Origin of the sequence: Endozoicomonas numazuensis, from assembly GCF_000722635.1 — a bacterium.
Taxonomy (GTDB): domain Bacteria; phylum Pseudomonadota; class Gammaproteobacteria; order Pseudomonadales; family Endozoicomonadaceae; genus Endozoicomonas_A; species Endozoicomonas_A numazuensis.
This window is the reverse complement of record NZ_JOKH01000001.1, coordinates 236,261-283,927: the sequence shown is the minus strand read 5'-3', so window position 1 is coordinate 283,927 and position 47,667 is coordinate 236,261. Positions and strand designations below refer to the sequence as shown.

The window sequence follows — 47,667 nt, the reverse complement described above, 5'->3', positions numbered from 1 at the left end:
ATGTCAGGGATAACAACAGCCCTGCAACACACCAGGAAGAGCCCCGTACCAGCCAACGGCATGACTTTACTGTCATTGACCACCTCAATCAGAAATAAATTGACTGGTATGTTTTACCCAGAATAAGAGTTATTGTTTTCTGGCCTTTCTGGCCTTTCTGGCCTTTCTGGCCTTTCTGGCCTTTCTGGCCTTTCTGGCCTTTCTGGCCTTTCTGGCCTTTCTGGCCTTTCTGGATGCCAACGGCAGGCTATTCCACCCCGCTGATTGTCCATACATCGATATCTTCGAAGCAGTAGAAAGACGGCCTGTCCATGGGGCTCGCCTCATGTCCGGGAACGTTCGCCCCTGTCTCTTCAGCTCGTAACGAATTCAATGTTGGATAGCAGCATAGACCATCAGACAGAGAGTCATCACCATGAATAAAGCCTCAATAACAAAGCCTCAATGCATTCGGGTTTCTTGAGATAGTGTGACAATGCCAGAAAGTCCGGGCTTTTCAGGAAGCGAAGGCGGCCAACTGCTGAATTTAGGTTCAACCTGCTGTTGGCGTTTAACCCATGGCTGAGTCGGTCGAAGATATTGAGCGGCTTCTGCCCTGGAGTCAAAAGTTCATTTGAGTCAAGGTGCACAGAAGTTACTGCTTACTCCAAAACAGCAGCGTCATGACTCACGTTCAACAGCAGAGGTGATCATTTTTGAACAGCGGAGTGGCTTTTTTTGAGTAGCGCCGGCAAGTGGACCAGTATGGGGCATGAAATTGTCAATCCCATCGGCTGTATTGATTGTCATGATACCCGCGACACTGAAATGCTTCTGCGTATTTCCAGACCATGGCTGAATACCGGATTGTCTGCGCTCAATTACGAATGAGAAATGGAACTTTTTTGGAATACAAATTTCTAAAAATAGGATGAATCTGTTATTCAAAGGAGGTCATTATGAATTTCCCTCTCGTATCAGCCCTGTTATTGGCTACATCGGTTTCTTTTGCTGATGATCTGAGCTTCCAGCCAGATACAAGCGAAGCTTTAGCCGCTCAAAATCACGTTGAGAACATACTGATAGCTACCTATGAAAGAGTTCTGGCTGAGCCCACATACAGCGAGTCAGAGTTAACCAATGCGCCAATATCGGGGTTTGGTGAAAGCCGTGGCCGGAACCTGCTTACATTTGCAGCATTCAACAATTTCCCGGAGCTGGCTCTCTGGGGGCTTGCACACAGTGCCGGAATTAATACAGCCGACCGTGACGGAGCAACCATGCTGCGCATGTCTCTGGCCAATTACAATGTTCAGATGACCGATATAGCCCTTAAAAACAAAGCGGATCCCAACATGGTCATAGGGCAGGGTGACGATACAATGCTCAGTGCGCTATTAAGCTGGCAATGGCCTGAAGTGGGCTTTGAGCTTGCAAAGCTGTACGGCGCCTTACCCAGAACCAAAAAAGAAAAAAACATCGTTCGGAAATATTTATTACAACGTAATGCTGACAATGACACTCTCATTAATCACTTTGATTCATTATCTGTCATAGAAAACCCATTGAGGAAACCTTCCAAAGGGAACTTTATAGAAACCAATATGATGGATGAAATGGATGCTGACCTTTTACGCTCAATGACAGGTGAGTTTCCATTGCTGAATCAGGTGGTAATCGATTCTTTCTCTCAGCAGGGAAAAAATTTCGAAAGTTTTCTGGCATTCAATGGTTTTTCAAAATCACTGGCCTATCGGCTGCAAAATATGCCTTTTGAACAGGCTGAGGCCGTAGTCATGCAAAGGGATAGCTCAGGTAATGATTTACTGTTGGCCGCTATCAAGAGTTTGAATTCTGATACCGTTGAAGTGGTTCTTGAGACAACTTATGCCACGATTAATACGCCCGTGCCTCATAAAAAGCAATATTACACCCCTGGACTTCGTCCCTGGCATATAGCGGATCTATGGGAAGCCCCGAAAGAGATCAAAAAACTGCTCATACAATATGGGGTCGATAAGTCTGCCGATCACACGGCAGCGGTATTCTTGGACCAGTTTGGAAAAAAAACTGAAAACAAGTTTTTTTCTAACGAAATTAAAGGAAAATAGCAGGCAATAAACAACAATGGGTAAATGGACAAAAACAAAGAACAACCTTATCAAAAACGGTTTGCTAATGATTAGCTGCTTTTATACAGTGAGCTTGCTGGCCTTTGAGTATGAGACTGCCAAGATTGGTGCTGATTTCAATAAGTATGATCAGAAGCATGACTTTGCTAATCCACAACCAACAAACCGCCGGTTCAGGCTGTATACGTTAACCTGTTCAGATAGGGTGGGTTATACACTGGAGCCTTCGTACAATAATAGCAATCTGTTTCACCAGAGCGCCTCATCTGACTCAACTTTACCCGGTACACCTTTTGGCTACTGGCTCAAAGATGATTTGTGGATGAATAATGCCACCGATTATGTTGCAATTAATGCTCGGTGGAATACAGCGGTTTACATTGACCTACCTTTCGCACTACAGATAACGGGTGATATAAAGCGAGCTCAGGACTCAGACGAGTTTTTTAATTATTCCGGCAGCAGGGCTGTCTGGTTTGCACGCAGCCTTGATAGCTCGAACCTTCCGACTCTTGAAAAGAAAATGAATATGACAGGAGTTGCTTTTACGTCAACCACCCCGTCGAAAAAAACGTTTGAAAAGCGTATCAACACTCTAAAACAACACCCTATTGCATTGCCTGAACTTTATGATCCGAATCAGGTATTGTTTCGCCTTGAAGGAGGCTATTCTGCACCTCACGGCAATATCTATTGGCTCACAACCTTCCGTAGGGGAGAGAATAGCAGGGGGGAGCGAGTGACTTTAATCTCAAAAATATCACCGGCTCAAAGTAGTGTCAGACAGGCGTATATTGAACTTCGGCTCGGGTATGAACCTGCTGACTTTTTTGACATCTGTGACTCGTCAGACACTGGCTGTAGTGAACCTTATGCAAGTGTATTTTTTAATAAAATAAAGTAATAAAGATCAATACTTAATGCCTGTCTGAAAACCCTCAACCATTTGAAAACAGTAGCCTGTAGCCCCATATAGTTCCTGAAGATTTTCCAAAACAGGCTGTTTTCACATTTATGCGCCAAACCATCAACCCAAAATGCAGTTGGGCGAGGTTGATATCTCTGCCATCACCTTTGATGCCAAGTCAAGGGACGACATACCTCGTCTGCTGAAAGCGTTACACTATATATGGACAAACCTTGAGCTGCGTAACCAGGTTTTCCAGGTACTCGATACCATGACCTCCACCGACAAAAACAAGGGTCGTTCCGGTATGGAGTTCTGGAAAATGGTTCTTTTGAAATTAAGCGGGAGTCAAGGTTAGAAATATCAACAGGTATTATCTCTTATATTTTCTCAGTTACTCAGGTACTCAGTTACAAGGTACTCAGTTACAAGGTACTCAAACACTTCACCTGGCAAATCCAGAAGCAAAGGATCTCTCTGTGCATGAAGGTTTCGCTTCTCATCCAGTAACCGTTTCAGCTCATTGAGTTGATTATGTGCTACGTCAACATGAACTCTGTTGAGGATGCCGACAATCTGCTCCATAGACATGTACTCTTTATACCCCGTCAGCAAGTCAATATCTGCGGACACCAGGTATTCCTTTCTGGATAAATAAGACCAAAGTCGTCTTAATTGTTCTTTTTCATCCGGTAATTCAGTGGCTGCTTCTGGGGGGGGCGGTTCCACTGTCCTCACTAAGTGAGATGTTTTGTCCTCAAGATATGCTCTCAGTGATTCAGGAACCTCTTCATGGGAAGCCTGCTCTACCCGGCTCAGTAATTGATCGAGAGCCGCCCTGGGCAATTTTTTTTTGTAATAGTCATAGGATCTCCACTCCCCTGGTTTTATGGCAACGTTTTGAGCCAGCAACCCCAGCAGCGCGGGGATTGAAAGCGGCTGGAAGTCAGTGGCTTGTGCCATTTCCTTCTTTCTCTGATCACAGGTTTTTAAACGACGTTGGGCATGCAGAGGCGGCTCAGGGTTACAGTGCTGATGCCAGAAGTCTTCGGACAAGTAATACTGCTCCGGGAACTCCGTTACGACTAAAAAGGTGTGAAAATCCTTAATAGACCAGTTACGGATTTCAATGCCGGCATCCTGTATGTCCAGTTCCGGTCGTGGCAGAGTATGCATTTCGCCCCCGTATTGCTTAACCCTCAGCCGGTTCCCTTCATAGCGATAGAACATATTGCTGAGAACATCCATTAATGAGGTAACAAAGTGCAGTGCAAGTTCTTCTGCGGTCTGAACTGGAGGCACTGTTTCAATAAAGGTGCCTGAAACGCCAGACGCCCTGTATTGGAACATAAAATGATCAGGTATGTCCCGAGGCTCATTCAGGGGGAGTTGCGCCTCAAGTAATGCGGTGAAAAGAAGCTGAATATCCTCTCTCGAAGGGGTTTGCTGCTGATACCGATAACAGGCTTCAAGCAGTGCTTTCAGCCACTGAACCGAATGCTTGCTTGCCAGCATTTTCAGGACGTTCGGGTAAGGCAGTATTTTTATGACAGACTCTGCTACGGTTTCATCCAGAAAGTGCGCTCGGTCAGGCGGTGCAAGGCGCCAGATGACCTCCAGATAGATCTTTTGTGCATCGAGGCTTTCCAACACGCTCTCCAGCCTGTTTAACTGCAGGTGGATCTCTTTCCACTGTTTCCTGTCTGGAGCCGCATTCAGTTCTTTGCAAAAAAACAGGTACGCATCTCTTTCCTTCTCTGGAAAGTCATTAATCGCTTTCAGTGTCAGTGGCAATGGCATATGCGAGGCACTGTATTTCAGCAATGAAGGCCTGTCAGGACCACTCAGTTTAAGGTAATGTCTAACGGTCGTCCCTCCATTCGCCGTTAAAAGTGTTAATAGTTTTTTCAGTTTCTGGAGCGCATTACCCTTCTCCAGCTCATTAAACTCCTTTACCGTCTCGAAGCTCAAAACCTGATCAGGCTTATGGGCCGACAAAAAAAGGGCTGCCTGTTTGATCTGGCTATGCATTGCGTCTTCATCATCGCTCTCCAGCCCGTCTGCAGAGGGGGGAAAGAATAAATTCGATAATTTATGCTCATTATTCTTCAGCGTTTTGATATCGGGCAGCCCTCCCGATGCATGGAGTTTGCTCATAAGACTAAACACTGAAGACGTCCCTTGTTGTTCCTCGCAATCTAACCATCTCAGTACCTCTAACACCGCCTCTTTTTTGGGTAAGCCCCGGCCACTATTCATGGACGAGAAGAGGTGCAGCCGTTCCGGACTGAACTGGCCATCCTTGTACCAGAGATTCTCGCCCTTGGAGTCCGTCCAGCCCAGTATCTCTAGCACGTCCTCTTTTTTGGGTAAGCCCCGGCCACTATTCATGGAGGAGAAGATGCGCAGCCGTTCCACTCTGAACTGGCCATCCTTGTACCAGATCTTCTCGCCCTTGGAGTCCGTCCAGCCCATTATCTCTAGCACGTCCTCTTTTTTGGGGAAGCCCCGGCCACTATTCATGGAGGAGAAGGCTTGCAGTAGTGTCAGATTGAGCAGGTCATCCTTGTACCAGATCTTCTCGCCCTCGGAGTCCGTCCAGCCCAGTATCTCTAGCACGTCCTCTTTTTTGGGCAAGCCCCGGCTATGATTCATGGAGGAGAAGGTACGCAGCAGTGCCAGATTGAGCCGGCCATCCTTGTACCAGATCTTCTCGCCTTCGGAGTCCGTCCAGCTCAATATCTCTAGCACGTCCTCTTTTTTAGGGAAGCCCCGACAACTATTCATGGAGGAGAAGACTCGCAGCAGTTTCAGATTGAGCTGGCCATCCTTGTACCAGATCTTCTCGCCCTCGGAGTCCGTCCAGTCCAGTATCTCTAGAACGTCCTCTTTTTTGGGAAAGCCCCGGCCACTATTCATGGACGAGAAAACGCGCAGCCGTTCCACACTGAACCGGCCATTCTCATACCAGAGCTTCTCGCCCTCGGAGTCCGTCCAGCCCAGTATCTCTAGCACGTCCTCTTTTTTGGGCAAACCCCGGCCATTATTCATGGACGAGAAGGCGTGCAGCAGTTCCAGATTGAACTGGTCATCCACGTACCAGATCTTATTGCCCTCGGAGTCCGTCCAGCCCAGCATCGCTTCCACCTCCTCTTTTTTGGGTAAGCCCCGGCCATGATTCATGGACGAGAAGGCGCGCAGCAGTTCCACACTGAACCGGTCATCCAGGTACCAGAAATTCTTGCCTTCGGAGTCCGTCCAGCCCAGCATCGCTTCCACCTCTTCTTTTTTTGGGAAGCCTTTGCCATTATTCATGGACGAGAAGGCGTGCAGCAGTTCCGGACTGAACTGGTCATCCAAGTGCCAGAAATTCTTGCCTTCGGAGTCCGTCCAGCCCAGCATCGCTTCCACCTCTTCTTTTTTGGGCAAGCCCCGGCCATTATTCATGGATGAGAAGGTGCTGAGCATCTTCAGGCTTGCAAGGTATTTAAGCTCCGAGTCTTCTCTCTCAATAAAATCCTGAAGGTGCGCTTTAGTTTTAAGCATACTGGTCAGGCAGCCGGTATCCTTAATGGCGGCGCTACAGGAGCCAAAAAAGACAGAGGCCTTGTTGCAGGCTTCAGACAAATGGTTTCGACCTGCCAGGTTCAGTCGTTCATACAGTGTCGATTTGATATGAATTTTTTGGTTTTTGAGCTGCTTGAACAGCCGTTTTTCCGCCTCTGTTTCCTGTGCATTTATCTCGCCGGTAAGTTCTTCCTGCAGTTCACCCAGCTCTTGGGAAACGTTCATGACACCATCCTGTGCCTCTGACGCCGGATTTTCCTGCCTGCCTTTTTTGGTGACAGGGCCTTTTGGCTGGTCGTGATACTGCTTCCTTTTACTGGCTCTTTTTTGGCCTTTTTTAGGATCAGGCCCTGACTGGCTAACTTGAGCTCTCTTTCTGCCAGTATTCTCCGGAGGTATTGGCGAGGCATCAGGCAGGCAGTTATCACAGGTAACCGCCATGGCCTTACTTCCACGAAGAGCCCGCAAGACTTCTTGTTCATTCAGTGTTTTCTGGCAGGAACTACAGCGGATGGAATTGACAAGTGCTAATCTGGCCTGTTTTGCTGGAGGAGGGTTATCCTCGTCTCTTTCGTCTCTTTCGTCTCTGTTGAGTCCTGAGGCAGTCACGGGTGCAGCTTGAAAAACAACATGGCTTTGCTGTGCTGTGACTCCGGTTTGAGCGTTCTGTCCTGACGAGCCCCCGGAAGCCCTGCTGCCAGTCCCCCGCTCCCTGCCCAATCTTCCGGTCTGGTTGCTGACTATGTCGTGGATCTGCTCATAGCGCTCTATTTCCAGACTGTCCCTTAAAAGCCACTCATACAGTTGTGTCTGACATAACGGACCCGAATCCAGTGCTCTTTGTTGGAGGAAGTCCTTGTCGCTTTCAATGAGCATGATTCTATCGCTCAATATGCGGGCAAGATCACGATAACCCATGGCTTGTGCCCACTGTCTTTTCTTACGCAGCCACTTTAGTAGTCGTATTTTTTGTTTCAGGCACTGTTGCACTGAAGGATAAGGCATCCATACAAACCATTCGTCCCGGGGATAGGGTTCAAATGGTTCCTGATGAGAATGGCCGTCGTCACCATCACCATCACCATCACCTCCTGAGCCACTCACGGCGACAAGCTCTCCGGCAGGAATAAATACTCTGTCGTATAAATTCGACAGGAACCAGAACATGCTGGCTGTGAATGTAAAGGCCCCACCGGTCATGGATGTTTTTTTGGGGAGGGGATGCCTTTGATTACAATGACCTGGGGTTCTCCTTTGACCGACAGGTGGAAGCAATATCAGGTCAGCCTCTGGCAGGCAACTTTGGGTGTAGGGAGGAAGCGATGTAGGCGGATTCTGTTTTCTGCCGCCTGTTGGCTTAACAAACCAAGGCTCGGCAATAACTCCGGCAAGAAAGAGAGAGATCAGGGAAGACTCCTGATAAGAGCTTAAACCATCAGCAATACCAGCATGAATTGGACATGTAAGGGATAACAACAGCCCTGCAACACACCAGGAAGAGCCCCGTACCAGCCAACGGCATGATTTTACTGTCATTGACCACCTCAATCAGGAATAAATTGACTGGTATGTTTTACCCAGAATAAGAGTTATTGTTTTCTGGACTTTCTGAATGCCAACGGCAGGCTATTCCACCCCGCTGATTGTCCATACATCGATATCTTCGAAGCAGTAGAAAGACGGCCTGTCCGTGGGGCTCGCCTCATGTCCGGGAACGTTCGCCCCTGTCTTTTCAGCTCGTAACGAATTCGATGTTGGATAGCAGCATAGACCATCAGACAGAGAGTCATCACCATTAACAAAGCCTCAATGCGTTCGGACTTCTTGAGATAGAGTGACAATGCCAGAAAGTCCGGGCTTTTCAGGAAGAGAAAGCCCCTTACAACCTGCTGTTGGAGTTTATACGTCTTCAGTAGTTCAGCTGTGCCCAGTCGGCCTGTATCGGTATCGTTAGTGGCAGAAACTGCAAAAGCTTGTGGGCTGTAGTCTTATCAGTATTTGCCCAATTACCCATGGCTCACGTTCAACAGCAGAGGTGATCACTCTTGAACAGCGGAGTGGCTTTTTTTGAGTAGCGCCGCTATCTCTTGTAGATAATGTGGAACAGCTATTAGAACTATTAAAAGACAATGATAGCCCTATTACCTTTGTGGACTTTGATAGATTAGTAGGTTTTGCGACACCCTCGATAGGGCGGGGAGCAGTCACATAGAGAGCCTGAATATCGATATTTCGGGTCATATGGCAGAAAGGCTCTGATACTCAGTGAGTACAAAGTGGTCAGTCATACCGCTGACATAGTCAATCAATAGCCTTGCCCGGTAATACCATTCCAGGTCATCCTGTTCTTCACGGGAGTAATCACTGCTGAGCAATGATTGCAGTGCCTGGTGATAGGCCAGTTTATGCTTGCCGGAAAGGCGATGGTAAAGGCGCTGCTCAATAAAGTGCCTGCTGGAATCTTTTTCTGTAATGCTGGCGAATGCTGCTCGAGGCAGTTCCAGCAGAGGCTGGAAAATATCCATCAGCCCCATCAGGGCAGAGTATCCCCTGAGTTCCGGGGTTTCTTTCTCCATACTGGTGAAAACATAGCGGATGGCTACGGTTTTCAGTGTGTCCAGAGCCAGATGCTGATCAGACTGGCCGTCAATCAGAGGCTCATCCAGTGTACCGTCAAAGACCGCCTGATGCTGTTGCAGATAACGCTTTGCCGCATAATTCACCAGGTCTCTGACTAGCCGGGTGCGAAGGCGAACAATAAATTCCTGCTTGTTGTTACCGGCTCTTTGTATCGCCGATTCCATGATGTTGGGCAAATAGTTGTTATGGTCAGTAAACTCTTCCCAGACTTCATAAAGCCTGAACCGGAGATCACGGAAAGAGAGAATCCCTTTGTCGACAGCGTCTTCAAGGTCGGCTATGCAGTAGGAAATGTCGTCAGCGGCTTCCATGATATAAACCAGAGGGAAGCGGCAACCTTCATTAATATCCAGATGATTCCAGATATCACTGACCAGATGGGCCTCTGAAAAGTAATACCCCGGCTTTTTCTTGCGATAGGCATCGGGTGAACCTTTGTCGGGCCTTGGTTCGTAGGGCGTGCGGGTGTATTTCATGAGCGCGCCCATTTGGGAGTAGGTCAGGTTTAAATCCTGGAGGTGATGAATAATCCTAAGCGCCTGGGCATTCCCTTCGTAGGTGAAGAGGTCAGGCAGCAGGGTTGTTTCCAGCAGGGATGAGCGGGCTGGCTGGTTCTTGAAAGCTTTTTCATGACAGAGGTGGGCCTTATCTTGCATCCAGCGGCTGATGGCGGCTTCGCCAAAATGACCGAAAGGAGGGTTGCCAATGTCGTGCATCAGACAGGCCATTTCTACCAGGTTGATAAAAGCGGTTTCCTGTCCACTCAGCCCCATGGGTTTCAGTTGATGGGTGTCTGACAGTCTCTGCAGAATAGTTTGAGCCAGATAGCGGCCGGTCTGTTGCACTTCCAGAGAGTGAGTTAAACGACTGCGAACAGCAGCATTGGTCTCCAGAGGGTAAACCTGGGTTTTTTGCTGCAGTCGGCGAATGGCTGCTGATTGAATGATCCGGCCTCGATTACTCTCCGTTTCAGTGAGCAAGTCTCGATCCGAGTCGGCAGAACTGACTCTGGGGCGGGTGCAGGTGAGCTTAGTAAGATAGTTCATGCTGATCATAGTCGGCAGGAACCGCTTGAAGGTGAGGTTTGCAGTGGCTCTCAAGCAGTTGATAGCCACAAAAAAGGAGGGGCTGTGAGTCCCGTGTCCAACGGCCATTGATGTGTTGCCGGATTCTGGGTTTGTCGGAATAACAGCCAGAAATCCACTGCACCATATTCCATTCGTCCCGCATTCCCTTGCTGTTGTAAGGAGAGTAGTGATGCAGATAGTAATTCAGGAATGCCTCTCTATCTTCCTTGTTTCTGGCAATGCTTCCATAAACAGAAGGGGAGTCAGAGGCCAGCTTATCAAGATGGTTTGACAGGTCTCTCCGGGGATTATCGGGAGAAAGTTTCAGCAGGGAGGCCACATCACGATGATCCATGTAGTAAATCCAGTCAATCGCCCCCTGACAGTCTTCTCCCATCAAAACCTGTGTCCACATATAGAGGTATTCTCCACCGTTGGGCGGCTCGCCATCCACAGGAAGAAGTTCTGTCTCTATCTGGCCGGGAAGAATAATTTCCAGTTTTGACTGAGGATGTCTGTTCAGAAGCACCTGCTTCATTGCTGTGCCAAGAAACTCATTAAAGACCCGGACACCGCCATTGTGAGCGCCAAGGGGAAGGCTGATATAGACAATGCGTTTATTGTTCTGGCGACCCTGCTGAATCTGCTCACGCAGGCTGATGACCAGTTTCTCTATGATTCCATCCCAGGCTGGGCGAACAGAGTATTGAGTACCTAAACAGGTGGTGCGTGTCTGCGGGTACAGCGGTGATAATGGTTCTGCACTGACATAGGCACAGCAGAGGACTGTTGCTGCCAAAAGCCAGCGGGCTAGGGTATGCATAGAGTTGTGGCCTAAGGAATAAACCAGAAGATTATAGATGCTTTTCAACCCACAGCTGTTTGAGTAAGAGAAATGGCAGTAGATAAGCAGTAGCAATTGTATAGTGTGACAGGCATTAAGATTTATCTGGACTATGGTTTTCTACCGGTGGTGGAAAAGAAGGAAGACAGCCGTGTCCGAATACATCTGTTCAATGAGCTGGGGCATAACTGGAGTTTTGACCAGAGTCGTATTTTGTCTTATTTATCTCATCGTGATGGACTCGTCTCAAGTATAGTGATCCGCTATAAACTGTACAGCTCGCCAAGTTAAGTTTTCTGGCTGTATTATGGCCCTGTATACCCATCGCCTTTCAAGATGCTACGTTGTTGCCAGCGTTCGCTCACCCTGATCACCTACTACTTGTTGTAGGCTCACAGGGCTTCGCTCACTTGTCGCCTGGTAGCATCTTGAAACCCAATGGGTATAGGAGGGCAATCATGGCAGCAAAAAGAGCCAAAAAACACTGAAAAATCAAACATATTCAATGGTCATGGGTATATTGCTGATTTAGTGAGCATAACTACTGCTGGGAGGCACCTTGATGATACTCCTGATATTTTAACAGTATTTCAACCACCTGCCGGATTGTTAGCCTTTCTTCTGGCTTGGGCTGAGTGGTAAGGATGCTTAGTAGATGCAAACACTCATCTTTGCTCTTAATGAGAGACATCTTGGTAAGAAAAAGAGCCTCTGGGTCATCAGGGCTTTCCAGCGAATCCTGACTGATACCATAAAAATCCGGGTTTTGGGCGTAAAGTTCATGAATGATCAGGCTGCAGACCTTCGCTGGCGATCTTATAGTGGCCGTCTCAAAATCATCGTATCGAGATTGATGTGATGTATTAAATAGTACTCGAAACAGGATTAATCCATAGTCATATAAATCCCGGGCTGTCGAGTCAGTTGTTTTGTATTCAGGAGGAAACCAGCCTATGGAGCCATAAGAACCTAACTTAAGTTGCTTGCGTTTTTCTGCTGTGGCGCAATACCCAAAATCAATAAGTGTTATTTTTCCCGAATCTGGATTGGATAGCAGGATGTTATGACCTTTCAAGTCTCCATAAATTAATGCCCTTTTGTGCAAATAATCCAGGGCTGAGGCCAGTTGTACCGTAATAACAAAGGCATGCGAATGAGCAAGATTAAACTGGTGATTTAAATACCACTGAAGTTCATTACCTTCGTTGTGAAAGATCATTGCTGTCATCCCGAAGGGAGGGTGTGGTAGAAAGAAAAATCCCATCAATGTAACAATATTCTCATGCTCAATTTGCTTAAGAATGTCTTTCTCCAATTTTAGCAATTTGCGGTAGTGATTGAGTTTTTCGAAATCGTGTTTGTTGACCATTTCAGAGTTAATCGTTTTAACGATAAAATTTCGATCATAAAACTTTATGGTATAAATTCCGGCATTACCGCTAAGATCTGATCTGGGCGACAATGTGCCAGCACAAAACAGTCTTACAATATCGTCTATATCGTCTTTATTTGCTTCTTCTCTGCAATAAAAAGTGATGTGTGGTTGCCTGTGTGTTTTGGTAAGATAATAGGCTGGTTCAGTTTTAGATATTATAGGAACCTTTATTTCTGTTTGTGTTGTGGCAGCGTACTGTTCTGATGGTAAAGGGGGAGACTCTTGGGTCTGATAGCTGTACCGGTAAAAGAGCTTTCTGGGGGTACAATAAACCTGCACTGAGTCAGTACAGGTATTACTTTCGTCAATACTACTTCCTGTTTCTTTTTTGGAATCGTCATCAGTATCTGAGCATGAGGAATCTGAGTCATTATTTGCCCCCTGGCCTGTCGATAAAAAATTGAACGGTAAGAGAGTGGTACTTATTTTGGCAAGAACAGGAGGGGGCTCGCTACTGACATTGTCACCCTCGATGAGGCAGCAGCATAAGTTAAAGAAAAACTTCAGAGCTTTTAGAAAGTCTTCAAAACTGAGTAACGGGTTTTTTTCGATATACCGAATAAGCTGTTGTTCGGGATCGCGGAAAAGCTCCGGTGCTGCCCACTCGTCTGGATCGTAGTCAAGCTCATCAAAAGGAAGCAGAGCCAGTGTGATTAAGACAGGTAAAACAGGTCGGGTGTAAGTTTGTGAAATAGTGGGTGAGAGCAGCATAGTTTCCACTGCTCCAGAACTGAAGTCGGACCAAATTATAGTACTGATCAGTGATAGAACGGTAAACCACTTAACTGATCGCAATTCATTCGAATTATTGGTGTAACTTTTTGAAGTTATCACTGGCTTTCATCCTGTTTTGTAATTTATAGGCCAGGAAATGATCTTTCGCGGGAGTTTAGTATAGACGGGGAGAGAGTCTCGACACTGATGCATTAAAATCAGGTATCGTTGGCGATCATACCCACTGCACTCTTTTGACTAATTCAGAGCTCACCCGCCAGACAGGCTCCTGGGATTGTCCTTTTTACAGCAAGGGCTTTCGGTTTCAGAAACAGCAGCATTGCTGAGCGTCACTCATGACGCTGTACATGACTGGTTACATCGTTTTAAACAAGGTGGACTCCCTGCTATGAAGGATCAAGGAGGAAGAGGTCGTAAACCATTATTCCAGAGACGTCACATGAGGCATTTAAAGAAGCGGTTCTTCATATGCAGGAGCAGGCAGGCTACCACATGGCACAGGATCTGCCGGGATATGGAAACCTGAGCCTTCTTTACTTGTCACCCTATGCTCCTGATTAGAGCGGCTTTATGAATTTTCCGGGTTAGTAATAGTCCTGAAATAATCTCCTTATATGACCCACCCCCCCCACCCCCCCCCGTTCGGGCTGAGCCTGTCGAAGTCCAGTGCCACGACCCTTCGACAGGCTCAGGGTGAACGGTATGGAGTGAAATGCTTGGCTCCTGGTTTGTTAAGTTAATCGGTATGAGGTTGAAAGAGAGTTCTTGTTCTCTGTTTCATGGCACAATTCAGAGAGGGCGTTATCATAGTCCCTGATGAGACGACACCGACTCTTTCTTTGAGCTTATGGAGATCATTTTCACCGAATGCGATTAATCATTGCTGAAAAACCCAGTCTGGGCAGAGCTATAGCCGATGTATTGCCCCGGCCCCATAAAAAGCAAGATGGCTATGTAGAAACAGCATCTGGCGATGTTGTGACCTGGTGTATAGGTCATCTGCTGGAACAGGTTGAGCCAGAAAATTACGATCCGGCATACAAACAGTGGCGTTTTGAACATTTGCCTATTGTTCCCCAGCAGTGGCAGCTCCAGCCGCGAAAAAACACCCGTTCCCAGTTATCGGTCATTCGTAAGTTGCTGAAAACGGCAGATACCATTGTGCATGCTGGAGACCCGGATCGGGAAGGGCAGCTGCTCGTAGATGAAGTGCTGGATTATCTGAAACTTTCCCAGGCTCGCAAGAAAAATGTCCGTCGTCTTCTGGTAAATGATTTGAACGGCTCGGCCGTCAAAAAAGCACTGGCCAGAATGCAGAGTAATTCGGATTATGTTCCTCTCTCAGTGTCTGCTCTGGCGCGTTCCCGAGCTGACTGGCTCTATGGTATTAACCTGACCCGTGCCTATACGGTTCTGGGTAAAAAAGCAGGCTATGGCGGTTTGCTTTCTGTTGGCCGGGTCCAGACTCCAGTGTTGGGGCTGGTAGTTCGAAGAGATGAAGAGATTGCCAACTTTCAGCCCAAACCTTATTTCGAAGTCTTTGCCCTGTTGGTAACCGATCAGGGGGAATGCTTCAAAGCCAAGTGGCAGCCCAGTGAAGCCTGTCAGCCCTGGATGGATGATGAAGGTCGGGTGTTGGATCGTCGGCTGGCTGAAAATGTAGTGAGCAGGGTTCAGGGTAAGCAGGGAGAGATCAGTAAACTGGATAAAAAGCCGGGTAAGGAGACGCCTCCTTTACCCTACTCTCTGTCGGTCCTGCAGATTGATGCTGCCAGACAGTTAAGGTTGAGTGCCAAGGAAGTGCTGGATGTCTGTCAGAAACTGTATGAGCAGAAACTGGTCACCTACCCTCGGTCAGATTGCCGTTACCTGCCGGTGGAACATTTCAGAGAGGCCCCGGAAGTATTGGGCGCTATTCGAAGTAATGATGAACATCTTGCCAATGCGGTGGATGGCGCATTACCGGATCGCAAAAGTAAAGCCTGGAATGACAGCAAGGTAGGAGCACACCACGCGATTATTCCGACCACCCGAAGGGCTGATCTTTATAAAATGGGGGATCGTGAACGCAAGTTATACGGTCTTATCGCCCGGCAGTATGTGGCACAGTTCTATCCGGATCATAAGTTTTCAGCCCAAAAAGTCAGTATCATCATAGAAGGTGGACTGTTCACAGCCAGCAGCAGGACCGTTATGGAAGAAGGCTGGAAGGCTGTTTTTCCTCGAAAACCGTCTTCTCCTGAGAAAGAAGACAGTCAGAGACTACCCGAAATGACCAAAGGTCAGGCGTTGTTATGCAAGGAGGCTGAGTTAGCGGAAAAACAGACCCAACCTCCCAAGTCTTTCACAGATGCGACCCTGTTATCAGCCATGACGGGGATTGCCCGTTATGTGAAGGACTCTGAGATCAGGAAGGTATTGAAGGAAACCGATGGTCTGGGAACGGAAGCCACCCGGGCAGGCATTATCGAATTATTGTTTAATCGGAAGTACCTGGCGCGTCAGGGCAAAAACATTCACGCGACAGAAACAGGAAAGGCCTTGATAAAAGCCTTGCCTGAACCTGTCAGCCAGCCTGATATGACGGCTCGATGGGAAGCCTCTCTTAACCAGATAGTAGAAAAAAAAGGTTCATACCAGTCCTTCATGAGTCAGCTTGAGCAGCAACTGACTCAATTGCTACTGGAGGCCGGGCAGTCAGGTACCATCAATGTTCAGGGGTTGCCTCCGGTATCGGCATCACGGTTCAAGAAGAAGACCCGCCGAAAGAAAGCCCCTCGTCGGGCGTCCTGACCAGCGAGAGAAGGATAAAAGTGAACCAAATGACATGTTTTTCTCTGTAAGGTCTGGGATTACCCCAAGAATCTTCGGTTTCTTAGATAGGCTGTGTTAGAGTATTCAGCTGGTTTTTTGGGTTCCACACGATCAGGCGCGTTAAGCCTTCTCTGCCAACGTTTCTGGCGTGGGTGACTATCACTTCGAACAGGATCAATCCCCCCATGTATAAAGCTTCTCTGGCCATTCTGGTTGGGCTGGGTATGACCGGACTGGCATCCGCATCGGATAATTACTCTTACACTTGCACCCATGCTAAGCAAGAGCGAAAGATAGACGTCATCTATCTGCAGCGTGAGTCCAGTGTGCCCTGTGAAGTTCGCTATACCAAAGACGATCAGGAAGAGACGCTCTGGAACGCCAGTTATACCGAAGGCTATTGTGAAGAAAAGGCCTCGGAATTTATGAAAAAGCAGGAAGCCTGGGGGTGGAACTGCGCCATGGATCAGCTTCAAACCGATGACAGTCTTCCTGAAGATACCGAAATCAATACCCCTGAGTCGAATAAATCCGAGCAGTGATATACCCATTGGATTTCAAGATGTTACTAGGAGGCTGACCGAGAATAGACAGCCCGGCCTAAAATCCAGAAAGAACGGCCATCTTTTCCACTGAATTTGCTTAAATAGGTCAACTATTCGCACAAATTCAGTGAAAAAGCTGACTCGTTCTACTGAATTTTATGCTCGGACGCTATTCTCGGTCAGCCTCCTAGGCGACAAGTGAGCGAAGCCCTGTGAGCCTACAAGTAGTGGGTGATCAGGGTGAGCGAACGCTGGCAACAACGTAGCACTTGAAAGGCGATGGGTATAAAACGATCCTTACTTTTAGCTTTGATGAATGGGGGGCAAAGAAGGCGTTTATCAAGGCCTGTGTGTATCAGTGACCTGAGGAAGTTCAGGACAGTCTTCAGGAAGAAATAAATTCACTGGAGCCCAGTAGGAAATGAAGGCATCCAATGATGCCTTCATGGCTTAATATCAGATTTCAGCGGCCAGGTAGGCACCCTGATTAATGGCTCGCTTGGCATCCAACTCAGCAGCAACGTCGGCACCACCAATCAGATGAACGGGTTTGTTGGTAATCGTGTCAGCCAGTTCTCTGAGAGGCTCCTGGCCCGCACAGAGCACTACGTTATCCACATCCAGAACTGTAGGCTCACCATTGATGGATAAATGCAGACCATTATCGTCTATTTTTTGATACTCGCAGGAAGGCACCATTTTCACGCCACGCTTGACCATCTCGGTTCTGTGAATCCATCCGGTGGTTTTACCTAGACCCGCGCCCGGTTTTGTCTTCTTGCGCTGCAGTAGATAAACCTCCCGCGAGCTTTCTTCTTCCTTGGTAGGGGAAGCCAGACCTCCACGGTTGCTGAGGCTCATATCGACACCCCAGTCTTTCATGAAAGCTTCAACATTCAGGCTGTGTGAAGGCCCTTTCTGGGTAATGAATTCACTCAGGTCAAAACCAATACCACCTGCACCGATCACGGCTACGGTTTTGCCGACTTCAGCTCCCTTGAATACATCCAGGTAATTCAGAACTTTGGGGTGATCCAGTCCTTCGATAGCGGGTGTGCGAGGAGTGACACCGGTCGCCACGATGACTTCATCGAAGTCACTGTTTTCCAGTTCGCTGGCAGAAATTCGGGTGTTCAGCTTCAGTTTCACACCGGTCAGTTCTACCTGACGCTGGAAGTAGCGGAGCGTTTCTGAAAATTCTTCCTTGCCCGGTACCAGCTTGGCAATATTGAACTGACCACCGACTTTATCAGAAGCTTCAAACAGGGTGACATCGTGTCCTCTATAAGCGGCAGTAGTCGCAAAAGAAAGGCCGGCAGGACCTGCACCGACAACCGCCAGCTTCTTCGGCTTGTCCGTGGGCAGATAATTTAATTCTGTCTCATGACAGGCTCTTGGGTTAACGAGGCAGCTGACCAGTTTCAGTTCAAAAACATGATCCAGGCAGGCCTGGTTACAAGCGATACAGGTGTTGATTTCATCAGCACGGCCTTCTTCAGCTTTGTTAACCCACTCTGGATCGGCCAGCAGGGGACGAGCCATGGAAACCATATCAGCATCGCCTCTGGCCAGAACAGTTTCTGCCACCTCAGGCATATTGATACGGTTGGAGGTGATGACAGGAACACTCAGTTCCTTTCTGATTTTTGCCGTGACCCAGGTAAAGGCAGCGCGGGGTACCATAGTTGCAATGGTTGGAACCCGGGCTTCGTGCCAGCCGATACCGGTATTGATGATGGTAGCGCCAGCCTTTTCGATTTCTTTGCCCAGTTCTACGATTTCATCCCAGCTGCTGCCCCCTTCAACCAGGTCGAGCATGGAGAGACGGTAAATAATAATGAAGTCAGAGCCGACCTTTTCTCTTACACGACGAATTACTTCAATGGGCAGTCGAATGCGATTTTCGTATCGGCCACCCCAGTCATCATCCCGGTGGTTAGTTTTAGCGGCGATAAACTGGTTAATGAAATAACCTTCTGAACCCATGATTTCCACACCGTCGTAACCCGCTTTCTGGGCATTCAGGCTGCACTGCACAAAGTCTTCAATCTGGCCGTCAATTTCTTCAGGTGTCAGCTCTCTGGGAGGGAAGGGCGCAATGGGTGCCTGCAGGGGGCTGGGAGCAATAGCTTCCGGGTGATAGGCATAGCGACCGGTGTGCAGGATCTGCATGCAGATCTTGCCGTCTTCTTCATGCACAGCCTGGGTGACCAGACTGTGACCGGCGATTTCTTCTTCTGTTTTAATCAGGGCAGCATTGGGCAAACCGCCGGATTCCCGGTTGGGTGCAATGCCTCCGGTTACGATCAGGCCGACTCCCCCTTTCGCTCGCTCACCAAAGTAGGCTGCCAGTCGCTCATAGCCGCCGGGATGTTCTTCCAGATTGGTGTGCATGGAGCCCATCAATACCCGGTTTTTTAACTGTGTGAAGCCCAGATCCAGTGGCTCCAGCAGGTGAGGGTACAGCTTATGCGGTGCAGCTTTATATGGCTCAGGGCTGAAGGGGGAGGTGGTCATCGACAGATCCTCATCATGTTCTTTATTAGCTATGGGTATTTGTAATTATGTTATCTGGACAGCGTCAAGATAAGATTGTATGTTGACACTGTCAAGATTAAGCGACCATTTTTGTCATTGAATACGTGTTTGAGTAAAAATATGCCGGCAAAGAAGAATTATCATCATGGGGATTTACGACAAAGTCTGATTAATGAGGCGACCCGTATGATTGCCGAGTCCGGTGTTGAAAAGCTGTCAATGCGTGGTTTGGCAGAGGGGGTTGGGGTTTCAAGAACCGCCGCGTATCATCATTTTAAAGATAAAAATGAACTCTTGTGTGCTATTGCCGAGCAGGGTTTTAGTCAATGGTACGACAAGATGGGGAGCAGGCTGAAAGAGGTTCCTGATGATCTGGAAAGCTGGTTTCGAGGGTTTTCTCATGCTTATATCGACTTTGCCCAGAATCATGCTGAGCAGTATGACCTGATGTTCGGCCGGCCTATTTGGAAGAACGGGCAGCCCACAGAGACACTCAGAGACATCTCTTTTGAAGCATTTCAGTGTTATGCAGACTTTGTCAAAAAGTGCCTGCCGGAAGATCACTTCAATCAGGAGCAGGATGCCCTGCGAGTGGCTCAGGTTAGCTGGAGCAGCTTGCACGGTTTGAGTCGTTTATTAAATGACGGCGTCTATCTGGATAAGGCCGCCATCAACAGTATGTGCGATGTAGCGGCAAGGTTACTGGTTCAGAATATGAGGTGATCAGGTTCATCAAAATGATACCGGCCAGGGCTTTGACTGTTACCCATAACGCTTTACAGCAAGTTTTTCAGATTAGCCGCCAGCCTTTTGAGTGGCAGCCAACGGCTTGCTCTTCAGTTAGAAAAGGCCAGCGCCTTTCGTTCAATGAATCTCACAATCAATGTCAGAATGCCAGTCAGGGTCAGATAGATCAAACCCGCTAAAGTGAACACTGTCAGTGTGTCGTATGTTTGGGCATTCAGTCGAGCGGCATAGCCCATGAGATCCATTAACGTAATGGTGCTGGCCAGTGACGTACCTTTCATGACCAGAATCATTTCATTGCCATAGGCAGGGAGTGCCCTGCGAAATGCATGGGGCAGTATGATCCGGGTCAGAGACTGTGAGCGAGTCATACCCACGGCCAGGGCGGCTTCCCATTCGCCGGCAGAGACCGCATCAATAGCCCCCTTGAACAGTTGGGTAGAATAGGCTGCACTGTTCAAGGCCAGAGCCAGCATGGCACAGAACCATGGTTCGCTGAGTAATGGCCAGAATACTGTCTCCTGCAGGATAGGAAACTGGGTCGGGCCGTAGTAAATCAGAAAAATCTGTATCAGTAGAGGTGTGCCGGTAAACAGCAGAATCTGCAATCGAACCAGCCATTCCAGGGGTTTGAAGCGCAGAGACAGAATCAGAGTGAACAGAAGCGCCAATACCAGACCCGTTAACAAGCTGGCAAAAGTCAGTTCAAGGGTTGTCTGCAGACCTTTTAATAGTTGAGGCAGATATTCCTGTAACGATTCCGGCATCATACATTCACCGTCCTGATGTGTTGGCTGGTTTTCTGCTTCATTTTATCCAGACAGTGCTGACTGATCAGGGTGATGACCAGATAGATAACGCCTGCAGTGGCATACCAGGTAAAGGGCTCATAAGTTTGCGATGAAAACAGTTGAGCCTGACGCAACAAGTCAGTAACGCCAATTAAGGCGACCAGTGCCGTATCTTTCAGCAGTACCAGCCATTGATTACCCAGCCCGGGCAACGCATGACGCCAGGCCTGTGGCAGAATGACTCGATAAAAACAGCGGCCGGAACTGAGACCTAAAGCTTTGGCTGCTTCTGACTGACCTCTGGGTACCGCCATGAAAGCCCCACGCAAGGTCTGACTGGCATAAGATGAATAGATCAATGAAAGCGCTACTGTTCCTGCGGAAAATGGACTGATCTCGATAAATTCATCGGTCAACAGAAAGAGCAGGTGAGTAGCGCCAAAATAAATAAAGAAAACCACCAGTATCTCTGGCAGTCCTCTGATAATGGTGACCCAGGAAACCGTCAGGTATCTAAGCAGCCGGAAGCGACTCAGTTCTCCCAGGGCCAGCAGGGTTGCGAGCACCAGTCCCAGTAGCAGAGAGGACAGCGCGAGCCCCAGAGTCATAAGTGTTGCATTGAAGAAGAGTTCAAGCATGGAAACAACGGTCTGTCAGTCGATGGAAGTCTGTAACCAGACTGGCTACAGCCTGGAAGTGGTCAGGCTGCAGAAGCCTTGTTAAAGTACTTGTCGTAGATCTTTTGATACGTGCCGTTTTCTTTCAGTGTACTCAGAGCTGCGTCCAGTTTCATTTTCAGCTCATCCTTTTTACGCACTGCTATCCCGTAGCCGATCCCAAAGTAGTTGGCATCCTTGATTTCCGGGCCGACCTGCGCGTACTGGCCTTCACCTCTTTCGGCCAGCCATTCTTTGGCAACTGCCGTATCTGCAAAAACGGCATCAACACGGCCGCTGGTCATATCCAGAAAAGCGTTCTGAAAGGTATCGTAAGGACGAACCTTTACGCCCTTGCTTTCCAGCTTGTCGATCACATACTGCTGATGAGTAGAGCCATTCTGAACGCCGACTGACTTACCCTTGAGGGCGTCAATAGACGTCAGTTTGTCGTTTTTATCTGCCACAAAAATAGCTGAGTTTTCATAATAGGGACTGCTGAAATCCACTTGCTTGAGACGGTCTGGAGTAATGTCCATACCTGAAATAACAGCATCAAACCGGCGGAATTTCAGACTGGGAATAAGGCTGTCAAAGGGCTGGTTGCTGAATGTGCACTCTGCTTTAAGTTCCGAGCAGATTGCATTGGCCAGATCGATATCAAAGCCTTCAAGCTGATTATCTTTGCCGACAAACTCAAAAGGAGGGTAAGTGGCTTCTGTGGCAAAGCGTATGGTTTCGGCTGCCTGAACTTGGATCGAGGCAATGGTCACGACACTGGCTGTTAGAATAGAGGCGAACAATTTTTTCATTTTCGGTACTCCAGAAATCCGAAAAGTCTGCAATCAAACTAAGAGGCCGTCTGAAAGACGTGCTGGCTACAGCGGCCTCTATAGGCTGGAGACATGAGTCTCCCAAAGATCAGTGTTCCAGATAGCTGCGAAAAGCTTCTGTTTGTGGGTGTGCAAAATGATCTGAAGACCCGTCTTCGACAATATGGCCATCTTCAAGATAGATAACTTTACTGGCAATTTTTCGGGCAAATTCAACTTCGTGAGTGACAACCACCTGAGTGATACCGGATTGGCTTAACTCTTTGATGACTTCCACAACCTGATTGGTAATAGCCGGATCCAGTGCTGCAGTAGGCTCATCAAATAACAGAACATCAGGTGAAAGCATCAATGCGCGAGCAATGGCCACTCGTTGCTGCTGGCCGCCAGATAACGATGATGGCCAGGCCTCTGCTTTTTCAGACAGGCCGACTCGTTCCAATAGTTCTTTTGCTTTACTGATGGCCTGTTTCTTGGGCATGCCCTGAACAACTGGCGCTTCAATCAGATTGTCAAGAACGGTCATATGAGGCCAGAGATTATATTGCTGAAAAACCATGCCTACTTTACGTCGCAGTGCACAAGCCTGTTTGTTCAGGTGCTTGTTGTCATGTCCATTACTGAAATTAAAAGACATATCCGCGATCTTCATGGTGCCCTGATCCGGTGTTTCCAGTAGGTTCAGCATACGCAGCAGAGTACTCTTGCCTGCGCCACTGGCCCCCAGAAGAACGGTGGTTTCACCTCGGGGTATGCTAAAACTAATATCTTTCAGAACCTGTGTGGAGCCAAAAGCCTTGCTGAGGCTCTCTACTACTATGCCCATTGCCTTTCATCTACCATTTTGTAAAAATTCCCGCTTTGGTGAGTATGAAATGCAGCGGATAGTTTATACAGTGAAACATTTTCATCCCCATGGGTGACGAAAAATTGTGTTAATCGCTTATAGCTGGTTTGTGCTCATGGCTGGTTTGTGCTCATGGCTGGTTTGTGCTCATGGCTGGTTTGAAACATCCGTCACTGCCATTGTTGAGTGGCAAGGCGGTATTTTCCAGCTCATGGCTGTTTGTGAGAGTCCTGCCGCATCTACAATGACTACGGTGATTCAGCGAGGAGCTTTTCCCGATTTAGGTGATTGGGAAGTCTTCAGGGCTGAGGAGATCTGTCGGACTTAAGGCCATTTCATACCGGATAGCATAGGCCGAACAGACTACGGGTTCACATGGAAATTGGATTCTCTTACATGATCATGGATAAAATCAAGCAAAATTTGAATATTTATTCATTGGTGGTGCTTTTTTACCCAGAATAAGCCAGAAACCCTGGTGTAAACTGTCTGGGGCTTCAGGAGCAATGAACAAAGATTATGGCCAGTCAAAAACAGGAAGAACTCATAAAGGCTTTCAGACAGCTGCTTAAAGAAGAGAGCTGTGGGTCTCAAAGTCAGATTGTTGAGCAACTTCAGAGCCAGGGCTTTGACAATATCAGTCAATCCAAGGTATCCAGGCTACTGAGTCGTCACGGGGCTGTTCGTGCCCGCAATGCCCGCAATGAACAGGTGTATTGCCTGCCACCGGAGCTGGGTAAAATGGATTCCAATATTGCCGTTCGGGATCTGGTGGAAGATGTTGCCAACAATGGTATGTTGATCGTGATCAAAACCAGCCCGGGTGCTGCTCAAATGATTGCCCGTCTGTTGGATTCTATCGGTCGTTCTGACGGTATTTTAGGTTGTGTGGCCGGGGACGATACGATTTTTGTAGCACCTGGTTCTACGGCTGAAATTGACAACCTGCAGGAAAGTATCATCAAGTTGTTTATGTGATGATCAGGAGTCTGTCGGACTTAAGCCAGCTTCCTCTATGAAGGCTTAAGTCCGACAGATTTCTGATGAAGTTGCTATCAACTATCAATACCGCTGTCAGTCTTATAGACGGCAAAGTTAATGTAAAAGATTGAGCCGGACTTATGTCTGGTGACAGTCTATGGGCTTGGTAAAGTCAGTCACTGGAATATTTACCGGGTTCAGTTTTGTCTATATGCTTGTCGCTCTTTTTTATCAGTACTTTTTCGTTCGCTATGGGCATTTAGACTCGATGGTATCACCCGGTTTCAAGATAACGCGTAACGTTAGTCCGGAATATTTGAGTGCGAGCCTCTCCGGTCATTGGGACCGGTATCAGACATTGCCTGATACCGAGCAGATATTCTCTGAGCTGGAATCAGAGAATGTTCAGACTTTTGAAGTCTTAACGGATCCTTCCTTTCGTTGGGATTCACAGTTCTCGGCCTGGTTGCTTAAACTTCAGCGTTATTGTGACCGCAGCAAAATCAAGTTGATGCTCTCAGGGCTTCCAGAAGAGGCCCACACTCTTCACCAGTTAGCCACTGCAGTCCCTCTGCAAACCTCTTCGAATAAGACAGCATTTTTTTCAATAAACCTGTTTCAGTCAATCATAAAAGGACTGTTGCAGTGGCTGGAAGATTTTGTCCTGTTTCTGGGCGAGATCACCCTCGGGATTCTCAGAATATTCAGGCTCCGCAGTGACGCCAGGCGTGGGGATTTTTTCCAGTTTCTACATCAGGCCGGCCCAGCGGCATTACCAATCGTGACGTTACTCAGCTTTCTGGTAGGTATGATTCTGGCTTATCTCGGCACTGTTCAGCTCAGACAGTTTGGTGCTGAAGTGTATGTCGCAGACCTGGTAGGTGTTGGGATGGTACGGGAAATGGGGGCCTTGATGACCGCAATTATTATGGCGGGTCGAACAGGCGCTGCATATGCAGCACAACTCGGCACTATGCAGGTGAATGAAGAGGTTGATGCTCTCACCACCCTGGGTATCAAGACTGTGGATTATCTGGTGCTCCCCCGAATGCTGGCACTGGTTGTCGCTATGCCATTACTGACGCTTTACAGCGATATCCTGGGCATGCTCGGCGGCGGCGTTGTGGCGCTGAGTATGGACATCACCTTTACCCAGTATGTCCACCAACTCTCAGGCGCATTCGCCATGAGTGATGTCATGACCGGATTATTTAAGAGTCTGGTGTTTGCTCTATTGATCAGTTTTGCCGGGTGTCAGGCTGGCCTGGCTTGCGGACGTTCATCGGCAGCCGTGGGCAAGGCAACGACAACAGCTGTAGTGACGGCCATTGTTTATCTGGTCGTAGCAGATGCAGGCCTGAATATTCTCTATTTCCAGTTGGGTATTTGATGATAGAGCAGCCAGATTCCAAATCCCTGTCTGAGAAGAGTGCAGCAATAGAAGTCAGTCAACTGACGATGAAGTACGGCAGCAGTCTGATACAGCAGAACTTGAATTTCAGCGTTCAAAAAGGTGATGTTTTCGTCATCATGGGAGGCAGTGGTTGCGGCAAGAGTACTCTGCTCAAGCATATGATCGGTTTATATCAGCCAGCCGCCGGAACGATTGCTTATGATGGTAGAGACTATTTCTCAGCCACAGACATCCAGCAGCTGAAGATGAGAAAACGCTGGGGGGTAACTTATCAAAGTGGTGCGCTGTTCAGTGCTATGACGCTGGCAGAAAATGTCAGTTTACCTCTGACTCAATACACCCGAATGAAGCCGGCAGAAATGGCCGATCTGGTTCGCTATAAGCTGGCTTTGGTCGGGCTGGCGGGTTTTGAAGACTATTATCCTTCCGAGATCAGCGGTGGCATGGCTAAACGGGCAGGCCTGGCCAGGGCGATGGCATTAGATCCTGAAGTATTGTTTTTTGATGAACCGTCGGCAGGTCTTGATCCTCTGAGTGCCAAGCGGCTGGACGATCTGATCCTGCAGCTCAGCCAATCTCTGGGGGTGACTATTGTCATTGTGACCCATGAGCTGGAAAGTATATTTGCTATTGGTTCCAATGGCGTATTTTTAGATGCACAGACAAAAACACAGCTCGATACAGGTGCTCCCTCTTATATGCTGAATCATAGTGCTCAGCCTTTGGTCAGGGACTTTTTGTCCCGTGGACAAGGGCATCAACAGAGGTCCGGAGAGATTTGCAGATGAATAAGAAAAGATATTCTATCTTTGCCGGTCTGTTTGTGATTGCCATGATCGGGCTGGCAGTGGGTCTGGCTATGTTTGTGGGTACAGGCAGTTACTCCAGCAACAGTAAAGAGCGCTATGAACTGATATACGACAGTAGCGTTATGGGGTTGAACATTGGTGCCCCTGTCACGCTGCGAGGAGTAAAAATTGGTGAAGTTACCGATATTCGTACCCAGCTTTATGTCGATCGTGAAGAACTGCTCAATACCGTTGTGATTGATATTTACCCTGACATGGTGATCAGTAAGGGAGGAGAAGTTCCTGAAGACATTATGGAGCAACTGGTTGCCAGAGGACTTGCTGCCAAGCTGAAAACCCAGAGTTTGCTGACCGGGCTGTTATACGTAGAGGTCGACTTTTATAAGGCCAACTCTCAGACCATTCCTGTTTCCAGTCAGTACCCACAGCTGCCTACAGTGCCCACAGATCTGGAAACGATCACTCAGGATCTGGACAAGATGAATCTGCCTGAACTGATTTCTGATCTGAAAAGTATTGCTCATAATCTGAATACCATCAGCGGCAGTGAGGCGTTTCAGAAGATGCCTGGTAATCTTAATAAAGCCTTTGCCCAGTTTGGGAGCATGTCGGAAGATATGGCAAAAAGTATGTCGGATATGAGGGACGAATTTGTGCCCATGGCTGACAGTATGGATCAAATGTCACGGGCTATTGAAAAGGAGTTGCCAAAAACACTGGGTAAGGTGAATGAAGTTTTGGCGACGGTAGAAGTAACTCTTAAGGCGGTAGAACAAACGACAGCGGCATTGGGGGATACCATGGCTCCGGACTCGCCATTGATGTTCCAGTTAGAACGTAGCAGTAAAGATATCAGTCGTTCGGCAGATGCGGTCAGAGAGCTGGCAGAATTGCTGGAGGAACAGCCAGGTTCAGTGTTATCAGGCAGAGAGACAGGTGAGTAGGGTATGAAGAAGAATATTAAATGGTTCATGCCTCTGGTGGCTGTTTTTTTTCTGTCCGCCTGTGCAAGTCATGTAACACCGTTTCAGTACTACACCCTGAAACCTGTGGTGGAAGTAAAGGTCAGTAACAGCACCAAGGCCTCCATCGGAGTGGCACCGGTTAAGATTCCTGGCTGGATGGATCGAGCCAGTCTGGCAGTAAACAACGGTGGTTATGAGATTATCCGTTATGATATTCAGCGCTGGGGTGAGCCTTTACAGGACGCGGTCACTCGTACTCTTACGCAAAACCTGTCTACTCTTTTTCCATGGTCAGATGTTCAGTCTGGCCCCTGGTTGAGGAGTCAGGCTCCTGATGTAGCGGTGAATGTTGTCATTAATAATTTGTCGTGGTCGGATAATGTCCTGGAACTGGATGCCCGGTTAACACTCCTGAAGAAACAGGTACGAATTCAATCTTCTTCAATCAAGTTAAACAGAACCCTCCCGAAAGGTAGCTCTCCGGAGCAGCTGGTTGAAGGTATCAGCTATTTACTGGCTGACCTGACTCAAAGAGTGCAGAAGAATATTATTGCTCAGCAGTGATGTGAGGCAGTAGTTCTGGATATGTCTCTAAGAGAGTAAAATCATTCTGTGAGGTGACCCATGACTACCAGGAAAAATAGGAAGTTCCATTCCCCTGAATTCAAAGCTGAGGCATTGAAGCTGGCCGAAAAAAAACCAGTGTATCTTCTGCTACTAATGAGCTTGGACTACAAGAATCTCAGCTCTATACCTGGCGAACTGCCGCTAACCGGAAAAATCAGTGAGTGAGCGTGAATCGGCTTTGGCCACTGAAAATGCCAGACTCAAGCGACATGTATCTTGCGGTTGTTATTAATCTCTTCTCTCGTAAAGTCATTGGCTTTCCGAGCTATCTTCCATGAGAACGAGTTGCTGCAGAGTATGAGCCTATGATGAATCGGGAGCAGATGCGTCAGAAGCGTTTGAATACATATAATCGAACTCGCCGGCACGGCTATCTGGGCTATTTAAGTCATGAGAAATATGAATTGGCAAAAGTAGCTTAATCGGATGTCCAGTTTTACTGCCTCAGATCAAGTGTTTCCAGTGAACTAAAACTGCACTTTCAGGCGGGTAAACCGGATATTGTTATACCTCCGCCACTGGCTGAAGAATTTATGGATTGCACTGTGTGAATGATGCTAAAAAGTTAAACAAAAAAGGCCGGAAAATATCCGGCCTTTTTAGCTGATAAGAATCAGTAATTACTTCTTGTCGCCTGCGATGTCGAGCAACTCAACTTCGAAAACCAGGGTAGAGGCGGGTGGGATTGAACCTGCCGCCTGATCACCGTAGCCCAGCTCAGCAGGGATATACAGCTTGTACTTGGCGCCTTTTGGCATCAACTGCAGACCTTCCTGCCAGCCTTTGATAACACCGTTCAGAGGGAAGGTAGCTGGCTGGCCACGCTCAACACTGCTGTCGAATACAGTACCGTCAATCAGGGTGCCGGTGTAGTGAACGGTCACCTGGTCTTCAGCGTCAGGCTTGGAAGCACCTTCTTCACCCGCTTCAATGACTTCGTACTGGAGACCAGAATCGGTAGTCTTCACGCCTTCTTTCTTGGCGTTTTCCTTCAGGAAGTCTTCACCTTTCTTGCGGTCTTCGTCCAGACGTTCCTGTACTTTCTTCTCGATGACAGGACGGATACGCTCTTCGTGACCCTGCAGGGAGGTACGAATCTCTTCATCATTCAGCTGGCTCTGGCCATTCAGGGCTTCAATGAAACCTTTTTTGAGCAGTTCACGGTCAATGGTGATACCCATTTCTTCTTGCTGTTTCAGGGTCTGATCAGCGTAGTTACCCAGAGAAGCACCCATAGCGTAGGCAGCTTTCTGCTCAGGGGTGTCCAGTTTGACTTCTTCAGTAACGGGTTGGGCGTTATCCTTACAACCTGCGGCAAGAGCAATTACAGCTGCCAACGCGGTCACTTTGAGAACCTTTTTCACTTTTTTTCTCCAATGGGTTGGTCAAAGTCCTGCCAGTAAAGGGCTTAGACCCGGAAAGACGGGGAGAGTCCCTGCCTTAATGAATAAACTCTGAATAATGGCACAGAGATTGTTGTAATTGAACTTTTCAAAGCCTTTTTTGTGGATTCTGACATTCTCTTGACCTTTTCACGCTGGATGTTGACGAAAATAGCGGCTTTTTTAGTACATTTGTGCTTATTTCTGAAAGTTCGGCCTGTGCCTTAAAAGAGTCAGGGGGATGAAGCTGCATGAGGGTGCAGTCGTGGCAGGCCCAGGGAGATCAGTGTTGTCAGAGCAATAAAGAGACAGGATACCCAAAGGCAGGTGGCCAGACCACTGATCTGAAAAAGCCAGCCTGATAACAGAGTACCTATCAGTCTGCCCATTGCATTAGCCATATAATAGAAGCCCACATCCATTGAAGCGCCATCTTCTCTGGCATAGCTGACAATCAGGTAGGAGTGCAGCGAGGAGTTTATGGCAAAAATAGCCCCAAACACCAACAGTCCGATAATAATGGTCAGTTCTGGGTGCCATTCCCGTTGTATACCCAGAGCAACGGCCAGAGCGGATAGCAGCAAAGCGCCTGCCCAGAGGGTGGCAGACTTTCGGCCTGGGGGAGAATGACTTTCATTGCCGGTAATCCTCGGTGCCAGCCCTTGTACGATACCATAACCGATGACCCATAGGGCCAGAAAACCGCCTGTTTCAGAGTGACTCCAGCCGAACACACTGGATAGGTATACGGGCAGAGCGATGACAAACCAGACATCCCGTGAACCAAATAGAAACATTCGTGCTGCAGAGAGAATATTGATGGCTCGGTTATTGGAAAAAATATGGCTGAATTTGGCTTTAGCCTTTGACTTGCCCATATCCCGGTTCAGCCAGATCAGGCTCATCAGCAGAACGATGGTGAGGACCGCAGCCATGGCGAAGAGTGTGTTTCTGAAACCAATAAGGGTTAGCAGTGCCCCCCCTATAAAAAAGCCGGCTCCCTTCAAGGCGTTTTTTGAGCCTGTCAGAATCGCAACCCATTGATACAACTTCCCCTGTTGCTCATTACTAATGAGTTTTTTGATGGATGTTTTGGCACTCATTTTATTCAGGTCTTTGGCAATACCTGACAGTGCCTGTGCAAACATAACCAGTGGAACGGTTAGCCATTGGGCAGGAACAGTGAGTAGCAACAAAGCAAAAATCTGGAGGCCAAGTCCAAAATTCATGGTTCGGTTCAAGCCCAGTCTGGCACCTACCCAGCCTCCTACCAGGTTGGTGACTACGCCAAAGAATTCATAGAACAGAAACAACAGGGCGATGTCTAAAGATTCGTAGCCGAGACTGTAAAAGTGCAATACGACCAGCATCCGTAAAGCACCATCCGTAATGGTGAAGTTCCAGTAGTTGAAGGTCACCAGCAGATATTGTCTCAAGCCGTAAGACAGGTTTTTCAGCATCGTCATTCCTCCGTATCTTTTACTGGTGATGGGTTGTCTGAAGTGTGGGCTTTCAGGAGGATTTTTTCTTGATTAATAAAATCGGGCTGACCGGTTCTTGTCACAGCCAGAACCAGCTCCATCCATGGCGGAAGGTCCGGGTTGAGACGATAGAAAATATGTTGAGCACGACGGCGGGTACTCAATATCTTCAAAGTGCGCATCTGGGCCAGATGACGTGAGACTTTGGACTGGCTTTCCTGAAGAGCGTTGACCAGATCGTTGACGCACAGTTCCTTCTCATCCTCAATCAGCATAAGGGTGCGTAGTCGTGTATTGTCGGACAACAGTTTGAAAAACTCGTCCGGACTAAAACCTTGCTGGGTTGCACCTGGCGTATTCAGCTGCAGAAACAGCTTGATTTGCTGCTGTAGAATATGGGCTGTGTTTATAAAGGGAGTCAGCCCGTCCAGAAATTTGGGGTCTTCCAGATCCCAATGCAAAAGAGCGTCTGACGGTGGATAGTGAGCACATTCATTCTTGGCGTTGTCACAAAGCGTGATGACGTAATCAAAATGCTGTTCATCAAGGTCGTCCAGACTCTGGCTTTTCAGGCCGTCAGCCGGGATATCCAGTTCCTTCAGCGTCTGAAAAACGCGGTCATCAATGCCCTGAGGTTGAGTTCCGGCACTGAATACCCGGAAGTCATCCCCGGCCATATCGCGAAAAACAGCCTCAGCCAGCTGAGAGCGGGCTGAGTTACCTGTGCAGAGGAACAAAATAGACAGTGGAGACGTCATTTGAAGTGGATTCAAGCCATTCCAACCTTTCTGGCCAGTTCTGCTGTTCTCACGGAGTAGCCCATCTCGTTATCGTACCAGGCATAGATCTTCACCATACGATCATTAACCACCATCGTGGAGAGCGCATCAATGATACTTGAGCGGGTATCACCCCGATAATCGATGGAAACCAGAGGTCTCTCTTCATAACCGAGAATACCTTTTAACTCATTTTCTGAGGCAGATTTGAGGAGGTCATTTACTTCCTCGATACTGGTGTCTTTTTCGACGTCGAACACTACATCGGTCAGGGATGCATTGGCCAGAGGTATCCGAACAGCATGACCATTCAGCTTGCCCTTCAGCTCAGGGAAAATATGAGTAATAGCGGTTGCTGAACCGGTGGTTGTTGGAATCAGTGACATACCACAGGCTCTGGCGCGACGCAGATCCTTGTGGGGCGCATCCAGAATAGTCTGGGTGTTGGTGATGTCATGAATGGTTGTCATGCTGCCACGGACTATGCCCAGTTTCTCATGAATGACTTTAACGACAGGAGCCAGACAGTTGGTGGTACAGGAAGCGGCTGTGACAATCCGGTGTGCCTCAGGGTCGAACAGATGATCATTCACGCCCATTACAGCATTTAAGACACCTTCTTCTTTTACCGGAGCCGTCACGACTACTCGTTTGACGCCCTGATTCAGGTATTTTTGAAGAATAGAGGTTTTCTTGTGGACACCGGTACCGTCTATAACAACGTCACAGTCTGACCAGTCCAGGTCGTCTATATCTTTGACCTGGCTGCAGGCCATGGTCTGTCCATCCACGGTTATGCTGTTTTCAGTCGCTGAAACAGTGCGCGGCCAGCGACCCTGTACTGAATCAAACTCAAGAAGATGTGCCAGAGTAGCGGCGTTGCCGGCTACGTCATTAATTCTGACGAATTCCAGTTCAGGCCAGTCGAAAGCTGCACGCAGCACCAGGCGACCGATGCGACCAAAACCATTGATACCTACTTTTACTGCCATGATGATCTCACTGCTAAAAGATGACTTATGAATTGAAGAAGAGACTGTATATTTGGATATGCGAATATTCAAATATAAAAGACAGGGCGTCAAGCAATCAAAATGATTTTAGGTGATTTTACTTAGACAATTTAAGTCGGTTTCGCATGGCCAGACAGCTCTCTGCAGCAGACTTTTTGAGTGATAATTGAAGTTCTATGAAAGGATAGGCCTGATATTGAGTCATGGCATTCTTGATTTGGGTAATGCCATGCACAGAACAGGCTTGAGGCACAATATAGGTCAGGTAGTTCCATTGCAGGGCTTTAGGTTGTTGCACCATATACTGCAAACCATCCAGAATTTGTCCTGCCATCTGTTGAGCCAATTGGATCTGGCTGGGTGGGAACAACGGGTGTCTGAATGCAGCCAGCTCCTGATAGTTGTGAGAATCTGCTTCCTGAAAGCGCTGTACCCATGCGTGTTTGGTCTTGATATCCGGGCGCAGGGACTGAGCGACAGTGGCCATTTTTTTACCCGCAGAAGATGAGGTATCTGATGCCTGATTAATACGTTTTTCAGCGCCTGGGTATTGGTGTTATATGAGTTTGAAGAGCATATCCCAGCGTTGATTCTGAGTGATTATGAGACCACTGAGTAATGGGCGGTTGTCCAGTAAATCTTCCAGGCGTGCCAGTCCGTTTTGGCTATGAGCCACTATCCGATAACTTCTGAACCAGCTCTGTTGCTCAATACTGCCTGGGACAGCAATCATCAGTTGTTGCCAGACAAAGCTTTCCAGCTCATAGAGTGGTTCAGCCAGTTTTTCCTCCAGGGATTCATCCTGATAGCGGAGCGTTTGAAGGGTTGTATACAGTTCTTGCAGTACCTTCTGTGACTGGAACAACAAGCCTGGAGTACTTTCTTCAGGTATTTGTTGATACAACCGGGTCAACAGCGCATGGACATCTACTTCAGCCTGTTTGACTGAGTTATAGAGTAAATCAATAAGCTGAGTTTCCAGAATAGTGCTGTCACCCCTGTTCTTAAGGGCCACCTTGAGGCTGGCTCCATCCATTTTTACGGAAATGTATCCATAGTCATCCGTGTTCGGGAACACAGCGTCAGGGCATGGAATTCGGCCCGAAAAAGGTACTTTGGTTTTCTTGCCGTCAAGCCTTACCGGGAGACTTCGGAAGAGTGCCAGCTGGTTGTTTGTTTGATGATAGAGGCCCACATTGAGCTGCTGCTCCCTGAGCACATTACTTTTTGGCCCCTGAGCAGACTGATGAAGAGTTATGGAAGCTAAAGACTGATCCTTGCATTCCCATTGTGCTTGTACCGAATTACTGCCCGATGTGTAAAACCAGACATCTGTCCAGTGTTTCAACTTTTTACCCGACGCTTCCCGCATACTTTGGATGAACGCTTCTGTTCTGACGCCGTTATCCTGATTCAGAGATAGATAATCTCTGAGACCCTGGCGAAAGGTTTCCTCTGTCAGGCGATATTCCAGCTGCCGCAGTATTGCCGGACCTTTTCCCTGAATAGATGAATACAAAGGGGTTTGGATATGCTTCAGGGCATCATGAGTCGTGACGGTTTTTGTGATCAGAGCCGGTACCTGATTTTGAACATCAGCCTGAGAGGCTTTAGCTTCCTGGCTTCGATAGAAATAAGGCCAGGTATCACCGAGGTGTGCACCTTTATCCATGGCTTTAAAGGTTAAAAAGCGGATAAGACTTTCCTGAAGCCACACACTGTCCCACCAGACAGGGGATGCCGAATCAGCCAGCCATTGGCGTGCAAGACTCTCATAAATTGCCTGAGCCTGGATTTCAGGATTTTCCTTTACTTCTGTTGAGGAAATCAGGCGTTCATCGGCTCGGTAGCCAGACATAGAAGACAGATCTGTCAACTGAGGTATCAGCACCTGATCGAATTTCAGACCAGGAAAAGGTTGATTAAGGTATTGACCGAAAAACTGCAAACCCTGCCGGGTCAATGCAAACCAGGTTTGTGGCTGCACCTGTTTGGCCAGTGATTGGCGGACGGCCAAACACAGAGGAATGGTTCCAGAGATATCTTCCCACACACGAAACGGGCCCGCAGACAGTGAGAAAAGAGCAGGGCTGCTGACCTCGGAGGCTGAAAAATACCACCAGCTCTTTTTGCCATCCTTAATCGTTTTTTTGTCTGATGAAGAGGTGATAACCTGCCAGTCTGCAGGAGATTTCACCGTCAGTTTATAACGAGCTTTCAGGTCAGGTTGGTCAAATACAGGGAAGAGTCTGCTGCTATTGAACGGAAGAGACTGCGTGAACAGGTAGAGTTGTTGATCCAGAGTGTCCTGTAAACGGTTCAGGCCGACACCGTGATGGCTGTATTTCTGAAGAAACTCGATCTCCACGGTATTTTTCCCCTGTTGCAGGCTACCGGGAACAAGGGTAATAAAGTGGCCGTTATATTGAACGTCAGCGGGCTGGCTATTGATTAGAAAGCGACTGACTTCACCCTGTTGGAAATCAAGTCTTAATGGCTTGCTGGTTTGTTGCAATGCAAAACTGATGGATACCCGTCCGGAGTATCGAGTGTTGCCCGGTTCTGAAATGTCCAGATACAGCTCGTAGTTAAGGTCAGAGAGCACTGACTGTCTGAAGTGGGCTTCCTCCTGTGTCAGGCTGTTGGTGGTTTGTACAGGCTTGCTGGACTGAGGTTTCTCCCTGATCAGGTTTAATTTGAGGCAACCGGTCAGGCTGAAGACCATCAACAGTAATACTATTGTGCGGGTTGCAACCTGAGGCAGTGGCATTCGGCTAATCCTCTGACAGCTGACCGAAAGGAATGGGGGAAGGTTCCAGAGTTCAGGCTCTAAAACAGATCAGCCCATAAAGATAGACCAAAAAGTCGACCACTCATCACTAAGGTTCTAGAACGTTAATTACCTTACATACCCAGTACATCCTGAGGCTGTCGAAGGGAGCTGGCAATGCGCTTGCCAGATCAAAGTTTGTTGATATTCGACCATCGAACGCTCGTGATTTATAGTTAATGGATGGAACCTACATCAGGCGCGAATCCCCCGCGTTTTTTCAGCAACCAGGAAGCTGAAGAAGATATTGATCAGCCTCCTTCTGCAAAAAGATTCAGGCAGGGGGAAAGTCTTTCACATCGCAGTGCAAGGTCAGCGCCATCAATGCTGCCCCGACTGTCGATTCCTGCCAGTGGCATTTTGTCTCTTGAAGACTGTTTCCCCGACGCTGACCATCTTCAATTGCAGGAAGAGCTATACGGTTCTCTCATCAGCATCCAGCGCGATTCCGTACATCGCGATACCTGCTTGCCAAGACTGCTCAGTGAATTGCAGCAAAGGTTTACCAGGCCTATTAATCTCTTCCAGTTGATTGAGTACATTAAACGTCACTTTAAACTTCCTGACGCACAATTGAGCAGGCTGTTATCGGAAGCTGATTTAAAAGCTCTTATTCTTGGGTACTCCGACAAAGGTATCTCCGCTTTACTGGATACTCTGAATTTCCTTGAAATCAAGCCGCCCTTTCGTGGGCACCAGCAGTGGGATCTTGTTCTATTGGTCCGGTATGTGCCTGAGTTGCTTTCAGGTTTGCCTGATCTGAATGATGATCTGGGAGAGCAGCTTTATGACAGGGCGATGGCAGGAGATGAGGCCGCCTATACCGAGCTCAAGCTTTTCTTGTTAAAAGACTCTAAAGCTTTTGTCTGGTTTATAAAGGTGGCTCTGGAGCAAGGACAGAGTTTGAAAAGTCTCCACCGGGAGCTTCAGGATACCTGCTGGAAACTTCCTGAAGGGTTTAAAAGTCCAAATATCAGCGTCTTTTTTGCACGACTGATTGATAACCTGTCTGGAGATCTTGAACTGAGAACGGCTTTGCTCAGACAGTTTGAATTTCGATGGTTGAGTCAGGTCGATAATCGCCAACTGGGCGTTTTGGCATTAAAAGAAATGATTAAGCTGAGACTCACGGCTGGAGAGCCCCTGGAAAAGGTTCTGGATCATTTGATGGTTAATGCTTCCCTTCCTTTGGGTGTTCGGAGTTGGTATGAGCTGATTGCTTCTATTTCCGGATTGTCTTCGGAGAAATTAGTGCTGGATAGTTCCTCCCAGTCACTTCTAGTGGCCTTTGTTAAGGCTCAGTCCTCTTTGCAGAAAAGAAGAGCGTTGGAAAAGCTTCAGTTTCGGGCATTGCATGGAGACGGAGAGAATCGTATTGCCTATGCAAAAGGACTGTATGACTTTTGTGGACGACTGGATGAGGTTGAATTTACGTTCAATCATTTAGAAATACCTTCTCCAGATGGGGGTAAATGGGACATTGAGGGCTTGAAGCAGGCTATCGGTATTCCTCTGAATATTTTACCAATGAGCAGTGGTGAAAGGGGCGTGAAGATCGTCGACCCTCGAGTTTTGAATGTGGCGGGCCTGAGTCTCGACTATAAGGAAGTTTCCGATGTGCTTGCAAAAATGGACAGTGGGGACACGGTAGAGATGGGGCAAAGCCTGCGGGCTGGAAATGGCTGCATCGCCAAAGTCGCTATAAAACAATACCAGCTGCTAGGGGAGTACAGTGGCAGGGTTGTCGTTCGTAGTGAGCTGGATGAAGAACACAAGAAAATGAAAGGCATACAGCCGGACAAGCCCGTCAGTCAGACTCACCAGCATTTATATGTTGTCATAGACCCGGTTCCAGAACCGCATTTTCTGACGGAACCTGACACCTATACAGCATGGACTCATCAGATTCGGTTGATGTTTGAACCTGAAAGTGAGGGTCGAACCATAGCCGGTCATCTGGGCTATGAGCTGGGAGTGAATGGTGAACAGGGGGGAGGCAATTTTCGGTTTCTGAATCATGATGCTCACCACCCGAATGTTCAGCTATTGTCGATTGTAAGACCCGAGTGCATTGACTGGATAGATTATGAAGAACGTATCTATCTGAAGCCCGGAACCGATCTTCAGGCTGCAATAAAACTGGTAGTTATTGCCATAGCCGACATAGATCCAAATGACCCTGTTGAGCGAAATCGTGAACTGACTTTTGATTATGGCGGAATAGGCCTGCTCAACTTTGCTCTGGTCGGTAAGGATATTGTTCAGAACCCTGAAGAACTGTTCGAAATTGACCCACAAAGCCGGTTGCTCAGAAAGAGCCCTGTGGCTGAGATGATGAGTACCGATGTGTCAGAGGTGAATTCAATCAGTCACAGTGATGCCACTGTCACCGATATGGAAGTGGGGCTGGCAGAGCCTTCTCCTGATGACATCCCACGTTTGAGTTCCCAAGAGCAGACCCTTTTTCTGGCCGATCTGGATAATCCTCCTTCTGCGCTCAGGGCCAAATCCCTGCTGCCCAATGCAGAGTTAGTAAGGCAGGCTAATCAGGGCGATGACGAGGCGCTGGCCTGGTTATTGTATAAAACGCTCTCCAGTGCAACCTATGTCCAAAGGGGAGCATCCGGTGTAAGCGCCCGCATGAAGGAACTGAAAGTTAAGGCTAAGCCTACCAAGCAGTTTCAAATGATTGAGAAGTATATTCCCATGTCTCGTATACAGTTATGCCAGCTGATGCATGGAGAGGCGCTTCGACATTACTCCCAAAGAGATACCGAGCGGGTGAAGGAATTTCTTCGATACTGGGTGTGTCAGCATAAATCTTTCCAGCAGCTGGTCATTTTTTTGAAAAGATCTCAGGTGCTATGCCCCCCGGTTGTCAAAAAGCCTAATGAGTGGAGTGATAATGCCTTGCATGAGCTATTACCTGGCTTGAAGCATTATTATGAGTGCCTGGCAGAAGAAACCCTGATTGAACTGGAAATGAAGGTGGCGAATGACAAAGATGCAAATGCCAGTGCTTTTTTGCTGGATATGGCGCGACTCCATATTGAAAAAGGGCTCCAGCACTATCTGCTCGGCATAGCCCGGCGTATTTGCACAGGGACTTTGGGGGAACTGGTCACTAATCTGAATAATCGAAAATTGAAGATGCCTCCTGAATATAGGGAAAGGTGGAACGCTGACGAACTGGCCAAGTACATAGTTGGCTTTGTTGATAGCGCTAATTGGCTGACTTACAAGGATAGTATGCCCATACTTCAAGCTTTGATGAGGCATGAAAACGATGAAGTGCTCAGGCAATACATCAAGAGTCAGATTGTAGAGGAGGGCGTTTCTCTCTTCAACCTGGTGAACAAACTGTGCCATTCTGAAGTGAGCAACCCTTGTGGGGGAAGCTGGGAGCTGGCTCATTTCGCCGATTACCTCAAGGCTCGTTTCCCTTATACAGATCTTTTCAAAAGAACACTGGCAGAATTGTACGAAGCCATTGATGAAGATAATGATTTCCATGCCAGTGAGAAAATAGAGTTGGCTATCAGGGCGCGCTGGCGTGAACCCGGGGCTTTCGATGCATGGTTGCTGAAGTTAGAAGAGCTTCGATATAGTGAGAGTCATATGCTCATGGAGCTGCGCCGAATTGGTATTCCCGGTAACTGGAACAGGAAAACATTACGTGAAGCATTGGCCACAGCAGTCTCTCCATCTTCTGAATAACGCTTAATTTTAAATACCCCTCGAAACATTCCTGAAAGTGACGCATCTCTATTTAAATGGTCGACGTTTCATAAAGGTTCTGCCCGAAAGGGTAATAATCAGCTTTTTGATTATAAATCCGTCAGACTTCTGGCTAAATCGATGCAAATCCAGTAGATTACGTCGGTTTTACTGGTTATCCCTGTCCTGAGGAACTCAGGTACGGATAATGAATTGAATCGATCAAGAGTGGTGGGTAACCTATGCTTTATGCCGAAGGCAACCGTTTGATGAACCTCACGGATAAACACAGCCGGGGGTTCGAGCGCAAGAAATCAGCCAGGCTGGGCACCGAGAAAAACCCTGCCAGTGTGGTTGTTCAAACTGAAGAACGTGAGCAGGAACTGGCCGCCATCTTTGAAGAAAATGGCTGGTTTTACACCATCGAGGTTGATGAAGAGCTGCAGGAAGACATTTCTGATCTGGAGCTGTTGAAAAACCTGCCAACCACGAAAGTGGTAGAAAAAACACCGGGCAGAAACGACCCTTGTGTTTGCGGCAGTGGCAAGAAATACAAGAAGTGCTGCGGCTGATTATAGCCTTGCGCTGAATGAGAACCTGCCCAGATTGCCTTGAATGTCCTTAACTGATTTTCATCGTAAACGAGGCAGGCTCACTCTCTGTAAATTTACGATTAATACCTCCTTCCTCACTGCCAACTTCTCTAGCCCGGACATTTCATAAAGTGTTGAGCTTCGCGTTCTGCTCTTTATTCGGCTGACACATTTTCTCGTCATATTCATGCTTATTGTATGGATCTGACGAGAAAATGCTGTCACGGCGGAGAAAGAGCTAGCGAGAAGCTGACGAGCGATGTTCGTTTCTTTTCGTACACATCAGAAAACGAATATCTCAGTATTTCCGAAGCCTTTAGCCTGACTGGAGCGGCTTTATGAATTTTCCGGACTAGCGTTGAATAGCATGGCTGATCAGCAAAAAAACTGATCTGGCGGGTTGCATTATGCCTTTCGCCAATCAGTTGCTGCAGGTGGTCGACAGGCGCGAGATAGATTGCCTTTTTGTCGAGGCGTGAACGCTACACTGGATAAGAGATTCAGAAGAAGGGGCTTTAGGAGCATGGACAGCGTTCCGGGATCACATCGTCATCATCCTGTTGGCGACAGACCTGATACCTTGAAGGGGGAATCTTCGAGAAGAAGGGGGGACAGGCTGAAAACCGGTGCCCATCAGGGAAAACAGACAGAGCAGGTCAAACCGATCAAAAATCTGTCATGTCCCACTCGTTTTCAATCGGTTGATTCGAGTTATGAAAGTCCCGGTTCACCCTTATCACAGTCTACCCTGAATCGATTTGAGCCCATTGAGTCGAGTGCTACAACCCATCAAATAACCAGACCACTGCCTTTCGATAGTCGGAAATATTCTCTGGATGAAGTCTCTCCTGTGCATTGCAGTGACACCGTAGAACTGCTCCCTGTCATGGGACCGGATGGCGAAGCAACTTCCCTGATTTTCAAAACCCTTCCGCCGTCACTGGATGATGATGAAAACAAACAGGCCTGGGCCTGGAAAACGATTGAAAACGAAGCTCATGTATTCTCCAGTGTTCCTGAAGATCCCGGACTGGTTAAGTGTTATGGGATGCATATTATCAAAGGTCGAAAAGGGTTATTGCTGGAGCGTATCGAGGGACCGTCACTGGAGCAGATATTCAAGGAATTAAGAACACTGTATCTGGGTGAGCAGCTGACCAGAAGCGAGTATATGTGTGCGAACAAATTGCTCGCTAAACAGGCAGCCCAGTGTCTGAAGCATCTGCAGGATGCCGGTTTTATGCATGGTGATTTCAAGCCAGATAATCTGTTGTATGACACCCGTCAGAATCGCTTGCGACTGATTGATCTTGGTACCAGTACCCGGTTTGATGAGGTGGCCAACCCGGGTCATGAACTTTATGTTGACCCTGCTGCGGTATCATTCAAAGTGATGGATAAACGTCGCTTTCAACCTGTGCCTCCTGGTGACAGGGAACCGATGACTGATGAATTGAAAGACAAGCTGCCAAGAGGTGCCCAGAGTGACCCGAAAATGGATATCTATGGTCTTGGCCAGATGATGTACATTCAGGGTTTCACCGAGGGAGAAGAGCCTGAAATGTTTACCATGGGGGCTAATCTCGGGTCCTTCAGGTCAGGGACAGAGTACCGGATTCATGATCTCTACACTCGGATGTCTGACCGCTATCGTAATTTCGACGTTCTGCCTGCCTTTTCTCACGACTTTCCAAAGAAAGAGCTTAACAGTGCCATGGCAAAAACCAGAAAAGCGATGGAGATTGGCGGTGACTACTACATTTTTATCAACAGTACTTTGTCTCCACTCAGAGATAAGAGGGCTGACCTTGATGAGGTGCTGGCATCTTCTTTTCTCAAATTGAACAAGATTGAGATGAAGAAAGCAGAAAGAACGCTGAAAACCAGTTCAGCAAAGTACCAGGCTTTGAAGACCAGTGCCCTGGAGCAGGAAAAGGCTCAATGGTTTAAAGAAAGACCTATGCTTCGTCCTCAACAGGGGGAGTAGACTGACCTGTCATAAAGCGCCTGAAAGAATCAATCCACTCCTTTCTCAAGGCTTGTGCAGTGCGCTGCATGGGCGCTTTCCAGAAATTATCGCCTTCCCGTCTGCACTTGATATGCAAATGAAAATGCCAGACATCCTGCGAACCCGCCGGCTCATTATTTTGTATCAGGGTAATACCGTCAGCTTTCCAGGCTGCCTTTACAGCCAGCGCCATCTTTTTGCCCAGGCTGATAAGCTCTGCCAACAGCGAGTCATCCATGTCGTATATATTTTCGACATGCTGTTTGGGAATGATAAGCAAAGAAGGCCCTGAAGCCGGTTTATGATGGATCGGCATGCAGACAAACACTGAGTTGGTTTCAAAAAGAACTTCCGCTTTTTTCTCTGTTTCCGAGTTAAGAATTCTGCAGAAAGGACAAGGGTAACCTTCAGGTTCATGGTTAAACATGAGCTGGAAACTTCTTTTTATTTAAAGCTGAAGTCTAAAGGCTGTCTCTACGAATTAACACATAATTCTTAAAGGCGTAAAAAGCTTTTTACATTCAGTTTGGGGTGTTTAGTTTTCTTCAGCATGACATCGCCGTCAATCACCTGAACGTAACTTTTTGGACTCTGGATAATGAGTTTTTTCACGCCCTTTTCAAAGTTGCTTTCAACGTCTTCATCATAATCCCACAGCAACTCTTCACCTGCTTCGATGGGTCGTGTGGTATAGAATTTAACCGTACCGTCTTCACAGACAAAATGAGCCGCATTGTTCTTTTCACTGTGGTTCATTTTACGCAGAATGGTTTTCTCCTCATGATCACCTTTACGGTCACCGTCAACGCCTTTTTCCGTGTTGACCTTGGTCCAGATACCATTTTGTTTGACTTCCTCTTTGATCCATACGAAACAGGTATCATCTTTCATAAAACGGGACTTTTGTCACTTTTTCTCCAGACAACATGGCTGTCGTCACCGACTTCCATCCGATAGGTAGGAGTTCCGTAGTATTCACCGATGACCACGCCCTTGGGAATAGGACGTGAAGCAAAGAGGCCTTCCCCGGCGCCAGGGATTTTACTGCCTTGCACTTTCAGATCTGGCCAGAAGCCCTCACCTGTGGTCAGCAGTCTGACCTTGTTCTCAAGCCTGTCAATGACCTCTTTCTGATCTTCAATGGTCTGCAGGGCTTTTTCCTGCTTTATTTTGTGCTTTGCACAGTCCTTTTCAGCGATGACCAGTCGTTCTGCATTGGATTTCCATTGAGCCCTGAGCTCGCGAATTTCATGAACCTGTTGTTTATAGTGATTCTGGGGTTTCGTCAGTTGATGCTCCAGAGACTTTATCTGAGATTGATAGCCATCTTCTCGAAGGCGATCATTATCTTGCCCAGCTGAGAATAAGTAATCACTGTAATTCTGTGGAAACATCGCTTTCGTCCCTGTCGTTTCAGTCCATTGAATGCTTTTGAGACCTTTCTCGATGGAAAAGGTACCCTAAATGGCCTGAAGGCCTGGCATTGGCAGGACCAGGTCTGACTTAAGCGGTTTTCACTTCAAAAGGCTCCGTTGGTGTTTGCCAGTGTTCTTCGACAGGCTCAGGATGATCGGAGTAGGTATAATCATTAACGCTTCCCTATGGAAACGTTGCTCCCTGATCAAGACCGTGACGGGTGATGCGGTCGTATTTTTTATCTCTTTTAACATATTGGTGAATAATGCTTTCGGCCAGAGCATTTGCCTGCTTTTCCAGCTTCTGACAATGGGCTTCAGGTTTCATTGCGGCTATAGCTTCTTCAATATCATAGGCCGCTTCGAAGCCAATATCTTTATGGCCTTTCTCATGTTCTTTGAGCGCGGTGTAGTAACGATCCCACTTTTCCCTGAGTCGTCTTCTAGAGGTATCCCGGTTAACCCATTCAGGCAGAGTGTATTCAACGTTAACCCGGGTGGTTACCGAATCGATCTTGCATTGGTTCTTGCTTTCAGACCATTTGAAATTCCAGTGCACATCCCATTCTGTGTCGGCATCTAATCGTTCCCCATCGAGAATGACTGGGCTCTTGTCGTCCAGTTGATGCCTCAGTTCGTAAGGAGATGAGCCTTGTATTTCATAATACTTGATGTTCGTTTCAACCACCGGTTCAGCAAACACCAGCGTGGGGAGAGAAAGGAGAGATAGAAGGTATTTGACTCGGTGCATGGGATTACCTGATTCTAATTAGTGCCCGAACGGAAAATGCTCTTTTCTGTTCGAAGTTCAGCCTTCATAAGCCAGATATTTGAATAATCGATCAATAGGCTTTCTGATTTGTCAGTTTCATCGTAATTTTCTTACCAAACTCGTCATTTCTGCAATTTCAAGACAAGCGACGACCTCAGTCTTTACTGATTTTATTCTTTTTTCGAATTAACCGTCAGTGCTTTCAGCCACAGAGTCGAAGTTGTCGTTTTTTTGCGCTCTTTCGTTCTATTTTCTGAAGCTCTGCCCCCATCTTCTGAAAATTCCTGGCAAGAACTCCGAGAGCAACATAGCGTTTCAGTCCATCTATTCCGTGATCCGCGCATTTATCCAACCCGTGAGACTCAAGTGCATTGATCGCTGATTCTACCGCCGAGTGCTTTCTTTTAGCCGCTTTGAATTCCGGGTCGTTTTCCCGCTCCTGCTCGGCCCGGGTTCGTCGTCCCTTTTTTGGTAATACGACCATGGTAAGGTATTTAAGCAAATCTTTTTGGTTGGATGGTGAGTGAAACCCTTTATCAAAACTGCAAACGCTCAAAGATGGAAAGGCGGCTTTGGTTGCCCGGATGATCGGAACGGCAGCCTTTTCATCGGTTTCTTTCTCCATGACCCGATGGTTCAGAATAAAACCATACTGGTCTTCGACAATCGCCAAACGGACGCCAAGCTCAACCGGAANCGACGTTTAACATGATCCACCTGCCGCTTACCATGATCGATAAACTTCTGGATAGAACTGTATTTATTCGCTGGACATATCGTAATGAACGCCTTGTCCTGAAGTGTTTCTTCAGCTCTGTTAATCAATGCCTGACTGGCATTCAGGTAGTTCTGACAGGCTTGTCGGATTTCCTTGTCCCTTTGAAGTTTTTTGGCAGGATCTTTCGAAGTAGAGTGTCGTAATATCTGTACACGACGATACATTTTTTTCAACTGATTCAGGTTGTATTGCCACTGTCGCCAACCACTTACCTCAGCCCTGGCTGCAAAGCGTGCAGTAAGAACAACGACAGTTCTGACTGCATCAAACAAAAGGTTGAGATCTGTCGGGAAATGAACATCGGTTTCTAAAACATAAGAGTCACAGCGACCTCTCAGCGGATCTTCTTTTTTTTTCCAACTATTTTATGGCCTTCAGCCACAACGACTTCATTAATCTGATTGAGCAGTTCGGGGGTTAAAAGTGAGACGTTATCCTTAATCGTCTGGAGCTTATATTCATACAGGTCATACATCCCGTGACCGAGCATTGCCCGGATGGTGGCGTGTTGGTTGGCCATTTCCCGAAGCCGGTCATAGTTCCAATCAAGATTTAACCGGAGTACACCCAGAACAAGGATCTTCCACAGCTGCATTCCTGGTCGCCCCCTGTCAGGGCTGATATTTTCAGGGACAGCCTGCTCTAGAAGAGAAAAGACTAAATCCCGGGCTTCGGCATTCAAATAGAGGTGTTGTAAGCCAAGCAGGATCTGGGGAATATCATCACGGGACCGATGATCGAGTTCAATGCTACCAATATCCACTTCACCGATCTGAAGTTGTCTGGGTTGTACCTGTCGCATGATTATTTTTGAGCCGAAGAATGAAGGAAATAGACATGATTAGGGCTATTCTAGCGTTAAAAGCCAAGCTTTAGGAAAAACTTCATACGGTAAATATGACGTAGACGTCTTGATCTATAAGCTATTCGAGGATTTTCGTTCAGGCACTAATTATGTTTTTTGTTCTTTGATTATCGATAGGAATTTTATCCTGTCATAGTCAATTTATGGGAAATTTGGTTTTTTTTGAAAGGGTGGAATATTAAAAGTCATAGGAAGGCAGACCCCATCAACAAACGGTTGAAGAGGTCTGAAAATCATGGGCGCGAGATTCAGCCGAACGTTTCATCGACCCGATTTCTTGATGCGTTTTCTTGCTCAAGTGCGGTATGTTTCTTTTTCAGCTCAGCCAAAATATATCTGAAGAGCAGAATGCTCAGGACAGCGACAATACTGTTTGCTATCGGGAAGGATAACCAGACACCCTCCAGGCCAAGGCTCGGCGTCAACAGAAAGAGCAGGGGGATCAACACCAGCAGTTGCCGGCTGCTGGTCATTATCAGGCCTGCCAGAGGCCTTCCCATTGCCTGAAAATAAGCGGCACCAATCGTCTGAAACATCATCAGAGGCATACAGATAATCACCAGTTTCAGGCCGGACAGGGTGGCCTCAATCAACTCGACTTCGGTGGTAAACCAGCCAATGAAAAATTCGGGGGTCAGCCAGACGATGACCACCAGGCTATAGCTAAAGGCCAGACCGTAGAGAATCGACTTTATGAAGGCTGAAATCACCCGGTCGTAGCGTCTGGCCCCAAAGTTATAGCCAGCTATTGGAATAAAACTCTGGTTCAGACCGATCATGGGCACCATCATCAAAGCCTGCAGGCGATTAATAATTCCGTAGGCGGCGATTAGCAGAGGACCCCCATAGAGCAGCAGGAACTTGTTCAGGGCAATCAGCAGAATGGCATCTCCTGCCTGACGACCAAATACAGTGCCACTCAGCGCTATGATCTCTTTAATCAGAGACCCCTGCCAGGAGAAGAATTCTGCGCGCAGTCGCATACTGCTCTTCTTGCGCAGGTAGATGGAAATGCTGAAACTCCAGCCTACTATCTGGGAGATTACCGTTGCCAGTGCAGCGCCTTCCAACCCCATGTCCAGCAAGGCAATGAATACGGCATCCAAAATAATGTTAAGGAAGGACGACAACCACATACTGTTCATGGAGATCCTGGCCAGACCTTCGGCCCTGAGCATCTGGTTCATACTCATCCAGCTGCCAAGAAAGGGAATACCTATCAGAGCAATATGGTAATAGCTTTTGGCCAATGTCAGTGTTTCGGAATTGGCGCCAAACAAGGTAAGGATCGGATCGGTAAAGATAAAAGCAAGCGTGCTGGTGAGCAAGCACAGAACAAGAGCCAGCGAGAAAGCATTACCATAAGTCTGTCGTGCTTTATTAACATTGCCTTGACCTAGTCTTCTTGAAATCAGTGAGCCAGCACCGGCTCCAATAGCCATGCCAATAGTGGGTAAAAGTAAGCTGATAGGGTAGGCAAGGGTAACCGCTGCAATACCCTGACTACCCACAAAGTGTCCAATAAAAATAGTATCAATGGTGTTGTACAACATGATGGTCAGCATGCCGGCGCTGGCCGACATCATCATACTGAGTAATAACTTGTCGATGGGCTCTTGTCCCAGGGCAAACGCATGAACATTTCTTGATCAGTACTTGTTGAAATTTTTCTTGCCACACCCCCGTTGTTCTGGCAAATTCTCACTTTTTATGCCCTTTCAGTCTCTTCTCGAACGTACTCACCAGTTGCCTGATCCTCGGCAACCTGCCAAATGCACCCATATCATGGGAGAAGTCGTTTTCATGACCATTGTTGGTCTCCTCTGTGGTGCAGACGACTGGGATAGTATTGTCCAGTGCGCTGAGTGTAAAGAAGACTGGCTTAGCAAGTACCTCAAGCTGCCGGGAGGCATCCCATCTCACGATACATTCAATCGGATTTACGCACTTCTTGATCCAGCTGAATTTCGTGACCTGTTTACTCGCTGGGTTAAGGATATGCTGATTGATACACCCTTATCGGGCGTTGTTGCCATTGATGGCAAGACAGTTCGAGGCTCTCGAGATAAATCATCCAGTGCCATTCATATGGTTAATGCCTGGTCCACAGAAGCAGGTATCAGTCTCGGGCAGTATAAAGTCGATAGCAAGTCTAATGAGA

Annotated in this window: 40 protein-coding genes and 3 pseudogenes; 20 read left to right on the top strand and 23 right to left on the bottom strand. The window is 47.7% G+C overall.

Features of this window, described 5'->3' with window-relative positions; translation table 11 throughout:
• Positions 1 to 129: 129 nt before the first annotated feature.
• Positions 130 to 276, bottom strand: a complete 147-nt coding sequence (locus GZ78_RS29265; RefSeq protein ID WP_236631458.1) for a hypothetical protein — start codon at positions 274 to 276, stop codon at positions 130 to 132.
• Between the two features lie 441 nt (positions 277 to 717).
• Between GZ78_RS29265 and GZ78_RS28040 the strand changes: the two genes are divergently transcribed.
• The 4 genes from GZ78_RS28040 (at position 718) to GZ78_RS01170 (ending at position 3,376) form a co-directional block, all read left to right on the top strand.
• Positions 718 to 870 carry an ammonia-forming cytochrome c nitrite reductase subunit c552 gene (locus tag GZ78_RS28040; protein ID WP_201772631.1) on the top strand — a complete coding sequence of 51 codons (153 nt, stop codon included), beginning with the start codon at positions 718 to 720 and terminating at the stop codon, positions 868 to 870.
• A gap of 68 nt (positions 871 to 938) precedes the next feature.
• Entirely contained in the window at positions 939 to 2,090 is a 1,152-nt protein-coding gene (locus tag GZ78_RS01180; RefSeq protein ID WP_034832098.1) for a hypothetical protein, read from the top strand.
• Positions 2,091 to 2,106: 16 nt separating this feature from the next.
• Positions 2,107 to 3,015 (top strand): hypothetical protein, encoded by a 909-nt coding sequence (locus tag GZ78_RS01175; RefSeq protein WP_034832095.1) that lies wholly within the window; start codon positions 2,107 to 2,109, stop codon positions 3,013 to 3,015.
• A 133-nt stretch (positions 3,016 to 3,148) separates the two neighbouring features.
• Positions 3,149 to 3,376, top strand: a complete 228-nt coding sequence (locus tag GZ78_RS01170) for a hypothetical protein (RefSeq protein WP_051785708.1) — start codon at positions 3,149 to 3,151, stop codon at positions 3,374 to 3,376.
• Between the two features lie 32 nt (positions 3,377 to 3,408).
• Here GZ78_RS01170 and GZ78_RS01165 read toward each other — a convergent pair whose 3' ends face one another.
• The 4 genes and pseudogenes from GZ78_RS01165 to GZ78_RS29260 form a co-directional block, all read right to left on the bottom strand.
• Positions 3,409 to 8,121, bottom strand: a complete 4,713-nt coding sequence (locus GZ78_RS01165) for a hypothetical protein (RefSeq protein ID WP_034832094.1) — start codon at positions 8,119 to 8,121, stop codon at positions 3,409 to 3,411.
• Between the two features lie 12 nt (positions 8,122 to 8,133).
• A pseudogene (locus GZ78_RS30150) lies at positions 8,134 to 8,549 on the bottom strand (IS1634 family transposase); the annotation flags it as partial.
• Positions 8,550 to 8,822: 273 nt separating this feature from the next.
• Entirely contained in the window at positions 8,823 to 10,271 is a 1,449-nt protein-coding gene (dgt, locus tag GZ78_RS01160; protein ID WP_161787277.1) for a dGTPase, read from the bottom strand.
• On the bottom strand, positions 10,255 to 11,115 hold the full coding sequence (locus GZ78_RS29260; RefSeq protein WP_034832089.1) for a hypothetical protein: 861 nt from the start codon (positions 11,113 to 11,115) through the stop codon (positions 10,255 to 10,257). Before GZ78_RS29260 ends, dgt begins: the two co-directional genes overlap by 17 nt.
• Positions 11,116 to 11,220: 105 nt before the next feature.
• Between GZ78_RS29260 and GZ78_RS01150 the strand changes: the two genes are divergently transcribed.
• Positions 11,221 to 11,427, top strand: coding sequence for a hypothetical protein (locus GZ78_RS01150; RefSeq protein ID WP_034832086.1), 207 nt, complete (start codon positions 11,221 to 11,223; stop codon positions 11,425 to 11,427).
• A 250-nt stretch (positions 11,428 to 11,677) separates the two neighbouring features.
• Here GZ78_RS01150 and GZ78_RS01145 read toward each other — a convergent pair whose 3' ends face one another.
• Positions 11,678 to 13,282, bottom strand: coding sequence for a protein kinase domain-containing protein (locus tag GZ78_RS01145; protein WP_034832083.1), 1,605 nt, complete (start codon positions 13,280 to 13,282; stop codon positions 11,678 to 11,680).
• 298 nt (positions 13,283 to 13,580) lie between these two features.
• Between GZ78_RS01145 and GZ78_RS30855 the strand changes: the two genes are divergently transcribed.
• The 3 genes from GZ78_RS30855 to GZ78_RS01135 all read left to right on the top strand — a co-directional run bounded on the left by GZ78_RS30855 (position 13,581) and on the right by GZ78_RS01135 (position 16,662).
• On the top strand, positions 13,581 to 13,832 hold the full coding sequence (locus tag GZ78_RS30855) for a helix-turn-helix domain-containing protein (protein ID WP_161787276.1): 252 nt from the start codon (positions 13,581 to 13,583) through the stop codon (positions 13,830 to 13,832).
• Between the two features lie 341 nt (positions 13,833 to 14,173).
• Positions 14,174 to 16,099, top strand: coding sequence for a DNA topoisomerase III (locus GZ78_RS01140; protein WP_034832080.1), 1,926 nt, complete (start codon positions 14,174 to 14,176; stop codon positions 16,097 to 16,099).
• Positions 16,100 to 16,305: 206 nt separating this feature from the next.
• Complete coding sequence (locus GZ78_RS01135; protein ID WP_051785707.1) at positions 16,306 to 16,662, top strand: hypothetical protein; 357 nt, start codon at positions 16,306 to 16,308, stop codon at positions 16,660 to 16,662.
• A 459-nt stretch (positions 16,663 to 17,121) separates the two neighbouring features.
• On the opposite strand, the gene GZ78_RS01130 is transcribed toward GZ78_RS01135, so the two are convergent.
• Positions 17,122 to 19,182, bottom strand: a complete 2,061-nt coding sequence (locus tag GZ78_RS01130; RefSeq protein WP_034832078.1) for an NADPH-dependent 2,4-dienoyl-CoA reductase — start codon at positions 19,180 to 19,182, stop codon at positions 17,122 to 17,124.
• 129 nt (positions 19,183 to 19,311) lie between these two features.
• Here GZ78_RS01130 and GZ78_RS01125 point away from each other — a divergent pair, with 129 nt between their 5' ends.
• Positions 19,312 to 19,926: a TetR/AcrR family transcriptional regulator gene (locus GZ78_RS01125; protein ID WP_236631457.1), complete on the top strand. Its 615-nt coding sequence runs from the start codon at positions 19,312 to 19,314 to the stop codon at positions 19,924 to 19,926.
• Between the two features lie 113 nt (positions 19,927 to 20,039).
• On the opposite strand, the gene artM is transcribed toward GZ78_RS01125, so the two are convergent.
• From artM to artP, 4 genes are all read right to left on the bottom strand, one after another.
• A complete protein-coding gene (artM, locus tag GZ78_RS01120) occupies positions 20,040 to 20,720 on the bottom strand; it encodes an arginine ABC transporter permease ArtM (RefSeq protein ID WP_236631456.1) in 681 nt (226 codons plus the stop codon).
• The gene (gene artQ / locus GZ78_RS01115) at positions 20,717 to 21,379 is read right to left on the bottom strand and encodes an arginine ABC transporter permease ArtQ (protein WP_034832075.1); all 663 of its coding nucleotides are present in this window, start codon (positions 21,377 to 21,379) and stop codon (positions 20,717 to 20,719) included. The genes artM and artQ overlap by 4 nt, the downstream gene beginning before the upstream one ends.
• Positions 21,380 to 21,441: 62 nt before the next feature.
• A complete protein-coding gene (locus tag GZ78_RS01110) occupies positions 21,442 to 22,209 on the bottom strand; it encodes a lysine/arginine/ornithine ABC transporter substrate-binding protein (protein WP_034832073.1) in 768 nt (255 codons plus the stop codon).
• A 109-nt stretch (positions 22,210 to 22,318) separates the two neighbouring features.
• A complete protein-coding gene (artP, locus tag GZ78_RS01105; protein WP_034832071.1) occupies positions 22,319 to 23,056 on the bottom strand; it encodes an arginine ABC transporter ATP-binding protein ArtP in 738 nt (245 codons plus the stop codon).
• 136 nt (positions 23,057 to 23,192) lie between these two features.
• Here artP and GZ78_RS01100 point away from each other — a divergent pair, with 136 nt between their 5' ends.
• The 7 genes and pseudogenes from GZ78_RS01100 to GZ78_RS30145 all read left to right on the top strand — a co-directional run.
• Positions 23,193 to 23,405: a hypothetical protein gene (locus tag GZ78_RS01100; protein WP_034832068.1), complete on the top strand. Its 213-nt coding sequence runs from the start codon at positions 23,193 to 23,195 to the stop codon at positions 23,403 to 23,405.
• 191 nt (positions 23,406 to 23,596) lie between these two features.
• The gene (gene argR / locus GZ78_RS01095; protein ID WP_034832066.1) at positions 23,597 to 24,055 is read left to right on the top strand and encodes a transcriptional regulator ArgR; all 459 of its coding nucleotides are present in this window, start codon (positions 23,597 to 23,599) and stop codon (positions 24,053 to 24,055) included.
• 160 nt (positions 24,056 to 24,215) lie between these two features.
• Positions 24,216 to 25,448, top strand: coding sequence for an MlaE family ABC transporter permease (locus GZ78_RS01090; RefSeq protein WP_201772630.1), 1,233 nt, complete (start codon positions 24,216 to 24,218; stop codon positions 25,446 to 25,448).
• Positions 25,448 to 26,260 carry an ABC transporter ATP-binding protein gene (locus GZ78_RS01085; protein WP_051785706.1) on the top strand — a complete coding sequence of 271 codons (813 nt, stop codon included), beginning with the start codon at positions 25,448 to 25,450 and terminating at the stop codon, positions 26,258 to 26,260. The genes GZ78_RS01090 and GZ78_RS01085 overlap by 1 nt, the downstream gene beginning before the upstream one ends.
• Positions 26,257 to 27,225 carry an MlaD family protein gene (locus GZ78_RS01080; RefSeq protein WP_034832063.1) on the top strand — a complete coding sequence of 323 codons (969 nt, stop codon included), beginning with the start codon at positions 26,257 to 26,259 and terminating at the stop codon, positions 27,223 to 27,225. Before GZ78_RS01085 ends, GZ78_RS01080 begins: the two co-directional genes overlap by 4 nt.
• A 3-nt stretch (positions 27,226 to 27,228) precedes the next feature.
• On the top strand, positions 27,229 to 27,810 hold the full coding sequence (locus GZ78_RS01075) for a PqiC family protein (RefSeq protein WP_034832062.1): 582 nt from the start codon (positions 27,229 to 27,231) through the stop codon (positions 27,808 to 27,810).
• A 60-nt stretch (positions 27,811 to 27,870) separates the two neighbouring features.
• Positions 27,871 to 28,090, top strand: a pseudogene (locus tag GZ78_RS30145) (transposase); the annotation flags it as partial.
• A 403-nt stretch (positions 28,091 to 28,493) separates the two neighbouring features.
• Here the strand turns inward: GZ78_RS30145 and fkpA are convergent.
• The 6 genes from fkpA to GZ78_RS01040 all read right to left on the bottom strand — a co-directional run bounded on the left by fkpA (position 28,494) and on the right by GZ78_RS01040 (position 35,298).
• Positions 28,494 to 29,237 carry an FKBP-type peptidyl-prolyl cis-trans isomerase gene (gene fkpA, locus GZ78_RS01065; protein ID WP_034832060.1) on the bottom strand — a complete coding sequence of 248 codons (744 nt, stop codon included), beginning with the start codon at positions 29,235 to 29,237 and terminating at the stop codon, positions 28,494 to 28,496.
• 251 nt (positions 29,238 to 29,488) lie between these two features.
• Positions 29,489 to 30,721 (bottom strand): organoarsenical effux MFS transporter ArsJ, encoded by a 1,233-nt coding sequence (gene arsJ / locus GZ78_RS01060; protein ID WP_201772629.1) that lies wholly within the window; start codon positions 30,719 to 30,721, stop codon positions 29,489 to 29,491.
• The gene (locus GZ78_RS01055; protein WP_201772628.1) at positions 30,718 to 31,509 is read right to left on the bottom strand and encodes a metalloregulator ArsR/SmtB family transcription factor; all 792 of its coding nucleotides are present in this window, start codon (positions 31,507 to 31,509) and stop codon (positions 30,718 to 30,720) included. Before GZ78_RS01055 ends, arsJ begins: the two co-directional genes overlap by 4 nt.
• Positions 31,506 to 32,507, bottom strand: coding sequence for an ArsJ-associated glyceraldehyde-3-phosphate dehydrogenase (locus tag GZ78_RS01050; protein WP_034832056.1), 1,002 nt, complete (start codon positions 32,505 to 32,507; stop codon positions 31,506 to 31,508). Before GZ78_RS01050 ends, GZ78_RS01055 begins: the two co-directional genes overlap by 4 nt.
• 118 nt (positions 32,508 to 32,625) lie before the next feature.
• Positions 32,626 to 33,015, bottom strand: coding sequence for a hypothetical protein (locus tag GZ78_RS01045; protein ID WP_034832053.1), 390 nt, complete (start codon positions 33,013 to 33,015; stop codon positions 32,626 to 32,628).
• A 69-nt stretch (positions 33,016 to 33,084) separates the two neighbouring features.
• Positions 33,085 to 35,298 (bottom strand): M1 family aminopeptidase, encoded by a 2,214-nt coding sequence (locus GZ78_RS01040; RefSeq protein WP_034832052.1) that lies wholly within the window; start codon positions 35,296 to 35,298, stop codon positions 33,085 to 33,087.
• A gap of 243 nt (positions 35,299 to 35,541) precedes the next feature.
• Between GZ78_RS01040 and GZ78_RS01035 the strand changes: the two genes are divergently transcribed.
• From GZ78_RS01035 to GZ78_RS01025, 3 genes are all read left to right on the top strand, one after another.
• The gene (locus tag GZ78_RS01035; RefSeq protein WP_034832050.1) at positions 35,542 to 39,075 is read left to right on the top strand and encodes a hypothetical protein; all 3,534 of its coding nucleotides are present in this window, start codon (positions 35,542 to 35,544) and stop codon (positions 39,073 to 39,075) included.
• Positions 39,076 to 39,317: 242 nt separating this feature from the next.
• A complete protein-coding gene (locus GZ78_RS01030) occupies positions 39,318 to 39,647 on the top strand; it encodes a PBPRA1643 family SWIM/SEC-C metal-binding motif protein (RefSeq protein WP_051785705.1) in 330 nt (109 codons plus the stop codon).
• Positions 39,648 to 40,191: 544 nt separating this feature from the next.
• Positions 40,192 to 41,655 carry a protein kinase domain-containing protein gene (locus GZ78_RS01025; RefSeq protein ID WP_034832049.1) on the top strand — a complete coding sequence of 488 codons (1,464 nt, stop codon included), beginning with the start codon at positions 40,192 to 40,194 and terminating at the stop codon, positions 41,653 to 41,655.
• Here the strand turns inward: GZ78_RS01025 and GZ78_RS01020 are convergent.
• The 6 genes and pseudogenes from GZ78_RS01020 to GZ78_RS00990 form a co-directional block, all read right to left on the bottom strand.
• Positions 41,627 to 42,103 (bottom strand): HIT family protein, encoded by a 477-nt coding sequence (locus GZ78_RS01020; RefSeq protein WP_051785704.1) that lies wholly within the window; start codon positions 42,101 to 42,103, stop codon positions 41,627 to 41,629. The two genes, GZ78_RS01025 and GZ78_RS01020, sit on opposite strands and share 29 nt — an antisense overlap.
• 68 nt (positions 42,104 to 42,171) lie before the next feature.
• Positions 42,172 to 42,567 carry an SET domain-containing protein gene (locus GZ78_RS01015; protein ID WP_034832047.1) on the bottom strand — a complete coding sequence of 132 codons (396 nt, stop codon included), beginning with the start codon at positions 42,565 to 42,567 and terminating at the stop codon, positions 42,172 to 42,174.
• On the bottom strand, positions 42,564 to 43,070 hold the full coding sequence (locus tag GZ78_RS01010; protein ID WP_034832045.1) for an SET domain-containing protein: 507 nt from the start codon (positions 43,068 to 43,070) through the stop codon (positions 42,564 to 42,566). Before GZ78_RS01010 ends, GZ78_RS01015 begins: the two co-directional genes overlap by 4 nt.
• A gap of 205 nt (positions 43,071 to 43,275) precedes the next feature.
• A complete protein-coding gene (locus GZ78_RS01005; RefSeq protein ID WP_051785703.1) occupies positions 43,276 to 43,842 on the bottom strand; it encodes a DUF922 domain-containing Zn-dependent protease in 567 nt (188 codons plus the stop codon).
• A 223-nt stretch (positions 43,843 to 44,065) separates the two neighbouring features.
• Positions 44,066 to 45,443, bottom strand: a pseudogene (locus GZ78_RS28025) (ISNCY family transposase).
• A gap of 311 nt (positions 45,444 to 45,754) precedes the next feature.
• A complete protein-coding gene (locus GZ78_RS00990; protein WP_051785700.1) occupies positions 45,755 to 47,095 on the bottom strand; it encodes an MATE family efflux transporter in 1,341 nt (446 codons plus the stop codon).
• A gap of 121 nt (positions 47,096 to 47,216) precedes the next feature.
• Between GZ78_RS00990 and GZ78_RS00985 the strand changes: the two genes are divergently transcribed.
• Positions 47,217 to 47,667 (top strand): ISAs1 family transposase (locus GZ78_RS00985; RefSeq protein WP_034832041.1); only part of this gene is annotated, 451 nt, incomplete at its 3' end.

Coding starts and splice junctions, on each gene's coding strand:
- GZ78_RS01025 (WP_034832049.1), top strand. CDS start 40,192: ATGGACAGCGTTCCGGGATCACATCGTCATCATCCTGTTGGCGACAGA.
- GZ78_RS01130 (WP_034832078.1), bottom strand. CDS start 19,182: ATGACCACCTCCCCCTTCAGCCCTGAGCCATATAAAGCTGCACCGCAT.
- artQ (WP_034832075.1), bottom strand. CDS start 21,379: ATGCTTGAACTCTTCTTCAATGCAACACTTATGACTCTGGGGCTCGCG.
- GZ78_RS01030 (WP_051785705.1), top strand. CDS start 39,318: ATGCTTTATGCCGAAGGCAACCGTTTGATGAACCTCACGGATAAACAC.
- artP (WP_034832071.1), bottom strand. CDS start 23,056: ATGGGCATAGTAGTAGAGAGCCTCAGCAAGGCTTTTGGCTCCACACAG.
- GZ78_RS00990 (WP_051785700.1), bottom strand. CDS start 47,095: ATGATGATGTCGGCCAGCGCCGGCATGCTGACCATCATGTTGTACAAC.
- GZ78_RS01090 (WP_201772630.1), top strand. CDS start 24,216: ATGGGCTTGGTAAAGTCAGTCACTGGAATATTTACCGGGTTCAGTTTT.
- GZ78_RS29260 (WP_034832089.1), bottom strand. CDS start 11,115: ATGCATACCCTAGCCCGCTGGCTTTTGGCAGCAACAGTCCTCTGCTGT.
- GZ78_RS01015 (WP_034832047.1), bottom strand. CDS start 42,567: ATGAAAGATGATACCTGTTTCGTATGGATCAAAGAGGAAGTCAAACAA.
- arsJ (WP_201772629.1), bottom strand. CDS start 30,721: ATGACGATGCTGAAAAACCTGTCTTACGGCTTGAGACAATATCTGCTG.
- dgt (WP_161787277.1), bottom strand. CDS start 10,271: ATGAACTATCTTACTAAGCTCACCTGCACCCGCCCCAGAGTCAGTTCT.
- GZ78_RS01040 (WP_034832052.1), bottom strand. CDS start 35,298: ATGCCACTGCCTCAGGTTGCAACCCGCACAATAGTATTACTGTTGATG.
- GZ78_RS01005 (WP_051785703.1), bottom strand. CDS start 43,842: ATGCACCGAGTCAAATACCTTCTATCTCTCCTTTCTCTCCCCACGCTG.
- GZ78_RS01180 (WP_034832098.1), top strand. CDS start 939: ATGAATTTCCCTCTCGTATCAGCCCTGTTATTGGCTACATCGGTTTCT.
- GZ78_RS01175 (WP_034832095.1), top strand. CDS start 2,107: ATGGGTAAATGGACAAAAACAAAGAACAACCTTATCAAAAACGGTTTG.
- GZ78_RS01010 (WP_034832045.1), bottom strand. CDS start 43,070: ATGTTTCCACAGAATTACAGTGATTACTTATTCTCAGCTGGGCAAGAT.
- GZ78_RS29265 (WP_236631458.1), bottom strand. CDS start 276: ATGTATGGACAATCAGCGGGGTGGAATAGCCTGCCGTTGGCATCCAGA.
- GZ78_RS01080 (WP_034832063.1), top strand. CDS start 26,257: ATGAATAAGAAAAGATATTCTATCTTTGCCGGTCTGTTTGTGATTGCC.
- GZ78_RS01140 (WP_034832080.1), top strand. CDS start 14,174: ATGCGATTAATCATTGCTGAAAAACCCAGTCTGGGCAGAGCTATAGCC.
- GZ78_RS01170 (WP_051785708.1), top strand. CDS start 3,149: ATGCAGTTGGGCGAGGTTGATATCTCTGCCATCACCTTTGATGCCAAG.
- GZ78_RS01045 (WP_034832053.1), bottom strand. CDS start 33,015: ATGGCCACTGTCGCTCAGTCCCTGCGCCCGGATATCAAGACCAAACAC.
- GZ78_RS01085 (WP_051785706.1), top strand. CDS start 25,448: ATGATAGAGCAGCCAGATTCCAAATCCCTGTCTGAGAAGAGTGCAGCA.
- artM (WP_236631456.1), bottom strand. CDS start 20,720: ATGATGCCGGAATCGTTACAGGAATATCTGCCTCAACTATTAAAAGGT.
- GZ78_RS01145 (WP_034832083.1), bottom strand. CDS start 13,282: ATGCTGCTCTCACCCACTATTTCACAAACTTACACCCGACCTGTTTTA.
- GZ78_RS01165 (WP_034832094.1), bottom strand. CDS start 8,121: ATGACAGTAAAATCATGCCGTTGGCTGGTACGGGGCTCTTCCTGGTGT.
- GZ78_RS01075 (WP_034832062.1), top strand. CDS start 27,229: ATGAAGAAGAATATTAAATGGTTCATGCCTCTGGTGGCTGTTTTTTTT.
- GZ78_RS01020 (WP_051785704.1), bottom strand. CDS start 42,103: ATGTTTAACCATGAACCTGAAGGTTACCCTTGTCCTTTCTGCAGAATT.
- GZ78_RS01110 (WP_034832073.1), bottom strand. CDS start 22,209: ATGAAAAAATTGTTCGCCTCTATTCTAACAGCCAGTGTCGTGACCATT.
- GZ78_RS01035 (WP_034832050.1), top strand. CDS start 35,542: ATGGAACCTACATCAGGCGCGAATCCCCCGCGTTTTTTCAGCAACCAG.
- argR (WP_034832066.1), top strand. CDS start 23,597: ATGGCCAGTCAAAAACAGGAAGAACTCATAAAGGCTTTCAGACAGCTG.
- GZ78_RS01135 (WP_051785707.1), top strand. CDS start 16,306: ATGTATAAAGCTTCTCTGGCCATTCTGGTTGGGCTGGGTATGACCGGA.
- GZ78_RS01050 (WP_034832056.1), bottom strand. CDS start 32,507: ATGGCAGTAAAAGTAGGTATCAATGGTTTTGGTCGCATCGGTCGCCTG.
- GZ78_RS01100 (WP_034832068.1), top strand. CDS start 23,193: ATGGCTGGTTTGTGCTCATGGCTGGTTTGTGCTCATGGCTGGTTTGAA.